This window comes from Actinoplanes sp. NPDC026619 (genome assembly GCF_040638295.1).
Classification (GTDB): Bacteria; Actinomycetota; Actinomycetes; order Mycobacteriales; family Micromonosporaceae; genus Actinoplanes.
Genome location: NZ_JBEZYA010000020.1, coordinates 1 through 57,671, shown reverse-complemented (window position 1 = coordinate 57,671; position 57,671 = coordinate 1). Strand labels below are relative to the sequence as shown.

Here is a 57,671-nt window from a genome sequence, read left to right as displayed (position 1 = left end):
GCGCGGCTTCGCCGAGACGGCCGGCACCGACGGCCGCCGGCTCGCCGCTCCCGATCTCGACGCCATCGTCGCCGGCGAGACCACCTGCGTGTTCGTGGAGGAGTTCGCCGACGGGGTCACGCTGGCCCAGCAGGCGGCCGAGCGCGGGCTGCGGGTGCCGGCCGACCTGTCCATCGTGGCGCTGGGCGACCCCACTCGGAGTGCACCGACCGACCTCGACTTCACCGGTTTCCGGATCCCGCGCCGGGAGATGGGCTGGCAGGCGGTCGAGGTGCTGGCCGCGGTTCTCGAAGGCCGGCCCGGCGAGCAGCGGATCCTCCCCTGCGAGCCGGTAGAGGGCACCACGCTGGCGGTGGCCCGTGCGTGAGCTGCGAGCCGACGTGGTGGTCATCGGCGGCGGGCTGGGCGGGGTGGCGGCGGCGCTGGCCGCGCTGCGCGCCGGGCGGTCGGTGTTGCTGACCGAGGAGTACGCGTGGCTGGGTGGCCAGCTGACCAGCCAGGCGGTGCCGCCGGACGAGCACAGCTGGGTCGAGCAGTTCGGAGTCACCGCCAGTTACCGGGCGCTGCGGGACGGGATCCGCGACTACTACCGGTCGTTTTACCCGCTCACGCAGCGTGCCCGGGACACCAGGTGGCTCAACCCCGGGGCGGGGCACGTGAGCCGGCTGTGCCACGAGCCAGGAGTCGCGGTCGCGGTGATCGAGGCGATGCTCGCGCCCTATCGGAGTTCGGGGCGGCTGACCGTGCTGCAGCCGGCCGTCCCGGTGGCCGCCTCGATGGACGGCGACCGCGTGACGTCGGTGACGGTCCAGCGTGAAGGCGACGAAATCGTGCTGACCGGGCCCTACATTCTTGATGCCACCGAGACCGGCGAGTTGCTGCCGCTGACCGGCACCGAGTATGTCACGGGCTTCGAATCGGCCGGGGAGACCGGCGAGCCGAGCGCCCCCGACCGTGCCGATCCGGCCAACATGCAGGCGTTCTCGGTGTGCTTCGCGGTCGACCACGTGGACGGCGACCACACCGTCGACCGGCCGGCGAGCTACGGCTTCTGGCGCGACTACCAGCCGGAATTCTGGGGCGCGAAGATGCTCTCCTGGCAGACCCCGAACCCGCGCACCCTCGAACTTTCCACCCGCAGTTTCACCCCGAACCCGGGCGACGATCCGTGGCTGGTGCAGGCCGACCAGCGCCGCAACCCGGGCGACGGCAACCTGTGGACGTTCCGCCGGATCGCGGCCCGGGGCAACTTCGCCGACGGCGCCTACGAGAGCGACATCTGCCTGGTCAACTGGCCGATGATCGACTATTTCGAGGCCCCGATCGTCGACGTGCCCGACGCCGCGGCTCACGTCGCCGAAGCACGGGAACTCTCCTTGTCCGTCCTCTACTGGCTGCAGACCGAAGCACCCCGCGCCGACGGTGGGACCGGTTTCCCGGGGCTGCGGCTGCGCGGCGACGTGACCGGAACCGGGGAGGGCGGGCTCGCGATGGCGCCGTACATCCGCGAGGGCCGCCGCATCCGGGCCGAGTACACGATCGTCGAGCAGGACCTCTCGCTCGCCGTCCGCGGCGACAAGGGCGCCGTGTCGCACCCCGACTCGATCGGCGTCGGCATGTACCGCATCGACCTGCACCCGTCCACCGGCGGCGACAACTACATCGACGTCGGCTCCTGTCCCTTCGAGATCCCGCTCGGCGCGCTCCTGCCGCAGCGGGTGGAAAACCTGCTCCCGGCCGGCAAGAACATCGGTACCACGCACATCACCAACGGATCCCACCGGCTGCACCCGGTCGAGTGGAACGTCGGCGAGGTGGCGGGCGCGCTCGCCGCCTTCTGCCTGGACCGCGGGTGCTCCCCGCGCGCGGTCCGCAGCAACCCGGCCCTGCTGGCCGATTTTCAGCAACGCCTGACCACCGACGGCGTCGAGCTGCGCTGGCCCGACATCAGCGGTTACTGAAAGGACTCCCCCATGAAGCTGAGGGCGGCCATCGCCTCGATAGTCCTACTCGTTTCGATCACGGCCTGCGGCAACTCCCAGGACGGCGGCAGCGGGCCGGTCACGCTCCGGATGACCACGTGGTCGGCGAACGAGGCGCACGTGAAGCTGTTCACCGAGATCGCCGCCGAGTACACCCAGGCGCACCCGGACGTCACGATCAAGTTCGACGCGCTGCCGGTCGACACCTACACCACCACGCTGACCACCCAGATCGCCGGCGGCAACGCGCCCGACCTGGCCTGGATCCTGGAGGGTGCGGCGCCCGACTTCGTCTCCTCCGGCGCGCTCGCCCCGGTCGACGACGCGATCGAGAACCCGGCCGAACTCGCGCCGAGCGCCACCGCACTGTGGAAGCAGGACGGCAAACTCATCGCGTACCCCTTCTCGACCTCGCCTTTCGGGGTTTTCGTCAACACCGATCTGTTGACGCAAGCCGGCCAGACGCTGCCGACCGGCGACGACTGGACCTGGGACAACGCGGTCGCGGTGGCCGCCGCGACCGCCGCCAGGACCGGCAAGCAGGGCTTGGTGCCGCGCGACTTCGACTACAAGGACTGGACCAACCTCGCGCCGATCTTCGACGGCTGGGGCGCCCAGGCGTGGTCGGCGGACGGCAAGACCTGCGGTTTCGACCAGCAGCCGATGATCGACGCGATGACCTTCATCCACCAGGCGATCTTCAGCAAGAAGGCGATCCCCGGGCCCGGCGTCGCGGCCGACTTCTTCGCCGGCGAATCGGCGATGACGATCACCCAGATCTCCCGGGCCTCGCTGCTCAAGGACGGCAAGTTCAAGTGGGCGCTGGTCCCGCTGCCGGCCGGGCCGAAGGGCAAGTACTCGGTCATCGGCCAGGGTGGGGTCGGCGTCATGAAGCAGGGCAAGCACGTCGACGCGGCCAAGGACTTCCTCAAGTTCTTCACCGGCGACGCCAACTCGGCCAAGCTCGCCCAGTTCTTCCCGCCGCCGCGCACCCCGCAGCTCACCGCGGACACCCTCGCCAAGTCCAACCCGCTGCTCAGCAAGGAACAGTTGCAGAGCGTCGTGATCGACGGCATCTCGAACGGCGTGGTCAAGCCCAGCCACGCCGACAACGCCCAGATCAGCCAGGCCGTACGGTCGGCGCTCGACCCGATGTGGAAGGACGGCGCGGACGTGCCGGCGGTGCTCAAGAGCGTCTGCACCGCGATCCAGCCGGTGCTCGCGAAGTGACCTCGGCAATCAAACGACAGGACCGGCTGACCGCGTACGCGTTCATCGCCCCGCAGTTGGCCGGGACCGTCGCTTTCGTCCTCATCCCCCTCGTGCTGGTCTTCTGGTACAGCCTGCACGAGTGGAACGTGCTCGCGAACACGTTCACCTTCACCGGGGCCGACAACTACCGGCAGCTCGCCGACGACCCCAACGTGCCCAAGGTGCTGCTGGCCACGCTGTTCTTCTCGGCCGGCCTGGTCGTCGTCAACCTCAGCCTCGCGCTGCTGCTGGCCGTGCTGCTCAACCAGAAACTGCGCGGCACCACCGTTTTCCGGGTCATGTTCTTCTCCCCCGTGGTGGTGTCGCTGGTCGCCTGGACGATCGTGTGGCGGTTCATGCTGCAGGACAACGGCGGCATCAACGCCTTCTTGAATGCGGTCGGGCTCGACGGGCCGAACTGGCTACGCTCCGGCGGCACCGCGATGGCCGCCGTGATCGTGGTCCAGGTCCTCAAGAACGTCGGGCTCAACATGGTGCTGTTCCTGGCCGCGCTGCAGGGTGTGCCGCCCGAGCTCTACGAGGCGGCACGCACCGACGGCGCGAACGCCTGGACCGTGTTCCGCCGCATCACGCTGCCGCTGATCAGCCCGACGATCCTGCTCACCTCGATCATCACGGTGGTCGGGTCGCTGCAGGTCTTCGCGCAGATCGCGGTGCTCACCGAGGGCGGGCCGGGCACCTCCACCACGGTGCTCGTCTACTACCTCTACCAGCAGGCGTTCCAGTTCCACGCGTTCGGCTACGGCGCGACGCTGTCGGTGCTGCTGTTCCTGATCGTGCTCGCGCTCACCGTTTTCCAGTGGCAGCTTCGCAAGAGGTGGGTCTTCCATGAGTCGTAGGGGCAAGACGTTTCTGTACGGCGTACTCCTGCTGCTGTGTGTGCCGTTCGTCTTTCCGACCTGGTGGATGGTGACCAGTTCGCTGAAGCCGAACGCCGACATCTTCGGCCGGAGCCTGTGGCCGAGTCATGTCTCGTTCGCGGCCTGGCACGACGTATTCACCATGCAGCCGTTCGCCCGGCAGTACTTCAACAGCGCCTACATCGCGGTGGTGGTCACGCTCGGCACGCTGGTGGTGGCGTCGATGGCCGGTTACGCCTTCGCCCGGATCCGGTTCCGCGGCCAGAACGCGCTGTTCCTTCTCGTGCTGACCGGCCTGCTGATCCCCAGCGAGGTGACCATCGTCCCGCTGTTCCGGATGTTCAACGCGCTCGGCCTGATCGACACCCACTGGCCGCTCATCCTGGTGCCGATCTTCGGCGCGCCCAGTGTGCTGGCCACCTTCATCATGCGGCAGTTCTTCATCACGCTCCCGGTGGAATTGGAGGAGGCCGCCCGCATGGACGGCCTCACCCGTGCTGCCATCTTCCGTCGCATCGCCCTGCCGCTGGCCCGTCCGGCCCTCGGCGCGGTCGCCATCTTCACGTTCCTGACCAGCTGGAATCTCTACCTGGAGCCGATCGTCTATCTCTCCAGCAAGTCGATGTTCACGCTCCCTCAGGCGCTGACCCAGTTCACCGACCCCTATCAGGGCCAGCTCTGGAACGTCCAGCTCTCGGCGGCGTCGATGACCGCGATCCCGGTGCTGATCGTCTTCGTCATCGCCCAGCGCCAGTTCATCGAGGGCCTCGCCCACACCGGCCTGAAGGGCTGAGTCAGTCGGTGTCGCCGGCCTTGTCCACGATGATCATCTTGCGGTAGATCACCTGCCGGAGCAGGTCGCCCTTCTTGTGGTGCGAGCTGTTCGGCGCGGTCTCGTCGTTGACCGCGACCAGACGGTCCCCGATCAGGCTGTAGGTGTCCTTGTCGAAGAGCAGTTCCCGCGACAGGTAACCCTCGATCACCTCACCGAGCGCGATCGCCGGGCGGCCGTCCAGGTTGACCGCGTCCGGGTTGACCTGCACCCCCGGCTGCTGGGCGAGGTAGCGGAAGATCGCCGCCTTCACGTCCGGCGGCAGGACGTACTGGCCGGCCAGCGCCCACGGCTCCGCCGTCACGCCGCCCTCGGGGTGTTCGAGGTAGGCGTCGATCACGGCCGAGCTGGTCAGCTTGACGACCTGCGACCACGGGACGAAGGCCTTCCAGCCGCCGTTCTGACCCTGGTGGTTCACCTCGAGCTTGCCGTTGCGCTTGGACGCCCAGACCTGGCCGTCGATCCGGTTCCACTCCTGGATCGTCCGGTACTCCGCTTTGCCGGGCAGCAGCGTGCCGTTCGGGTGCTTCTGCTCGTACCCCGGCTTGTTGCGCATCTCCAGCGTCTCGACGTACATGAACTGGGTCGGGGCCGGGTTGACCCAGGCCTCCTGCTCGGCCGTCCAGGCGGCGTTCTCCAGGACCTGGGCGGCGCTGACCGGCTTGAGATAGGGCAACGCCGCCACTGGCGCGGCCGACAGCGCGGGGCCGGCGGTAGTAGGGCCGGGCGCTCCCTTGCCGTTGACGTTGCCGGCCACGACGACCGCGACAACGGCGGCCGCGGTGGCGGCGACCGGGATGCTCAGCCACCAGGAGAGCCGGCGCCGGACCGGGGCCGGGGCGGTGATCCGGTTCTGCAAGGCGTGCCGGGCGCGCTGCTCCGCCTCGGGTGAGGGCGAGGTCGTGACGTCGTCGTCGAAGGTCTCGTGCAGGATGCTGATCTCGTCCATCATTCGTCCACCTCGATATCGGCGCCGAGCGCCTGCCGCATCTCTTGACGTGCCCGGTGCAACCGGGACCGGGCGGTGCCCGCGGGGATGCCGAGCGCCACCGCGGCTTCCTGCTGATTGAGGCCGGCCCAGGCGACCAGGAGCAGCACGGCGCGCACCGGCTCCGGCAGGCGGGCCAGGGCCTCGGCGAGCTTGCCGCGGACGGCCGCCGCGTCCACCCGGCCGGCGACGGCATCGTCGTCCGGGCCGAGGAGGCCGAGATCCTGTTGACCGGCGCGGGCCAGCGCCCGGTATCGCCGCGACTCGGCCCGGACATGCCGGGCGACGAGGTTCGAGGCGATCCCGAACAGCCACGGCCGGGCGTCGCCGCGAGCCGTGTCGAAGCTGTGCCGGCGGTCGAAGGCGGTCAGGAAGGTCTCCGACGCCACGTCCTCGGCCAGATCCGGGCCGAGCCGCCGGGCCACGTACGCGTAGATGTTCCGATAGTGCCGGTCAAAGATCGCCGTGAATGACTCGGGCGTCAGTTTCGCCCGCTCGATGAGGTGGGCGTCGGTATCCAGCTGCGTCACCACACTCACCACCGGACCCGTCTTCGTCGTCTCGCCAGGTGCATCACACCCGTACTTCGCCGATGACGGAAGGAGTGTTCAGATCCGGATCGGCAGCGGCGGCAACGCCGGGCGGTCGAGCCACGCGGTGAACAGGTCTTCCAGGGGCGCCGTCGCGAACCGGGCGGCCTGCTCGCGGAACTTGGCGGTCGTCACGGTGCCGTGCTGGTGCTCGCCGACCCACGAGCGCAGCAGCGCGAAGAACGCCGTCTCGCCGATCCGGGCGCGCAGGGCATGCAGGGTCAGCGCGCCACGCTTGTAGACCTGGGCGTCGAACATCCGGGCCACGCCCGGGTCGGCCACCGCGACGACCGCCGGCTGGGCCGCGAGCCAGGCGTGCCACCGGGCGGCGAGGGCGTCCACCGAAGGGCCGCCGGAAACATCGGACCAGAGCCATTCGGCGTACGTCGCAAAGCCCTCGTTGAGCCAGATGTGCCGCCAGTCGGCGACCGTCAGGCTGTTGCCGAACCACTGATGAGCGAGCTCGTGCGCGACCAGCCGCTCGTGGGTGCGGAAGCCGTCGACGTGGTTGCGCCCGAAGACGGCCATGCCCTGCGCCTCGATCGGGTCGTCCAGGTCGTCGTCGGCGACCACCACGACGTACTCCCGGAAGGGGTAGGGCCCGAAGAGGCTCTCGAAGGTCGTCATGATCTCGCCGTGCCGGGCGAAGTCGTGCCGGAACACGGTCCGCAGCCGGGGCGGGATGGCGGCCCGCTGGGCGACGCCCCCGACCGCCAGGTCGACCAGCTCGTAGCGGCCGACCTGGGCACTCATCAGGTACGGGGCGGTCGGCTCGGTCCGTTCGTAGACCCAGGTGGTGTCGCCGGCGCCACGGCGGCGGGAGACCAGGTCGCCGGTGACCACCACCGTGTAGGGCGACGCGGCGGTGAGTTTCACCAGGAAACTGGCCTTCTCCAGCCGGTCGTTGCAGGGGAACCAGGACGGCGCCCCGTTCGGCTGGCTCGCGACCAGCGCGCCGTCGGTCAGCTCGTCCCAGCCGATGTCGCCCCAGCGGCCGGAGATCGGGACCGGCTTCCCGGCGTACTTGATCTCGATCTTGAAGGTGGCGCCGTACCCGATCGACTGCTCCGGTTTGATCCGGAGCTTGTTCGCCCGGTGGGTGTACTGCACCCGGCGCCCGTCGACCCGGACGTCGGACACCCGGAACTCGCCGAGGTCGAGGCTGAACCGGGACAGCGGCTGGATCGCCTGCGCCGTGACGGTCGCCTTGCCGCCGAGCCGGTTGGTGACCACCCGGTAATCGAGGTCGAGGTCGTAATGGAGCACCCGGTAGCCGCCGTTGCCGTGCCCCGGAAGGTAGGAGTCGGTCGAGCGGTCGGCTCCCGCCGGGGTCATGATGCCCAGGTCGCGATCGGGTTGCCCAGCCACCGGCTGTCCTCGGGCACGGCGTCGCCGCGCGTGACCAGCGAACCGGGGCCGACCGTGGTGCGCGCGCCGATGCTCGCGCCGGGCAGCACGATCCCGTGCGGGCCGAGCGTGGCACCCGCGCCCAGAGTGACCTCGTCCATGCTCATGATCCGATCATGGAACAGGTGGGTCTGTACAACACAGCCCCGGTTGACGGTCGCGCCCGCGCCGAGCCGCACCAGGTCGTACTCGGGCAGCCAGAACGTCTCCAGCCAGACACCGCGGCCGATCTTCGCGCCGAGTGTCCGCAGCCACACGTTCAGCAGCGGCGTGCCGGCGGCGAAGCGGAACAGCCACGGCGCGGCCAGCACCTCGACGAACGTGTCGGCCAGCTCGTTGCGCCAGACGAACGACGTCCACAGCGCGTGCTCGGTGACCCGGAACCGGCCGACCAGCAGCCACTTCGCGGCCGTTGCGGTGAGCGCGCCGGCGATCGCCGCGGCGAACAGCAGCGGCCCGGCGGCGAGTGCGGCGACCCCGAGGCCGGCCGCCTGCGCGATCGACGCCAGCGCGGCTAGCACCAGCACGGCCAGGGCGCCCGCGCACATCACCGGGAGGATGCGGCAGATCTCGATCGCCGCGCGGGCCAGCTTCAGGCGCAGCGGCGGGGCGTAGGTGAGCGCGGCGTCGCCGGACTCGACGGTGCGGCGCAGCGGCATCGGCGGGGAGCCGAGCCAGGACGAGCCCTTCTTCGCCTTGCGCGGCGCCGACGAGAGCACCCCGACCAGGCCCCGCTTGGGAACCGAGCGGCCGGGCGCGGCCATCCCGGAGTTGCCGAGGAAGGCCTGCTTGCCGATCCGGGCCGGGGCGACCCGCAGCCAGCCGTGGCTGAGCTCGTAGGTGGCGACCATGGTGTCGTCGGCCAGGAACGCGCCGTCCTCGACGGTCGTCATCTTCGGCAGCGCGAGCACGGTGGACAGCTCGGCGTTGCGGCCGATCTTGGCGCCGAGCAGGCGCAGCCACACCGGCGTGAACAGGCTGGCGTAGATCGGGAAGAGCGCGATCCGGGCCATCCCCATCAGCCGCTCGGTCGTCCACACCTGCCAGGCCACCCGGCCCCGGACGGGGTGGAAGCCGGCCCGCAGACCGATGCCGAGCACCCGTACGCCGATCAGGACGAGCAGGGCGTAGGTCACGAAGTAGGCGACGGCGGCCGCCGGAACCGCGAGCAGCGCCGGGCCGAGGGCCGGGTGGGCGGCGACGGTCCAGCCGAGCAGGGCGAGCGCGGGCAGCATCGCCACCACCGGCAGCAGGCCGAGCAGCTGGGCGGTCAGGCTGTAACCGGCCACCCAGAGCCGGGACCGGCGCGGCGGGCGCTGCGTCGGCCAGGCGGCCCGGTTCTTGGAGCCACTCTTACCGGCCGGCACCGCGCCGGCCACGGTCGAGCCGGCCTCGACGTGCGCGCCCTTGCCGATGCGCGCGCCGGGCATCAGCGTGCTGCGAGACCCGATCCGGGCGCCGGCGCCGATCCGCATCTTGCCGACGCGGACGATGTCGCCGTCGATCCAGTAGCCGGACAGGTCGACCTCGGGCTCGATCGCCGCGCCCCGGCCGACCTTGAGCAGGCCGGTGACCGGCGGCGCCGAGTGCAGATCGACGTCCCGGCCGATCTGCGCGCCGAGCGCCTTCGCGTAGGTGATCATCCAGCCCGCGCCGGCGACCCCGGTCGCGCCGGTCACCTCGGCGAGCCGCTCGGCCGCCCACAATCGCAGGTGCACGCCGCCACCGCGCGGGTAGTTGCCCTTGCCGACGCCGCGCAGCAGCAGCCGCGCGCCGCCGGCCGCCATCGCGATCCGGCCGGCCGGGCTGAACAGCACCACCCAGCTGGCCGCGATCCACCACCAGGAGACCTGGGGTGCCCACGGCTCCGGCGCGAAGATTTTGCCGAGCGCGGCGAGGACGGTGAGCCATCGGAGCCCGACGAGCGCCAGCATTGGCAGCATCAGCAGGGCTTGGATCACTCCGGCCCGCCGGGGTGTGGGCCGGACCTCACGGCGGACCGTCTCGGTCACCACGAGCGCGTCGAGCAGCGCCGCCATCTGCGACAACCGCGGCTGCTGATAGATGTCGGCCACCGCGACCTGCGGATGCTCGCGGCGGATCCAGGCCACCAGTTGCGCCGCGTTGAGGCTGCTGCCGCCGTTGGAGAAGAAGTCGGCGTCCGCCGCGGTGGGCCGAATACCGAGAATCTCTTCCCAGCCGCCGGCGAGCCATTCCTCGGTCACGGTGAGCTCGCCGGTGGAAGTGCCGGCAACCGCGAGCGGCCACGGCAGCGCCGCCCGGTCCACCTTCCCGGACGTGCGGGTCGGCAGTTCGTCGATCACGGCCAGCAGCGGCACGAGCGCGGCCGGCAACTGCTCGCGGATGCGCAGCGCCGCGGCGGCGGCATCGAATCCGTCGCGGGCCACGACGTAACCCACCAGGAGCTGGTTGCCTGCGGCGGTCCGCTTGACCGCGGCGGCCGCGCCGGCGACGGCGGGCAGCGCCTGGAGCGCCGCGTCCACCTCGCCCAGCTCGATCCGCCGGCCGCCGAGCTTCACCTGCTCGTCGCCGCGGCCGAGGAACAGCAGCCCCTCGGGCTCGGCGCGGACGATGTCGCCGCTGCGGTAGGCCCGCGCCCAGCCGAGCGCGGGCAGCGGGGCGAACTTCTCGGCGTCCTTGGCCGCGTCGAGGTACCGCGCCAGGCCCACGCCACCGATGACCAGCTCGCCGGTCTCCCCCATCGCGACCGGGACGCCGGCCGCGTCGACCACGGCGAGCTCCCAGCCGGCCAGGGGCAGCCCGATGCGCACCGGGCCCTCGCCGGTCAGCGGGGCGGCGCAGGCGACCACGGTCGCCTCGGTCGGGCCGTAGGTGTTCCAGACCTCGCGCCCCTCGACCGCCAGCCGCTCGGCCAGCTCGGGCGGGCACGCCTCGCCGCCGAAGATCAGCAGCCGGACCTCGTCGAGCGCCTCGACCGGCCACAGCGCGGCCAGCGTCGGCACCGTCGACACCACCGTGATGCGCTGCTCGGCCAGCCACGGGCCGAGGTCGACGCCGCTGCGCACGAGCGAGCGCTCGGCCGGCACCAGGCACGCGCCGTTGCGCCAGGCGAGCCACATCTCCTCGCAGGACGCGTCGAACGCCACCGACAGCCCGGCCAGCACCCGGTCGTGCGGGCCGATCGCCTCGCCCGCCCCCATCGACTCGGTGTCCGCCGCCAGGAACAGCTGCGCCTCGGCGTCCACGAACGCGGCCCCGGCGGCGTGCGTGACCGCCACGCCCTTCGGGGTGCCGGTGGAGCCGGAGGTGAAGATGATCCAGGCGTCGTCGTCCGGTCCGGGACCGCCGGGGCGGCCCCCGGGGGCGCGCCGCATCGACACGCTCAGACCGTCGCCGACGACGGCGCAGACGCCTGCCTCGGCGAAGACCAGCTCGGCGCGCTCCTCGGGGTCGTCCGCGTCCACCGGCACGTACGCCGCGCCGGCCGCCAGCACACCGAGGATCGCCAGGTAGAGATCGGCCGTGCCGGACGAGACCCGGATGCCGACCCGGTCACCGGCGCCGACCCCCTGCTCGCTGAGCAGGGCCCCCATCGCCTCGACCTCACCGGCGAACTCACGGTAGGTCAGAGCGGCGCCGCCGGCATCGATCGCGGGGGCCGCGGGATGGGCCTGCACCGTCGCGTCGAAGATGTCCACCAGGGTGCGGCGCACCGGGGCGGAACGGGAGCGGAACAGCGCCGGCGTGCCGGCGATCTCGGGCAGGTCGATCAGGCGCAGGTCAGTGGTAACGGTCACCGGGAGGGCTCACTCCAGCTTCATCGGTCGACGTCGGCCAGGCGCGCGACGACGAGCCGCCCGGGGCAGCACTCAAAGCTACGGGCTGAAAACGGAAAATGACGGCTAGATGTCGGAGACGTGTCCACTGACACACTCGGGGCGGTCCTCCCCGCTCTGGCCGGTGCGTTCGTTGGCGCGGTCTAGCCGCCGCATGACCGGCGTGGCGGCCACCCCGTGCAGCACCACCGACACCAGCACCACGAAGGCGATCGTCGCCCAGACCAGATCGGCGCCGGGGAAGTCGGCCATGGTCAGCGCATAGGACACGTAGTAGAACGAGCCGATCCCGCGGATGCCGAACGCGGCGATCACCCAGTGCTCCGACCGGCGGCCGGGTGCGCCACGCAAGGACAGAAAACCGGACAGCGGCCGTACGACGAAGATCAGCACCAGCCCGAGCAGGGCGGCCGGCCAGGTCAGCGGGCCCAGCAGGCCGTCCACCAGGGCACCGCCGAACAAGAGCAGCAGCAGTACGGTCAGCAGCCGCTCGGTCTGCTCGGCGAAGTCGTGCAGCACCTGGTGGTACTCGTGCGAATGCTCCGCCGACCGGATCGCCCGCGCCGCCACGAACACGGCCAGGAAGCCGTAGCCGTGCGCCACCTCGGCCACCCCGTACGCCAGCATGGTCGCGGCCAGCGCGAGGAAGCCCTCCGAGTGCCGGGCCAGGCGCAACGACTCCTTACGGGCCCGGAAGAACAGCCGGCCCAGCAGTTTGCCGACCAGCAACCCGCCGACGACCGCGACCGTGATCTTGAGCAGCACGTCCCGCCAGGCCCACTCGCCGATCCAGCCGAGACCCGCGCTGCCGGCCATCGCGATCGCCGCGTACACGAAGGGGAAGGCCAGCCCGTCGTTGAGCCCGGCCTCGGAGGTGAGGGCGAACCGCACCTCGTCCTCCGAGTCCTGCTCGCCGGTCGGCTCGCCGACCTGCACGTCGGCGGCCAGCACCGGGTCGGTCGGGGCCAGGGCGGCGCCCAGCAGCAGCGCGGTCGCCGGCACGAACCCGGCCCACCACCAGCCGAGCAGCGCCATCGCGGCGATCGTCACCGGCATCGCGACCGCGAGCAGGCGCCAGGTGGACGACCAGGCCCGCCGCCCCAGCGGCCGATCGATCTTGAGGCCCGCGCCCATCAGCGCGACGAGCACGCCGAGCTCGGTCAGATGCTCGGTGAGCTCGGGGTGGGCCAGCGGGTCGGCGTCCGGCAACCCCAGCGGCAGCCCGAAGACCAGCATGCCGAGGCCGACGAAGACGATCGGCATGGACAGCGGCCGGCGCTCCAGCACCCGCGGCAGGATCCCGGCCAGCAGGGCACCGACACCGACCACCGCAAAGATGACATCAGACGTCTGCACGGGGTCTCTCGTGCCCCGCGCCGGGCCCCGGCAATCGGGTGGAAGTGGCCCGGTGCTGCGAGACTCGTCCCGGTGGACAACCTTGCCGCCCTGCGCGCCGCCTGCACCGACACCTTCGCCGGCAACGGGCTGAACCGGCCGGCCGAGCTGCTCGCCTCGATCAGCCCCGACGTCGAACCGGACATCTACGGCGCGGGTGGCGTCGTGGCCGACCTCGAACGCGAGGTGGCCGAGCTGCTCGGCAAGCCCGCCGCGGTCTTCCTGCCGAGCGGCACGATGGCCCAGGCCGCGACGCTGCGGGTGCACGCCGACGCCCGATCGGTCCGCACCGTTCTCTGGCATCCCATGTCTCACCTGCTCCAGCACGAGGACAACGCGCACGCCCGTCTGCACGGCCTGATCGGGCGGACGGTCGGCGATCCGGCCCGGGTGCTGACGCTGGCCGACCTGCGGCCGGTGGCCGAGCCGTTCGCGGCGCTGCTCCTCGAGCTGCCGCAGCGCGACCTCGGTGGGCGGCTGCCCGCTTTCGACGACCTCGCCGCCCAGGTCGACTGGGCCCGGGAGCAGGGCGCCGCGGCGCATCTCGACGGCGCCCGGCTCTGGGAGGCGAGCGCCGGCTACGGGAAGCCGCCGGCCGAGATCGCCGCGCTCTTCGACACCGTCTACGTCTCGTTCTACAAGGGCGTGGGCGCGCTGCCCGGCTGCTGCGTGGCCGGGCCGGCGAACGAGGTGGCGCAGGTCCGGGAGTGGCGCAAGCGGCTCGGCGGCACGCTCGCCCACCTGTGGCCGGGCGCGGCCTCGGCCCGGCAACTGCTGCCCGGCGCGCTGGCCGAGATGCCGGAGCGGATGCGGCACGCCCTGGACATCGCGGTCGCGCTCGAGGCGGTGCCGGGCATCCGGGTGGTGCCGGCCGTCCCGGAGACGCCGATGATGCACCTGCTGTTGCCGACGACCCCGGCGGCGTACGGCGAAAATGCTCGTCGCCTGGCCGAGACCGACCGGTTCTGGGTCTCGCCGCACGTCGCCGCCACCGAGCTCCCGGACGTCGCCCGGGTGGAACTCACGGTCGGCAGTGCGACGCTGCGCCATTCGGCGCTGTTCGTCGCCGCGACCTACCGCCGGCTACTCGGCTGAGAGCTGCCCGAACGACCAGCCGGAGACGTCTTCCAGGCGCCCGCGCCAGTAGTGCCCGGTGTCCGGGACGGGCTGCGGCAGGAAGGTCCGCGCGTTGCGCAGGTGGATGAAGGCCGGCGGCTGGGTCAGCTCCAGGCGTTCGGCGTCGGTGAGGTCGGCGTCGTCCTTGTCCATCAGGGCGATGTGCTCGTCCCGGGATTCCTTCATCAGCGAGGCGAAGAACGCGACGTGGGACTCCTCGCCGAACAGCGTGGTCTGCTCGTCGAACCACTGCCAGTGCGGGATGATCTCGCCGGAGATCATCGTCCCCTGCACGGTCAGCGCCACCCAGATGCCGGCGTCGACGGCTTCCTTGCGGGAGTTCAGCGCGTCGATCATCAAGCCGAGAACACGGTCCGGCGCTTCCCGGATCACCTGAGTCGTCTCCGCCACGTCGGCCCCCGTTTCGATTGACCCCTCTCCCACCACTCTAAGCACAGATAAAGCACGAGATATCCCATTTAGCCGCGGTAGCCCTGGGTGAAGCGGGACGCGCCGAGCTTGAGCAGCTCCTCGTCGGGCACGAGCGGCGCCAGGCCCGGGTCGTCGGGCAGCTCGATGCTCGTGCGCAGGCGGATGTCGCGCGACGACGCGCCCACCTCGATGACGAACTCGCCGCCCTCCCGCCGCCAGGCGCCGTACCGGCCGTCGCCCCGGTCGGCGGCGACGTCCCAGTAGGCGAAGTCGCGGCTGCCGAGGTCGAACGTGACCCGCGCGCTCTCCCCCGGCCCGAGCCTGATCTTGTCGAATCCGCGCAGCTCGCGCACCGGCCGGCGGACCGCGGCGTCGGGATCGCCGACGTAGACCTGGACGACCTCGCGACCGGCGCGGGCACCGATGTTGGTGACCGTGCACGAGACGCGCACGGTGCCGCCCACCTCGACCTTGAGGTCGGTGTAACCGAACGTGGTGTAGGACAGGCCGTGGCCGAACGGGTAGCGCACGTCCCGGCGCAGCGCGTCGTACCAGCGGTAGCCGATGAACACGCCTTCGCCGTAGAGCACGGTGCCCCGCTCCCCGGTCCAGGTCACGTAGCCGGGGGTGTCCTCGACCGCGAGCGGGAACGTCTCGGCGACCTTCCCGGACGGGTTCACCCGGCCGAGCAGCACGTCGACGACCGCGCCCGCGCCGGCCTGCCCGGGCAGCCACGCCTCGACGATCGCGTCGACCCGGTCGTGCCACGGGTCCATGGTCACGGCCGCCCCGTTGGACAGCACCACGACCAGCGCGGCGCCGGTCCGTTCGCGCAGGTCCGCCAGCCGCCCGATCAGCGCGACCTGGTCGGCGGGCAGCGCGAGGGTGGTCCGGTCGTCGGCCTCCTGCTCGAACGCGAGCGGCAGGCCGGCGAAGACGACGATCGTCTCGGCGTCCTCGGCGACCGCGACCGCGTCGTCGATGAGCTGGACCGCCCGGGCCGACAGCGGGCCGGCCGCGACGCGCTCGGCCGCCGCCGCCAGACGCAGCGCCCGGGCGAGGGTGGCCGACCGGCGGGCCGGGCCGGCGCCGTCGTCGACGAACGCGGCGTCGTGGGCGGCGAGATAGGCGTCGAGGTCGTCCTGATAGGCGTCCTTCGGCGTGTGGACGTAGCCGGGCGCGTAGGCGACCTCGCCCAGCAGGACTTCGCCCAGCAGGCCGAGCGCGTTGTCGACCCGGGTCGGGTCCACCCCGGAGGAGCCGCCGCCCTGGATGCGGGCGTGGGCGGCGAACGCGCCGACGACCGCGATCCGCCGGCCGGTGTCCAGCGGCAGCACCGCGCCCTCGTTGCGCAGCAGCGTCACGCAGCCCGCGGCGGCCTCCCGGGCGAGCTCGTGGTGCTCGTCGGCGCGCAGCAGCGCGAGCTGCTCGGCGGTCAACCGGCGGCCGGGCGGCACGCCGAGGTCGATGACCGGCCCGTTCACCAGATCGGGGCCGGGATAGGTGCGTTCGACGAGCCGGAGGACCCGGCGGGCGGCCGCGTCGACGACGCCTTCGTCGAGCTCCCCCGACCGCACGGCGGCGACGATCTCGGCGTCGGTCACCCCGCCGGCGCCGGGCATCTCGAGGTCGAGCCCGGCGGCGAGGGCGCGCACCCGATGGTGGACCGCGTTCCAGTCGGAGACGACCAGCCCGCCGTAACCCCACTCGTCCCGCAGCACCTCGGTGAGCAGCCACCGGTTCTCCGAGGCGTGCACGCCGTGCAGGCGGTTGTAGGAGCACATCACGGTCCACGGGTCGGCGGTCGTCACCACCCGCTCGAACGCGGCCAGGTAGATCTCGCGCAGCGTCCGCTCGTCGGCCTCGACCGAGATCCGGGTCCGCTCGATCTCCTGGTTGTTGGCGGCAAAATGCTTGAGCGAAGAGCCAACCCCGGCAGACTGCAGGCCGATGACGTACGCCGCCCCGAGCTCCCCGGAGAGCAGCGGGTCCTCGGCGAAGTACTCGAAGTTGCGCCCGCACAGCGGCGACCGCTTCATGTTGACGCCCGGCCCGAGCACGACCTGCACGCCCTCGGCCCGCGCCTCCTCGCCGATCGCCGCCGCCACCCGCCGGACCAGGTCGCGATCCCAGGAGGCGCCCATCGCGGACGCGGTCGGGAACCCGGTCGCCGGCACCCACACCATGTCGACGCCGGTCTCCTTGCGCAGCCCGTGCGGGCCGTCGCCGACCTCGATCGCCGGGATCTCCACACCGGGCCGGGAAATCGCCTCGGTGTACCAGTCGTCGTGGCCGGAGAGCAGGGACGCCTTCTCTTCGAGAGTCAGGTCGTCGACGTTCGTCATCAGGAGGTCCTTCACGTCATCAGGAAGTCATGGGGGTGCTCGTCGCGCACCCGCGCGAGCAGGTCGGCGCCGATGTCGATGCCGCCCTCCGCGAGCGCGTCGAGCACGACCCCGCTCAGCGGCGAGGCATCGGCGACCACCACTCGCGCGGCCGGCGCGACCCGGCCCAACTCGGCGGTGAGCGCGGCGCGCATCGCCGGGTGCTCCGAGGTGGCGACCGAGCCGTTGAGCAGCACCGGCAGCTCACCGGACGCGAGGTCGACACCGGCCCGGTGGGCGCACCATTGCGCATACTTCACGAACGCCTCGGCCTGCGCGCCGACGATGTCGCGAGCGACCGGGTCGCCCGCCTCGGCCGCGGCAAGCACGAGCCGGGATGCCTTCCACAGGTCGGTGGCCGGCCGTGCGCCGAACCTGCGGGTGAACTCGTGTCGCAGGTGCCAGCCGTCGGCGACTCCGTAGAAGGAGCACAGCGCCTCGGTGAGAGCGGTCTCCGGACCAACGCCCATCCAGGCCTGGCAGACCGCCTTGAGGGCGGCGTTGCCGAGTCCGCCGCCGCCGAGGTGGTCGAACACGAAGAAGCCGGAGTGCTCCTCGCGGCCGTCCCTGGCCCGGGCGGCGACGGCGGGACCGGTGCCGACGGTGATCGAGACCCCGACGCCGGAGCCGTCGAGCAACCGCAGCGACGCGTACGCGTCGTTCTTGACGCTCAGCCTGGTCAACCGGGACCGAAGGTGCCCCGCCCAGAACGTCGCGTCCTCGGCATAGTCGACACCTGCGATCCGGAACGCCGCCGAGGCGATGTTCCCGGCGATGACTCCGGCGCTGTTCAGGGCGGCGTCGACGGCGCCCAGGACGGATTCGAGCGCCGTCTCCACCGACGGCGCCCCGTAGATGTCGCCGTTTCCACCCCGGCCCCGACCCAGAACGGTGCCCCCGGCGTCGGTGACGAGGGCGACCGTCTTGGAGTTTCCGGCGTCGACCGCCAGGTAGGCACTCACTTCAGCAGGCGCTCGGGAAGGTAGGCGCGGTGCGCGTACGCCATCTCGTCGTAAAGCTCCTCGGCGACGGCGAGGGTGGGCACCATCGGGTTGGCCGCCAGGGCCCGGATCCCGTCGGCGCGATTGCCCTTCCAGGCGGCCTCGGCGGCGAGGTATTGGAACTCGGCGAGCTGCTGCACGAGCCCGCGGACCGCGTGCGGGAGCGGTTTCTGCGGCAGCGGGCGCACGCCCTGCCCGTCGACGGCGCACCACATCTCGACCACGACGTCCTCGTCGAAGCCCGGCAGCGCGCCTCCGGCGTTGGGCAGGTTGACCGGCAGGCGGGCGCTCTTGTCGTTGTAATAGGCGCTCATCACGTCGATCGCCAGCTCGAGCTCGTGGATGCCGCCGCGGGACCGCTTCGGGTCCAGATCGGGGACGTCGACCTGGGACTGCTCCTCGTAGTGCTGCCAGTAACCGGGCAGCGCGGCGAGCAGGTCCTCGGCCCGGGTGGTGCGGGCGCCCTGGAGCTCGCGCAGCACCTCCTCGCGGAAGTAGTAGTACTGGAAGTAGTCGGCCGGCACCGATCGCATCGTCACCGCGAGACGCAGCATCCGCTTGGCGTGCACGGACAGCGTCGGGTCGTCCTTGCGCGCCTCCCACGCGGCGTCGAGCAGCGGCATCAGGTCCTGGCCGTCGTAGGTGTGCTCGTAGGACCAGCAGTTGTGATTGACCCCGGCCATGATCACGTTCGCGCGCGCGGGGTCGAGGCCGGCCGCCCGCAGCACCGTCTTCGGGAAGACGATGGGGCCCTCGCACATCGACCAGATCGTCCGGTCGGTGAAGCGGGTGACCGCCTGCGACACGATGTTGACCGGGTTGGTGTAGTTGAAGATCACCGCGTTCGGCGCGACCGCGTCGAGGTCACGAATGATGTCCTCGTAGATGTGGATCGAGCGCAGCGACATGAAGAACCCGCCCGGCCCCTGCGTCTCCTGGCCGATCACCCCGTGCTTGAGCGGGATGCGCTCGTCAAGGGCGCGCGCGGCGAAGTCGCCGGGCCGGAAGCTGGCGAGCACGGCGTCGGCGTCGGTCAGCGCGGCGCGCCGGTCGGTGGTCGACGAGATGGTGATGTCGAGCCCCTCCGCCTTCGCGATCTTCCGGGCGATCGTCTCGACGGCGTGCAGCCGGTCCGGGTTGACGTCCTGGATGACGATCTCCGAGCCGTCGAACTCCTTCCCGTGGGCCAGGATGGACGCCATGGTCCCGGCGCCGCGGGAGGATCCGCCGCCGATGTAGACCAGCTTGATGGCTGCCATTGCTACTCAATCCCTTCAAGAGCAAAACGGTCCACGATCAGCGTGGGGTTCTTGCATTCGACGACGATGGTGGCCGGCCAGTCCGGCTCATAGACATCTGCGGCTTTTATTCGCATCAGCGCATCGTGCTTGTGCGAACCGGAAACGATCATGATTACCTCGCGTGATGACGCGGCGATCGTGTCGATGCCGACCGTCACCCCGCGGGTAGGGACCATCTCCAGGTCAGTAAATTCCGGGAATGTCCCCATATTGTCGCGCCGAGTCGCCTCGCCGAGCGGCGTCACGTGAGTTCGCGCGTCGCGGGGCGTGCCGGGCTGGTTGAACGCGATATGCCCGTCGCCGGCGCCGGTGGCCAGCAGGAACAGATCTATGCCGCCGGCCGCCTCGATGGCTTCGTCATAACGGGACGGCTCGGCCGGGTCGGGCGCCCAGATCTCCAGAGGCTGCCCGAGCGGCGCCACGATCTCTCGCTGCGCGAAACCCAGGCACGAATAGGACAGCCCGGGGTCGACCCGGCGCAGGCCGTCGGCCTCCACGTAGTCGTCCATCATCACGATGACCAGCCGCGACAGGTCCACCCCGCGGGCGGCGTGCCGGGCCAGGGCCCGATAGACCGGCATCGGGGTGCGGCCGCTGGGGCAGCCGAGGAGGAAGGGCCGGCCATCGGCGGCGGCCAGGCGATCGAGGATCGTCGCGGCGACCTCGGCACCGACGGCGTCGGCGTCGGGCAGCACGAAGGGTTGAAGTGACACTTGCTTACTCCTTGATCGCGCCGGCCAGCATTCCGGAGATGAACTTGCGCTGGAACACGACGTACAGGACGAGGACGGGCGCCGCGACGATGAGACCACCGGCCGCCATCAGGTTGATCTGGGTGACGTACTTGCCCTGGAAGACACCGAGGGCCACGGTCGCCGTCTGATTCGAGCCGTGCAGGAACACCAGGGACAGGAAGTAGTCGTTCCACGTCCACATGAAGCTGAGCAGGATCAGCGTGTAGATGGCGGGCCTGGCCATCGGCGCCGCCATCGACCGCAGCATGCGCAGCGGGCCGGCTCCGTCCATCTCGGCCGACTCGAACGCCGAGCGGGGCAGCGCCCGGAACGCGGCGCGCATCCAGAAGACGCCGAACGGCACGCCCATGCCGAGGTGGATCAGGATGATGCCGGGCAGGGTGTTGGTCAGCCCGAATGTCCGGAACTGGTAGTAGAGCGGGACGATGATCGCCTCGAGCGAGATCATCATGCCGAGCAGCACGATCGGGAACAAAACCTTGTCACCCACCACGCCGAGTACGCCGAACGCGAACCCGCCGAGCAGCGCGAGCATCACCTGCCCGGCCACGACCACCACCGCGATGATCATCGAGACGGTCATCGCCCGGGAGAACCCGGCGTCCTGCCACGCCGTGGTGAAGTTGCTCCACTGGAAGTCGGCGACGCCGACCAGCTTGCCCGAGCGGTCCGGGCTGAGCGCCGTGGCGACGAACGTCCCGACCGGGAAGAGCACGACCACCGCCAGGATCGTCAGGACGACGTAGTTCACGGTGCGTTCCGTTTTCGAGATCACGTCAGTCCCTTTCCGAGATGCGGGTGATGACGACCGCGATGACCAGGCACAGGGCCGCCATCACGACGCCGATCGCGGCCGCCAGCCCGACCTGCGGGTTCTGGAACGCGGCCTTGTAGAGCGCGACCGCCGGCGTGAGCGTCGACGTCCCCGGGCCACCGTGGGTGGTGATCCAGACCAGGTCGAACGTGCGCAGCGCCGCGGTGATCGTCAGCGTCAGCGCGATCGCCAGCTGCCCCCGCAACCCGGGGAGCGTCACCGCGAAGAACTCGCGGACCGGGCCGGCGCCGTCCATCCGGGCCGCCTCGTACAGCTCGGGTGAGATGGCCGAGGTGCCGGAGATGAACAGCACCATGCAGAAACCGAAGGTCACCCAGGTGCCGATCAGGCCGAGCGCGGGCAGCGCCCAGGTGAAGTCGCCGAGCCAGGTCTTGGCGAGCGAGTCCAGCCCGACCGCTTCGAGGGCCGAGTTGAGCGGCCCGTCCGGGGCGTAGATCCGCTTGAAGACCAGCGCGATGACCACGGTCGTCAGCACCTGCGGCAGGAAGAAGATCCAGCGGTAGACCGCCATGCCCGGCTGCTTCGTGCGGGTGAGCAGGGCCGCCGACAGCAACCCGAGGATGATCGGCAGAAGAGCGAAGAACCCGATCAGCACGAGTACGTGACCGAACGTCGAGCGCAGGACCGGGTCCGTCACGAACGAGACGTAGTTGTCGAACCCCACCCAGGTCGACGCGCTGACGCCGTCCCACTTGAAGAAGGAGTACTGCACCGACTGCGCCAGCGGGACGAGCACGACCAGCGCGTACAGGGCGAGCGGAAGACCGGCGAAGGCGAGGCCGACCCACCGGTTCCGGCGGCGCAGGGAGCGCCGCCGGAGACCTGAGGCGGGCGCGTCAGCTCTGCTGAGCGATGAAGGCATCGCGGTCCTTGTCGACGGCGGCGGTGAACTTGTCGGCCGTCAACTTGCCGGCGAGCGCGAGCTGGAGGTTCTGGCCCAGGGTGTCCAGCATGGTGGGGCTGGACCAGTCGAAGTAGGGCACGTAGCCGTCGTTCTTGTCGAGCGTCGCCGCGCCCGCCGACTCCCCGGTCAGGCTGAGCGAGGCGGCCGGCACCTTGACGTCCGGCGACATCGCCGGGACCAGACCGCGGTCGACCGCCGCCTGGCCGGCCTCCGGCGACATCATGTAGTTGAGGAACGCCGCGGCGACCTCCGGGTGCTTGCTCTTCGCCGAGACCACCATGGCGCCCGGGGCGGCGCCGACGCCGACCGTGCCGCTGCCGGACTGCTGCGGGAGCTGCACGTAACCGAAGTGCCCCTGCTGGGTCGCGTTCAGGCCGAGCGAGCCGGTGTACTCCCAGCGGAACACGCCCTTGCCGGCGACGTAGTTGGCGACCGCGGTCTGGTAGTCGAGGCCCTGGTACTTCGGCGGGTAGTAGCCCGCGTCGGCCCACTTCTTGACCGTCGAGATCGCCTCGGTGATGCCGATGTCGGCCGCCTTCACCGACGTGTCGCCGTAGATGTAGTTGTTGAGCTTGGTCTTGTCGGCCAGCAATGCTTGCAGCCCGAGCAGGATCGTCGTCGAGCTGTCCTGGCTGCCGTACTCGAACGGGATCTCACCGGCGGCCTTGGCCTTCGCCGCGTCGGCCTCGAGATCGGCGAGCGTCTGCGGCGGGTCGATGCCGAGCGCCTTGAGCTTGTCGGCGTTGTAATAGAGACCGATCAGCGACGTACGCGCCATCGGTGTCCCGAACCACGAGCCCGAGCCCATCGTCTTGAAGTCGGTGGTGAACTGGTTCTGCCGGGCGATCGTGGTCGGCACCGCGGAGTCCCAGCCGTAGGCCTTCGCGTACGGGTCGAGGTTGACCACCAGTCCGCCCTTGGCCAGCGTGCCGAGCGACTGCCAGCCGTTGTTGGCGGTGGCGATGTCGGGCCCGCCGTCGTCCTGGAGCTGCAGGTTGAGAGTCGAGTTGAGCTGGCCCCAGTCCTCGGTCGTGCGCTGGATGGTGACGTTCGGGTACTTCTTCTGGAAGTCCGCGATCACCTGCTTGATCCATTCGCCCTCGGCGGCGCCCCAGAAGTCGGTGAACTTCAGGGTCACCGGGCCGGCCGCGGCGACGTCGGTGGACACGGTGGTGGGGGCCGCGCTCTTGTCGGTCGAGCCGCTGCCCGGCGAGCACGCCGTCAGGCCCAGGCTGAGCAGGATGCCGGCCGAGATTCCCGCGATTGCTTTATGAATGCTCATCATCACTCCGTTGATCGCCCGTGACTCCGGACACTAAGCGTTCCTATACCAGTTAGTCCAGTGCTGAACCACTTTTCGCTTCTGGTCCAACCAACGAGATAACTGGTACTCTCTCGGCGTGACGACCGGTACCGCTTCGACGCACGCCTATGAGCAGCTGACCCGCGACCTCGCCGTCGGCCGCTATGCCCCCGGCTCCCGGCTGCCCGGCGAGCGCGACCTGGCGACCCAGCTCGGGGTCAGCCGGGCGACGCTGCGGCTCGCGCTCAGCCGGCTCGAGTCGGAGGGCACGCTGCAGCGCTCCGCTCAGCGTGGCTGGTTCGTCCCGACCCAGGTCATCGGCGAGCCGCCGAGCACGCTGCAGTCGTTCACCGAGATGGCCCGGGCCCGCGGCCTGCGCCCGACCGCCCGCGTCATCCGCCAGGAGGTCCGCCCGGCCGGCATGGACGAGGCGGCCAAGCTGCGCATCGCGCCGGCCGCGCCGGTCCTCCAGATCGACCGGCTGCGCGGCATGGACGGCACCCCGGTCTGCTACGACGTGGTCGTCCTCCCGGAGAACGGCGCGGCCGCCCTGGCCACCACCGACCTCACCGACGTGTCGCTCTACGACGAGTTACGCCGGCACTGCGGGATCGAGGTCCACCGCAGCGCCTACACCCTGATGGCGGAGAGCGCCGATGCCGAGCTGGCGCGGCTGCTCGGCATCACCGCGGGCGCGCCCATCCTGGTCGGCGACGAGGTCGCCTACACCGCCGACGGCGCCCCGGTCCTGATCGGACACAACAAGTACCGGGGCGACGCCTACCGTTTCGAGGCCGATCTGTTCCGGCGCGCCTGACCTCAGGCCCCGGCCGACGCCGCCGACTGCTCGGCCTGCCACCGGGCGATCTGGGCGCCGACCACGAAGATCTGCAGCGGCAGCGGCATCCCCGGCAGGTCGGCCTCGATCGCTCCGGTCCAGCCACTGGTGCGGCGCATCGAGCCCACTGTTACCCCGTCCAGCAGCATCTCCTGCTGGTTGCCCCACATCGAGGCCCGGCGGAACTCGTAGGTGCGCCCGTCGGCCCGCACCGACCAGTGCTTGCGGCCGGCCCGCTCGACGAGGGCCACCTCGTTGCCGGCCTCGTCGAGCATCCGGTATTTCGTGCCCCAGCCGTTGGCCCGCACTCCGAAGCGGTGGCCGTCCACCTCGAAGTCACCGCCGGTGCGCCACCACGACGGGTCCCACGTCGCGATCTCGCGCCCGTCGGCGACCATCCGGTACCGGCCCCGCCACATGCTCACCCGCTCGGCGACCAACATGCTTCGAGGCTAATGGACCCGTGCCACGCAGATCTCGGTACGCAGCGCGGGTGCACCGTCCACCGGCGCCGGGTCCTCCGGGGTCGGAGTCACCCCGCCGGCCGCGACCTTGTCCAGGGTGCGCAGGCCGGCCGGCTTCACCGAGCCGAAGATCGTGTAGTTCGGGCGGAGCGCCGAGTCCGCGTACACCAGGAAGAACTGGCTGCCGTTGGTGTCCGGGCCGGCGTTGGCCATGGCCAGCACGCCCCGGGCGTAGACCTTGCGGGCCCCGGTCGGGTCGGTCGGCGCGGGCGGCAGGTTGGTCGGCAGCTCGTCGCCGTAGCGGTAGCCGGGGCCGCCCTCGCCGGTGCCGGACGGGTCGCCGCACTGCAGCACCGACAGGGTCGGGTACTTGGTGAGGCGGTGGCAGATCGTCCGGTCGTAGAACCGGTGCCGGACGAGGTGGACGAAGCTCTGCACCGTGCACGGTGCCGCGGCACGGTCCAGCTCCAGCGGGATCGCGCCGAGGTTGGTGTTCAGCACGACCCGGACGGTGCCGTGCGACGGCGTGTGCCGGGGGTCGCGGGGCAGCGGGACCGGGCGGGCGGCCGGCTCGTCCGGCGTCGGGGTGTAGGCGCACGGGCCGGCGGTCGGTGTATCCGGGGTTGCGGCCGCCGATGCCGGTGTCGCGCCGGCGAGGCCGAGCCCCACCGCGAGGACGATGACCAGCAGACGTTCCTTGACCACTTCGTACCTCCACGGTTCGGGCGCTACTGACGGTCTAATAGACGAAGATAGATACGTCAAGGCGGACAACCCCGCGGGCCCCCGAACCCGACTAAGACGTGTGAATGTGTCGATGGTTCGCGCCCTGCCCGCCGCCGGGATCCTGATCGCCGCACTGGGAGTGCCCGGCGTCAGCTCCGCCGCCCCAGTTCCGTCCAACTCCCATTTCGTCACCGTGACCCTGCTGACCGGTGACGTGGTCTCCGTCCGCAGCACCTCCTCGGGCTGCCCGGTCGTCTCCGTGCGGCCGGCCGCCAAGAGCGGCATCATGCACCGATCCTGTACGCCGGACGGACACGTGCACGTCGTCCCGGGCCGGGTCGCCCCGATGATCGGCAAGCAGCTCGACCCCGCCCTGTTCGACGTGACCACGCTGATCCAGAACGGCTACGACGACGCGCACACCCGGGACCTGCCGCTGATCGTGCGGCCGGGCGGATCGGCGGCCCGGCTCACGACCGACCCGCTCACCGCCGGCCTGACCGAGGCCCGTGCGCTGCCGAGCATCGCGGCGGTGGCCGGCCGTCGGGCCAAATCGGCCGGCCCGGCGCTGCTGGCCTCGTTGACCGCACCCTCACTGACGGCCCGTTCGGCGCCGAAGATCTGGCTCGACCGTCGAGTGCGGGCGACCACCGCGCCCGAACCGCTCGACGCCAACCTGCGGCAGGTCTCCGCGCCGCAGGCGTGGGCGGCCGGCTACACCGGCCGGGGCACCACCGTGGCCGTGCTGGACACCGGCATCGACGCCACCCACCCGGACCTTCTCGGCCAGATCGCCGAGAAGATGGACTTCACCACCGACGGCGGCGACGCGACCGACCACTTCGGGCACGGCACCCACGTCGCGGCGACGATCGCCGGCACCGGCGCGGCCTCGCACGGCGCGCGTCGCGGGGTCGCCCCGGGCGCGCGGCTCGCGATCGGCAAGGTGCTCGACGACGACGGATACGGGACGGACGCGCAGGTCATCGCGGGCATGGAGTGGGCCGCGAGCCGCGCTGCGGTGGTGAACATGAGCCTCGGCGGCGACGAGCCCAGCGACGGCACCGACCCGCTGTCGCTCGCGGTCGACGCGCTGAGCGAGCAGACCGGCGCGCTCTTCGTGGTCGCGGCCGGAAACAGCGGGCCGACGGACGGGACGATTTCCTCGCCGGCCGCGGCCGGCGACGCGCTGACCGTCGGCGCGGTCGACAGCCACGACGCGGTGGCCGAGTTCTCCAGCCGCGGGCCGGTCACCGGCACCCACGCGGACAAGCCGGAGATCGCCGCGCCGGGCGTGGACATCGTCGCGGCGCGCGCCGCCGGCACCACGATGGGCCGGCCGATCGACGCCCGCTACGTCGCGGCCTCCGGCACCTCGATGGCCACCCCGCACGTCGCCGGCGCCGCCGCGGTCCTCGCCCAGCGGCACCCCGACTGGAAGGCAGCCCAAATCAAGGCGGCGCTGATCGGGGCCGCCGATCCGGCCGGCGATGCCTACGCCGTCGGTTCCGGCCGTCTCGACGCCGCCCGGCCGCTCGCCGGCGTGGTGGCCGCCCCCGGTCTGAGCTGGACCAACACCGGCCCGGCCGCGGTCACCACGAAGATCGGCGTGACGACGACCGACCACAACGGCGCCGCCGGACCGGCCGGCGCGGTCACCCTGTCGGCCGGCTCGCTGCGACTGGCTCCCGGCGCCACCGGCAGCGTGACGCTCGACATCGACCGGGCGGCGTTCGCCTCGCGGCCCGGCCTCTGGACCGCGCTGGTCACGGCCCGGGACAGCAGCGAGGTGACGCGGACGCCGGTGACCTTCTTCATCGAGCCGCCCAGCTACGACCTCACCGTCCAGACGACCGCCATTCCCGGGGCGCCGGAGGGCTCGATCGGCTGGGCGTCGGTGCAGGTGGTCAACATCGACGACCCCGCGCTGTTCGCCACCGGCGTCTACGGCGACCCCGGCAGCACGCTGAAACTGCGCGTCCCGGCCGGCCGCTACAGCATCATGGCCGCCTTCGACTCGTTCACCGACGACTTCTCCGACGAGCGGGCGGCGATGGCCGGTGAGCCGGACTTCGCGGTCAGCACCGACACCACCCTGCGGTTCGACCTGGCCAAGGCGCACCGGCTCGCGGCGAGCGTCGACGGCGTCGCGACTCGGACGACCTCGCTCGGGCTGAACTACCTGCAGACCGGGCGGCGCGGCCCGAGCTGGTCGGATTTCGCCTTCCTCTGGGGCGAGCCGGCCAAGGCGGGAAATGTCTTCGTGCTCCCGAGCAGCCAGGCCACCGTGGGCGACTTCCGTGTCTACTCCGCTTTCGGCCTGGATGCGCCCGGCCGCCACTACGACCTGATCAAGCCGTTCGGGAACAGCCTGCCGGCCGACCCGGCCTATTTCGTGACCGCGGCCGAACAGACCCGGCTGGCCCGGATCGACCAGCATTTCCACCGGCTGGACATGGCCGACGCGGTGACCGGCCACAAACGTTACGGCCTGAGCCCCGAGGGTGAATTCCTCGCCGAGAACAGCACCGAATCGGTCAGTGGGGATCGCACCGACTACGTCACGCCCGGCTTCGCCTGGATCGACGAGGCCTTCTGGAACGACACCGTGACCCAGGAGGGAATCGCCCATTACGCGCCCGGCAGCCGGCAGGAGAAAACGTGGGTGCGCCAGCCGCTGCGGTCCGACTGGTTCGACGATCCGGCCGGCTCACCGAGCGGCTGCGAGCCGGCAGCGCCGAGCCGGACCAGCGGGAACATCCACCTCGAACTGGTCACGCTGACCGATGAGCACCAGCGGTTCGACTGCCTGTCCGGCGGTTTCGGGCTCGACATCGACCGCAAGCTCACGCTCACCCGCAATGGCCGGCTCGTCGGCACGGCCACCGATTCGATCGCCGATTTCCCGGTTCCGCGCGACGCCGCGAATTACCGGCTGACCTACGACGTCGACGCCAGTGCCGCCATTCCGGTCTCGACCCGGATCTCGACGGCGTGGACGTTCCGGTCGGCCGGCCCGGCGGGCACCGGAACCATTCCCCTGCCGCTGCTGTCGGTGGACTATCGGCTGCCGCTGGACGCGGCAAATCAACCCCTGCCGTCCGGCTCGGCGACATTTGTGGTCCGGCAGGCTCACGGCGTACGCAATCAGCAGGTCAATGATTTTGCCGTTTCCACCTCGCTCGACGGCGGAACGACATGGCAATCCGCACCGGTGTCCAAGGTGGCCGCCGGCGAGTTCCGAGCCGACCTGCCGAAGCCGGCCGCGGATAGCGCCGTCTCCTTGCGGGTGACCGCGGCGGGCAGCGCCGGCAGCGGAATCGATCAGACGATCATCGACGCCTACTGAGCCTTCGATCGGTGCCCCCGGCCTGGACCGGGGGCACCTGATCCCCGCGCCCGGCCGTCTGGCCTGCCACGCCCCGTCGGCGGGTCATCAGGCGTCAAGCTGACAGCAACAGTGGCGCTACCAATGCATATGCCACGGTCAGCAGGGCGCCGTCGAGCCGGGTGAGCCGGAGGCCACGGCGCAGCAGGATCCAGGCCAGGCCGGTGCTCAGGACCATCGTGAGAACCAGAACACCCCCGGCGTAAGCCGTCTTGTCGTCGGCGAAGCCGATCACCGCGCCACCGACCAGGCTGTTGAACAGGCTGCTGCCGAACAGGTTGCCGACCACCAGGTCCGACTCACCCCGGCGCTGAGCCTGGATCGAGGTGACCAGCTCCGGCAGCGAGGTGCCGAGCGCCACCAGGGTGAACCCGATGACCAGCTGCGACACGCCCAGGTTCGCCGCGACCGCGGAGGCCCCATCGACGAGCAGCTGTGCCCCGGCCAGCACACCGAGCAGACCCAGCGTCACGCGCACCGCCTCGATCCAGGTGCGCCCGGCCTCCGCGGTGGGTTCGGCGGTGGGCTCGCCGGCCTCGGCCTCGCCATCCCGGGCCCACCGCACCAGCAGCCAGAGGGTGGCCACGCCCGCCACCGCCAGGATCGCGGCGGTGATCGGGCCCAGCCCGGCTACGACGGCGACAAGCCCGAAGAACCCGACGCCGGCGAAGGCGAGCGGCACCTCCCGCCGGATCACCCGCGCGGCCACCGGGATCGGCGCGATGATCGCCGCGACGCCGAGCAGCAGCGTCAGGTTCAGGATGTTGGAGCCGACGATGTTGCCGACCGCGAGGCCGGTGTCGCCCCGGGCCGCGGCCAGGCCGGAGACCAGGAACTCCGGCGCCGACGTGCCGATGCCGATCACCACGACCCCGACGACGACGGGCGTGACCCGCAGCCGTCGCGTCAGCCGGGAGGCGCCGAGCACGAGATGGTCGGCCGCGAGGGCCAGCAGGACCAGCCCTGCGGCCGCGCCGATGATGTCGAAGATCATGGAGTGCTCCCCTGCGGACGGCGTCGTGCTCACCGCCGACCAGGCTTCCCGGCACACCTGAGCCCACCGTACCGATCGAATGCCAACGATCGCTGTGGGGCTTGAACGGACAATCATACTTTTTTCACAAAAATCGCTCCTAGGCTGACGCGGACCAGGCGACAACCGAACGGAGTCAACACATGGCGCAGGACCGATCACCGGCGTACGAGGGGCGACCGCTCCCCCGGCCCGACGAGGAGCTCGTCGACCAGGGTCTCGGCTTCGACCTCGGCACCCTGATGAGCCGGCGAACCATGTTCCGCGGACTCGGCCTCGGCGCCACCGTTCTCGGCCTCGCCGCGTGCGGCGACTCCTCGTCCAGCACCGGGACGGCGTCGGCGTCCGCCGCGGCCTCGACCGCCTCGACCACCTCGACCGGGGAAATCCCGGACGAGACCGCCGGTCCCTACCCGGGCGACGGCTCCAACGGGGCGGACGTGCTCGAGGAGAGCGGCGTGGTCCGCAGCGACATCCGCTCCAGCTTCGGCAGCTCGACCACGACCGCCGAGGGCGTGCCGATGACCCTCGAGCTGACCATTCTCGACATGGCCAACGACAACACCGCATTCAAGAACGTCGCGGTGTACGTCTGGCACTGCAACCGGGACGGCGAGTACTCGATGTACTCCGACGGGATCACCAAGGAGAACTACCTGCGTGGCGTCCAGGTCGCCGACGACTCCGGCAAGGTGAAGTTCACCAGCATCTTCCCGGCCTGTTACAGCGGGCGCTGGCCGCACATCCACTTCGAGGTCTACCCGAGCCAGTCGGACATCACCGACTCCACCAAGGCGATCGCCACCTCGCAGGTGGCGATGCCGAAGGACATCTGCGACAAGGTGTACGCCACCACCGGCTACTCGGCGTCGGTCAACAACCTGAGCCAGGTGACGCTGGCCAACGACAACGTCTTCGGCGACGACTCGGGCGCCCTGCAACTGCCCACCGTCATCGGCGACGTCACCAGCGGGTACACCGTCTCGCTGACCGCGAAGGTGGACACCACGACCACCCCGACCGCCGGCGCCGCCCCGGCCGGCGGTGGCGGAATGCCGGGCGGCACGCCGCCCAGCGGCGCCCCCGGGCCGAGCTGAGAACCGGGCAGCCTCAGCTCAGGTCGAGGGACATGCGCAGACCGGCGCCCAGCTCGGTGTCGATCCGATCGACCTGGACGAAGCCGACGGCCAGGTAGAAGGCCAGCGCGTGCGGGTTGCCGACGACCCACAGCCGCCGATGACCGGCATCACGGGCGTCGCCCGCGACCTGCCGGACCAGCTGCCGGGCGATGCCGCGGCGGCGCCGGCCCGGATCGACGAAGAGGTCCTCGAGTTCGGGACCGTCATCCGGGCCGGCCGCGACGGTGGCGAACCCGGCGACCCGGCCGTCGCCGGCCGGGTCGCTGACCGCGACCAGAGTGCGGCCGGCGGCGATGCCGTCGCCGGCGAAGACCAGGAACTCCGGCCGGGCCAGCAACAGCGGGGCGTCGCCGGCGTTGGACAACGACGCCGCCCGGTAGATCTGCTGCAAGGCCGGCAGATCGGCGGCGACCGCGGTGCGAATCAGCGTCGCGGCATCGGCACGATCGTTCATCCACCGACTCCAGCAGCACCGGCCGCGACCGTCAACGACATATCCCGTCAGTTCGCCGGGGTCTCGCCGATCGCGATCAGGGTCGCGCGGCCGAGGATGTGGCCGGCCATGGTGAAGCCGAGGTTCGCCGGCGTTGCGTCGGCGGGCACGCCGATGTCGTCGGTGTCGAGGGCGTGCACGGTGACGAAGTAGCGGTGCGAGCCGTGGCCGGCCGGCGGGGCGGCGCCGATGAAGCGGGCCAGCCGCGCGTCGTTCGGCAGCTGGAACGCGCCCGCGGGCAGGCCGGAGCCGGCGCCGTCCGGCAACCGCCTCACCAACCGCGGGTTCGCCGTGCCGACCCCGTCCGACCAGCGCTGGCAGGAGATCGCCGAGGCACGGGCCACACTGGAGCCGGCCATGCTGCGGCTGGCGATCGCCCGCGGCGACCTGGACTGGGAGGCGCGCGTGCGGGCGGCGCACCACCGGCTGAGCCGGACGCCCGCCTATCAGCCGGCCGGCAGCGGCCAGGTCAGCCCCGAGTGGCCCCGGGCGCACCACGATTTCCACCGGTCCCTGCTGGAAGGCAGCGCGAACACGGTGCTACACCGCGAGACCACCGTAGAACGCCGACCAACCGGCCGCCGCCCACGCGGGCCACGCCCACCTTTGCTGGACCTCCACCCCGTCCCCCTCCACCTCGCCGCGATCCGGACCGGGTTCGGTCCCTATCGACGACCGTCAGTGTTGGTGCGAGCGGCTGTGCCACGTCTGAGGCGAGCTGAGAAGAAGCACAGGGGCGCCGGGTCAGCCGCCGTTTCCGGCCCGGACGGCCAGGGCGGCGGTGATTCCGATCTAGAGCAGAGCGTCGACCAGGACGGTGGCGTGGCGGTGTGCGGCCGCCAGGATCTCGTCGTCGGTGTAGTCGCCGTGGGCGGATGCGTCGACGGCGGCGTTGATGCTGAGCAGCGCCATGCGCAGCTGAAGCACGTCGGCGGGAGTGCGGCGGGGCAGCAGCTCGGCGAGGGTGTCGACGAGCGCGGCGAGGGCCGACCCGATTCGTTCGCCGCCCGAGTCGGGCGCGCGCACGAGGAGCGGATTGGCCGACATGAACCGGATGCCGTGCAGCTTCTCCACCGAGAACGACTCCACCCAGCGCATGACCGCCGCCCGGACCAGCTCGGCGTTACGCGGCTGCGTGGCGACCCAGGCGAGCAGGTCTTCCGCCTCGGTGCCGCGCTGCCCGACCAGCGACCGGAGGATCTCCTCCTTGCCGGCGAAGTGGTAGTAGAGCGACGCCTTCTTGATCTCCAGGGCATCCGCGATCTCCCGCATCGAGGTCGCCTCATATCCCTGCGTGGTGAAGAGCCGAAGCGCCACCTGCTGAATGGCCGCCCGGGTCTCCGCCCCTGATCGCCGCATCACACTCATGCTTCGACCCTAGCCTACCTACCGGTAGGTAGGCTAGCTTGTGCCGCATGAGCGAATACACGGTGGTCCGCGAGTATCCATATCCGATCGACGAGGTGTGGCACGTCCTGACCGATCCCGCCTACGTCGCGCAGTGGACGACCAGCGGCCAGGGCGGGCGACCCGAGGGTTTCGCCGCCGAGGTCGGCACGACGTTCCGGATCGTGGGCAAGCCGACGATCGGCTGGGCCGGGGTGGTCTATAGCGAGGTCACGCAGGTCGAGGCGCCCCGGTCCCTGCGCTACACGTGGCGGGGCGAGGAAGACAGCGACGACGTCAGCGACGTGACCTACACGCTGGAGCCGATCGCCGGCGGCACCCGCTTCACCTGGCAGCACACCGGCTTCACCGGCGTCGGCGGGTTCGCGATGTCCAAGCTGCTCGGCAAGGTCCGCCGCAAGATGCTCACCGACGGCGTGCCCCCGGTACTCGCTGCCTACCACGCGGCACACGCGTCCTGAGGCGGCGCCCCCGGCGAGGGGCCGGGGGCGCCGCTGTCACGGTCAGCTTCCGGTGATGACGAACTGGGAGCCGGGCTGGGTGACGATGTTGCCGTCGGCGGAGTTGGTGATGGTGACGCCGGAGAGGGTCGCGTTTCCTCGGGCGCCGCTCATCGCCAGGATGCCGGCGCCGTTGTTGGACTTGTCGATCTTGACGTTGGTGACCGCCACGTTCGGCATGTTGCCGCCGCCGGTCTTGAACTGGATGCCGTCGTAGGTCGAGTCGGAGATGTCGGTGTCGCGGATCGTGACGCCGACGATGTCCTTCGACGACGGGAAGAGCGTGATCGCCCCGAACTCCTGGTCCTCGTTCCAAAAGACGCCGCCGGCGCGGTAGAGGCCGTTGTTGGCGATCAGCGTCGTACCGGTGAAGGGCAGTGGGTCGTGGTCGGTGGCCAGCATGATGCCGGGGTAGTTCATCGTGTCGTAGACCAGGTTGTTCTCGATCGAGTTGCTGAACCCGCCGTAGATCGCGATGGCGTTCGCCCGCCACGGCAACTGCACCGTGTTGTTGACGAAGTGGTTGTTCGACGCGATGTCGACCGAGGTGTCCTTGACCCGCGGGTTGGCCCAGACGGCGAGGGAGTCGTCGCCGGTGGTGCGGAACGACGAGTTGAAGACGCGCGAGTTACGCGTGCCGTTGCTGAAGTTGATGCCGTCCGCGTAGGTGTCGCGGATGCGCATGCCGGAGAACTCGAGGCCGTCGCCCGGGTTCCAGTAGGCCGGGGTGTCCGAGTAGTCGCGGCCGACCCACGCGCCGACGTTGACGTGCTCGATCCACACGTTGCTGATCTTCGTGTTCTTGCCGAGCCGGCCGTTGATGCCGTGACCGCGGTTGGCCCGGTTGGTGGTCATGCCGAAGATCGCCAAATCGGAGACCTGGGTGTTGTCGTCGATGTCGAAGCCGACGTTGCCCTCGTGCGGGTGGTTGATGTTGCCGACCACGTTCTGCGGCTCGGTGTTCGTGTAAAGCTGCGAGCGCCACATGCCGGCCCCGCGGATGACGACGTTGCGGATGCCCTTCTGGTTGTACTGACCGCGGTTCGGGTCCGGCGACAGGATCTTCTGCTCCTGGCGCCACTGGCCCTCGGGGATCCAGACGCAGGGAATCACGCCGTTCTCGTCGTCGGTGACGGCCCGCTGGATGGCGGCGGTGTCGTCGATCCCGTCGTTCGGCACCGCGCCGTAGGTGGTGATCGAGACGCAGCCGGCCGGCTGGGCCAACGCGGGCGCGACCTGCTCCAGGTCGATCAGGTCGATGTAGTAGAACGCTGCCGAGTCACCTGCGTCGCGCTGCAATTTGAAGCGGGTACCGGCCGGGTACGACGTGGTCAGCAGCGCGTGCGACTCGTCGAACAGCCTCCGCGCGTCGGCCGACGGCGTGTTCGACAGCGATTCAGTGTCGTCCGAAGTGCCGTACAGCCAGCTGTTGCGCGACGACAGGGTCAGCTTCTGCACGAACTGGTCGTTGGCGTAGAGGCTGATCGTGGCGTCCTGGCCGCCGCCGCCCGGTGCGTCCGGGACGGAGTTGCGGACCACGATCGAGTTGGCCGCGTTGACCGAGGTGACCTCGACGAACTGACCGGTGCTGGTCAGGCGCACCGACTTGCGGCCGGACGACTCGGTGCCGAAGTTGGTGTGCCCGAACGTCCGCAACGCGTCCGCCTCGATCAGGGTGCCGGAGTAGCGGGCGGCCTCCGCCTCGTAAGAGACATAAGGCACGGCTGCGCCGCGACCAACCACGATCGATTGTGTACGTGAGTTGTTGTTCTCGTTCGTCTCGGCCACCAGGGCAGTCGCGTCGGCGGTAGCGGTGATCGTGGCGCCGCCGCTGGTGGCGGTCCACGTGCCGAGGCTGACCGTGACGGTCGCACCGGCCGCGATCGCGGCGGTGTTCGCGTTCAGGGTGGTGCTGCCCGCGACCACCCGGGTCACGGTGGCCGCCGCCGCACTGGTGCCGCGGTTGTTGACCGCGACCGCGAAGGTGACCGCGGCGCCGGCCGCCGGGTTGGCGGGCGTGGAGGTCACGCTGAGCACCTGCAGGTCCGGGCCCGGCGCCTGCGCCACGACCAGCGCGGACGACGCGGTCAGGGTGTTGTTGGCGTTGTTGGTCTCGGCGACCGTGTCGGCCGGGTCCACCACGGCCGAGACCTGGTAGCTGCCCTGCGCGAGCCGACCGGCGTTCACCGTCACGGTGCTGGAGGCGCCGGCCGCGAGCGCGCCGACGGTGGCACTTCCGGCGACGGTGCTTCCCACCCGTACATCAAGCGTTGTTGCGGACGACGCGGCCGTGCCGGCATTGCGCACCGTGGCCGAGACGGTGATCGCGGTGGCTTCGTCCGGTGTGGTCGGTGACCAGGTCAGGCCGGTGACCGCCAGGTCGGGGTTGGGCGCCCAGGCGCCGAGAACCTGGAGCTCGGCGACCTGACCGCCCGGCGCGCCGGTGTTGCTGAAGACCTGCAGCTGCAGGTCGGCGACCCGGCCGGTGACGGCGATCGTGACCGTGTTCTGGTTGGCCGACGGGTTGAAGGCGTAGTCGGCGCGCGCCGTCAGCGAGGTGAAGGCCGACGCGCCCTGGGCGCGGCCGAGCACCTGGATGTTCTGGGTGCGGGCGCCCCACGCCTGGTCCGGGTTGAGCTTGACCACGACGCCGGTGACGTCGGCGTTCGCGCCCAGATGGGCGGTCAGCGTGGCCGGGAAGCCGCTCGACTCCCAGTAGGTGCCGGTGTTGCCGTCGTTGGCGTTGGGCGCGACGAAGCCGAAGACCGAGGACGAGGCCTCCATCGTCTTGCCGGCCGCGAGGTTGGCGCCGGTGGGCGGATCCGGATCGGGATCCGGATCGGGGTCCTGGCCGGCCACGCCATAGACCTCGACTTCGGACAGTTGCCCCGCCGGCCAGCCGGTGTTGCCGGTGACCGTGACCCGGACGTACCGGATGGCGACCGCGGTGAAGTCGATCGTGACGGTGTTGCCGGTGGCCGGGTCGAACAGGCGGCCCTGCGAGCCGGACAGGGTGATCCAGGTCGAGCCGTTGACGCTGCCCTGCAGGGTGAGGGTCTGCGTGCGGGCGGCCCAGGCGGTGGCCGGTGGCAGCTTCAGTTTCGCCTGGTCGACGGCGACGCCGCTGCCGAGGTCGACCTGCACCCACTGCGGGAAGGCGTTGCTGGGGCTCTCCCAGTACGTGTTGGCGTTGCCGTCGGTGACGTTGCCGGCGCCGTAGACATCGGTGGTGCCGGAGGCGGAGGCCGGTTTGCCCTGGGCGAGATTGGTGCCGCCGGCGGCGTGAGCGGCGCCGGGAGCGAGGCCGGCGGCGACCAGCACCGCCGCGAGGAGGGTGGGGAGCAGTCTTCGATTTCTCATGAAGCCCTCTGTTCTGCGCTGGCCGCCGCGGTCGGGGATCCACGGTGGCCGGAGGGGATGGGGATTGCTGCCACGAAGTTTCGGCGTTCTGCCGAGTTCTTGCACAGACAGGTGTCAAAGGTTTCAGATATATGTCCAAGAAGTCAACGGGGTAGCGCACCCTCTTGCCCGCCTGATAGTTAGACGATCACCAATCAACGGGGGGTTCGTTTTGCGGAAGATCCATTTAGGCGCGGCCTTCGTCGCGACGGCAGTCGTCGTGACCATGGCGCCGGCGCCCGCGTTCGCGGACGTGTCCGGCGAGCTCGACGGCGGCAAAATCGCGCCTGCGGCGAACGCCCAGAAGTCGGCCGAGACGGCGGCCAGCGGCGGTTACGCCATCGAGATGTGGGACACCAGCAGCGTCGAACTGAAGGTCACGAACCTGACCGCCACCGTGGCGTACAAGATCCGGGCCCGGCAGGAGATCTGCGGCGCGGCGGCGGCGCAGATGACGGTCAAGATCGACGGGGCGGCTGCCGGGACGTACACCGTCGCCAACACCACCTACCAGGACTTCTCGGTCGCCGGCAACTGGGCCGCCGGGGAGCATCTCGTGCACGTCGACTTCGTCAACCCGTACTTCCAGGCCGACTGCATCGCCCGGGAGCTCTGGCTGGACAAGGTCACCGCGGTCTCACCCGGCCGGACGTACTACGTGGACCGGACCGCGGCCGCCGGCGGCACCGGCCTGTCCTCGACGAGCGCCTGGAACTCGCTGGACACCGTCAAGGACGCGGCGCTCACTCCCGGCGACACGGTGCTGTTCAAGGCCGGGCAGACCTGGACCAACGCCAACCTGATCATCAGCCGGCCCGGCACCGCCGCCGCCACCATCACATTCGGCTCGTACGGCACCGGCGCCGCACCGATCTTCGACGGGGGCGGCAATCACCACCCGATCGACATCAGCGCCGACGCCCGGTTCGTCACGGTGCAGGACGTGCAGGTCCGCAACGCCGGCGACAGCGACCAGGTCGGCCTGGCGGTCAGCGGCAAGGACGTCCTGGTGCAGCGGGTGACCGCGACCGGCAACGCGATCGGCGTGCAGGCGTACGACGATGCCGACCGGCTGCGGGTCACCGCCAGCGTGCTGAGCAACAACCGGACCGTCATCAACCCGGACGGCCTGGGCGCGGACGAGGAATCCAGCGACGACTACGGCGCGAACGGCGCGGTGGTCCTGGCCGCGGCCGGCGTCCGGATCGACCACAACACGATCAACGGCAACTACGGCCCGTCGGCCGACTTCGACTACGACGGTTCCGCGGTCGAGGTGTACGGCGCGGTCGACCTGACGGTGGATCACAACACGGCCACCGACAACCAGACGTTCTCCGAGCTCGGTGATTCCCGCACCAGCAACGCCTGGTTCTTCGACAACGTGATCACCACGTCGGCGTCGTTCTCGGCCGGGCAGGTGATCGGGATCAACCTGCAGGGCGGCGGGGAGTTCGGCGTCGTGCACGGCACCAAGGTCACCAACAACACGTTCGTGCTGCGTAACCCGGAGGCCGGCGCGCTGGTCGTCGGGGCCGGGGCCGACGCGCGGTTCCAGAACAACATCGTGCAGGCCGATTCGGCCGGCTACACCAACGGGCAGCGGATCGACGAGGGGCACAACGTCTACTACAACTGGACGTACATCGACGGGATGCTGTCGTCGGACAACACCAGTGCCGACGGTGGCATCGCGCCGTCCTCGACCACGGCGAACCCGCTGTTCGTCTCGGGGACCGACTTCCACCTGCAGACCGGGTCGCCGGCGAAGAACCGCGGCGCCGACGCCTACACCGTGACCACCGACCGCGACGACCTACCGCGCGTCTTTGGCGCAAGCGTCGACGCCGGCGCGTACGAGCGCCAGACCGCCTGACCTCGTGCCGCCCGGGCCCGGCCGACTGCCGGCCGCCCGGGCGGTTACGGGGTAACGGCGATCGTCTCGAAGGCGGACCAGCCGCCCTCCTTGACGATCGGGCCGTCCTCGCTGCGGACGGCGGTGTGCGCGCCGGTCAGCTCGAACAGGCCGGAATCGCCGGCCGGGGTCAGCCGCCACGACTGGTTGGCCTCGCCCGGCCGGCACGGTTCCATCCGCAGGACGGTTTCCCGCACGTCGGTGAGGCACGACGCCGGCCCGTCCGCCGCGACCTTGGGCGACGCGACGATCATGACGTGGTTCTTGTTCGACTCGGAGCGCTTGCGCACCTTGGCCGGTTTGATGGTCATCCGGGTCGACTCGGTGACGGCGGTGCCGGTGAAGTCCGCGGAACCGTCCGGGTGTGACTGGAGCTGGTGCTTGCCGCCCGAGTCGAGCGTCAGCGCGATGACGACCGGGACGCCGAGGTCGATCGTGTAGTTCTTCAGGCCGGACAGGTCCGCGTCGACGAGCTTCGGGCCGCCGGCCGACACGGACGGCGACGCCGACGGCGACGTGGCCGGGGACACGGAGGCGGATCCGAGCGGCGACAACGGCGTCTCCGTCCCGGTGGTGGTGTCGGCGCAAGCCGTCAGGACGGCCAGGCCGGCAGCCGCCATCGTCAGGCGGGACGTTCGGTGCATCTCGGTCTCCTCAGAGCTCGCCGCGGTCGACGAGGGTGTACTTGTCGGCGAACTGGGGCTCCCCCACCTCGTTGACCTCCGACCGCTTGTGGTCGGCGTCCCACAACACCCATCCGTACTCGTTGTGGATGCTGTAGGTGGGCCGGCCCCTGGCGTCCTTCTTGCCGGTGGCGACCAGCGAGAACAGGGTGCCCTTGGTCGGGTTGCAGGTCGCGCCGACCACCGGCGCTTCCTCCTCGTCCGGGTCGATCTTGACGCCCAGGCAGATCTCCGGGCCGGCGTACCCCTCGTTGCTCAGCGACCGGATCACGTAGTCGACGCCCACCGGCTTCAGCACGAACTGCGACCGTGAGCCGGTGCCGTCCGAGACGTCCAGCTCGTCGTTGCGGTCGTCCAGCATGAAGAACCCGTCGGTGTTGCCGAGCTGGATCGAGAACCGGCGTTCGCCGGCCAGGATCGCGGCGCGCGCGTCGACCGGCGTCGCCTGGGCGGCCGGGCTGCTCGGCGAGGACTCGGACGGGCCGCCGCCGAGCACGTGCGACTGGTGCAGGCCGACCAGACCGGCCGTCAGCAGCGCCACGACGGAAGCAGCGGCCACCGTCACGCGGCGCAGCCGGCTGCCGCGGGCCTTCCGATGCGATGGCGGGACGTCGAGGTCGACGACGTCGGGCGGCGGTGGCGATGGCGATGGTGGTGGCGCCACCACCCGGGGCGCCGGGCGGGTCTGGCTGTCCAGCAGCAGGTCGAGCAGTTCGCGGGCGGTCGGGCGGTCCTCCGGGTATTTGGCGAGCGCCCGCTCCACGATGCCGCGCAGTGGCTCCGGCACGCCCGAGGTGTCCGGCGGCTGGGTGAGGATGCGCATGGCCGTCACGGTGGGTGACTCGCCGGCGAACGGGGTGTGGGTGGTCGCCGCGTAGGTGATCACCGCGCCCCAGGCGAAGACGTCGGCGGCCGCGGTCACTTCCTCGCCGAACGCCGGATCGAGCCGCTCCGGCGCCATGTAGGCGACCGTGCCGACCATCTGATCGGTGCGGGTGTGCCGGCTGGTCGCCTCGAACGCCCGCGCGATGCCGAAGTCGATCACCTTGATGCCGCCCAGGGCGAACAGCACGTTGCCGGGCTTGAGGTCCCGGTGGATCACCCCGGCGCTGTGGATCGCGGTCAGCGCGGTGGCGATGCCGACGGCCACACCCTGCAGGGATGCCCCGGTGAGCGGCCCCTGCTTCTCCACCAGAGCGGTCAGGGAGGGCCCGTCGACGTACTCGACCACCAGGTACGGCGGGGTGTGCTCGGGGTCGGCGTCCAGCACCGCGGCGGTCGAGAACGGCGGCACCTGCTCGGCCCGGGTCACCTCGCTGCGGAACCGGTCGCGGAACTCCGGGTCGTCGGCGAACTCGGGCCGGACCATCTTGATGGCGACCATCGCGCGGTCCGCGGCGCGGGCGAGGAACACGGTGCCCATGCCACCCTGGCCCAGCCGGCCGATCAGGTCGTAGGCGCCGAGCCGGACGGGGTCGCCGGGACGCAGCGGCATGCTCATGATGTGGTCAGAGCCTGTTCTGTTGATCGTCGCCGGGAACAGTACCCACGCATCACAGGAGGGTCAAACACGTCGATGCCGTCGGCGTGCTGACGCGCTGTGATTGACTAGCCCGCATGGTCTTGCGTCCGCCCGGGCCGGCGACCCGTCCGCGCAACCGCAAGCAGCTCATCGTCGAAGCGGCCGGCCAGGTGTTCAGCGAGCGCGGTTACCACGCGGCGTCGATGGAGGAGATCGCGGCCGGGGTGGGCATCAGCGCCGCCGCGCTCTACCGGCACTTCCCGAACAAGTACGCGCTGTTCGCCGAGTGCGCCGACGTGATGGCCGACCGGCTGGTCGCCGCGATGGACGAGGCCACCCTGCCGGACGTGCTGGCCGCGTTGATCCGGGTCACGGTCGCCCACCGCGCATCCGGTGGCCTCTATCGGTGGGAGGCCCGCTATCTCGAGCGCGCCGACCGCCAGGCGCTGCGGGCGAAGTTCCGGCAGGTCGTCGAGCGGGTGGCCGAGTTGGTGCGGCGCGAATATCCGTTTCCCGGCGAGCACCTGCGGGCGGTGGCGGCGCTCGGCGCGATCGGCTCCATCACCATGCACCACACCTCGATCGCCCAGCGGCGGATCGAGGAGCTGCTGCTGGCCTCGGCCCGGGGCGTGGTCGGCGCCGATCCGGCCACGGCGGCCGGCAGCGCGGGCCTGGTCGAGCTGCCCGCGCAGCCGGTGCCGCGTACCCGGCGCGCCGAGATCCTGGCCGCGGCCATCCCGCTGTTCGCCCGGGACGGGTTCGCCAACGTCACGAACGGGCAGATCGCGCAGTCGGTCGGGCTGGCCCCGTCGGCGATCTACCGCCACTACCCGGGCAAGGTCGACATCCTGGTGGCCGCGTGCCTGCAGGCGGCCGGGCTGCTGGCCCAGGCGGTGGAGCGGAGCCTCCAGCAGGCGGCCGATCCCCTGCTGGCGCTGACCGCGGCGTACGTGGCCTACAGCTTCGAGCACAACGCGCTCAACAGTGTCGCCGAGGCCGAGGTCCGTGGCCTGCCGGTCGATCTGCGGCAGCCCCTGCTGCTCGCCCAGCGCGAGCACATCACCGCCTGGGAGCAGCAGTTGCGGACGGCCCGCCCGGAGCTGGACTCACGCCAGGCCCGGCTGCTGGTGCACGCCGGGTTCGGGGTGGTGGTCGAGGCCGGGCGGGCGCTGCGCTGGCAGGACACCCCCGACCACCGGGACGTGGTCACCGCCCTGGTGGTCGGGGCCCTGCGGTGATCACTCGCCGGGGCGGTTGCCGGTCGGAATGGTGATCGGGGTGTAGCTCGGCGAGGTGCCGTTGTTGAGGAACAGCATGGCCAGGCCGCGGATGAACTGGTCGAAGATGGAGAACGTGGTCGGGATGATCGGCGACAGTCCTTCGCGGAACGCGACATAGGCCGGCCAGCCGACCTCGATCAGGGTGCGGGAGGCGAGGTCTCGCGGCAGCCGCAGCCAGTCGCCGACCTGGTCGCCGAGCAGGTAGCGGGCGAACTCGCGCTGGAAGCCCCTGGTCACGCCCAGGTCGACCGACGAGGTCAGGCCGAGCAGCACATCGGCCAGGTCGATGCCTTCGGGCGTGGCCGCCATGATCGGCGTCAGGACGTACGCGGACTGCTGTTTCGCCGCCGCCCAGCTGGCCGGGATGAAGTCGTCGCGCACCCCGAGCAGGTGCAGCGCGACCTGCCACATGTGCAGGAAGGCATCCTCCTCGACGGCCGAGATCCGGATGCCCCAGGACTTCAGCTTGCCGTACACGAAGGTGCCGAGGCTGTGGAAGGTGACCAGGATGTCGCCGTTGCTGATCGGGATGAAGTCCTGGTCGTTGGTGACCGCCCGCCAGGCCGGCGACTGCGGCAGCAGGTGCCGCACCGCGGCGTGGGTCAGGCGCGTCTTGTTCGAGGTGACCACGAAGTGGCCGGTGGGCAGGAACGCGTCGGCGGCGCTCAGGTCGTAGCCGTAGGTGAAGGTCTTGGCCGCGCGGGACTGCATGTCGGCGCCGCCCGCGGAGTGGTAGACGTTGCGGGCCTCCCGCGGGATCACGGTGCTCATGATTCCGCTGCCCAGGCCGTAGAGCAGGAAGAGGTACAGGCTCATCCGCTTGTTGAACGCCGCGGCTCGGCTCAGCTTGGTGCGATCGGCCCACGACGGCAGGGTGTTGACCTGCTGGAGGTAGGCGACGAGGTTGGCGGGCAGCCCGGCGGGCAGCGCGTCGCCGTTGTTCACCCACGAGTCGAACGCGGTGTTGACGGCCGGGATCTGCCCACTGTCCAGAAGGGACGCGACGAGCGGATCGGTGGCGTCGTCCCAGACCGACCACGGGTCGGTGACGGTGCCGGTCGCAGCGATCGAGCCGGCGGACGACCAGGCCCATGCCTTGGCCGGGTCGGCCACGCTCGCCAGACCCAGCGCGGCCCCGAGCGTCAGGACGCGCCTTCTGCTGAGATTTTGCATTCGCTTACCTCATTCCTGGTCGGCCGGAAGCCGCCATGCACACCCGACGTGTGCAGGCGATACGCGCAGGTTTCGATGTGGTTAAGGAATGTGATTTCTCATTAACATAGCGACGTCCGTCACCATCGGCAAGAGTGTCCGTCCACCAGGCGCAGCCAAGGGCAGGCGTAAGCTGGCGGCTGTCGCTCCGGACTCCGGCGGCCCCGGCCCCCGTGAGAAGCAGACAATCCCCGCTCGATCCGTTCTTCCGCACGGCCGGCCCACCCAGGCGCCCGGTCACTCGACCGCCACACACGCTGGCCGGTCGGCGCCATCACCGCGTGAGGTCAGCCGTGGGCGTCGTCCGTGGCGAGGCCGACGACCGGAAGGCACGGTTACATGACCATCAGATACGGATTTCTCAGCACCCACCCGCCGACCCGCTGCGGCCTTGCGACCTTCAACTCCGCGCTGGCCGCTCAGCTCGGTGAGGACGGCGTCGCGGACAACGTCGTGCGGGTCACGGCGATCGGTGACGACCTCCGGCCCGCCCCCGGTGTGGCGCACACCTGGGTGGCCACCACGCCGGGCGGCTGGCGCGCGAGCGCCGAGGTGCTGAACACCTTCGACATCGCCGTCGTCCAGCACGAGTACGGCATCTATCCGGGCGTCGACGGCGGTGAGGTCCTGTCCGTGCTGCGCCGGCTCACCGTGCCGAGCCTCGTGGTCCTGCACACCGTGCTGACCCAGCCCACCGCGCGGCAGAAATCACTGCTCGAGCAGATCGTGGCGGTCGCCGGGGCGGTCGTGACCATCACCAAGGCCGCCCGCGACCGCCTGCTTCTCGGCTATGCCGTGGACGCCGCGAAGGTCACGGTGATTCCGCACGGCGCCTCCGACTACGCCGGGGCGCCGATCAGCCGGCACTCCGAGCCGCACCTGCTCACCTGGGGCCTGCTGGGACCGGGCAAGGGCATCGAGTGGGCGCTGCGCGCCGTGGCCCGGCTGCAGAAGCTCAAGTCCCCACCCGTCTACACCGTGGCCGGCCGGACCCACCCCAAGGTCGTCGAGCTGCACGGCGAGGCCTACCGGGCGAGCCTGCACCGGCTCGGCGCGACCCTGGGCATCGCGCACCGGGTGCGTTACGAGTCGGCCTACCTCGACGACGCGGCGCTCGGGGCGCTGATCCGCTCCGCCGATGTCATCGTGCTGCCGTACGACTCGACCGAGCAGGTCACCTCGGGCGTCCTCGTCGAGGCCGTCGCGGCCCGGATCCCGGTCGTCGCGACCGCCTTCCCGCACGCGGTGGAACTACTCACCGACGGACCCGGCCTGCTGGTGCCGCACAAGAACCCGGCCGCCCTCGCGACCGCCGTCCGGAGCATCCTCACCAAGCCCGCCCTGGCCGCTGCCCTGCGCGAACGCAGCGGTCACGCCGAGCCGGCGCTGCGCTGGCCGGTGGTCGCCCGGCGCTACCACGAGCTCGCCACGACGCTCGTCACCGCCGACAGCCGCGCGACGCTCGTCACCGCCGACAGCCGCCCGGCATTCGTCACCGCCGACAGCCGCCCGGCACTGGTCACCGCCGACAGCCGCCCGGTCGGCGTGGCGGGCCGGTGACCGCCAGGCCAACCATCACGGCGCCGCGACCCGGCCGCGCCGTTCCCGCACCTCCGTACGCGCACCTGGTCCGGCTCACCGACGACACCGGAATGTTCGAGCACGCCCGGAACGCCATCGTCCGCCGCGAGCACGGTTACTGCACCGACGACGTGGCCCGCGGCCTCGTCGTCACCAGCCGCGAGACCGACCCCTCCGCCGAGGTGCACCGGCTCGCGGAGTGCTATCTGGCCTTCCTCACCCACGCGCAGGATGCCGATGGCGCCTTCCGCAACCGGCTCGGGTTCAACCGGACCTGGATCGACCAGCCCGGCCTCGGCGACTGGTGGGGACGTGCTCTCTGGGGCCTCGGGACTGCCGCTGCCCGCAGCCCGGTTCCGTGGATCCGCCAGGACGCCCTCGTCGCTTTCACCCGGGGCGCCTCCTGCCGGGCCCCCGCCCCGCGGACCATGGCATTCGCCGCGCTCGGCGCCGCCGAACTGCTCCGCAGCGATCCCGGCAACGAACCGGCCGCCGCCCTGCTGTCCGATGCGGTCCTCGTCATCGGCCGCCCGGATTCCGATCCGCGCTGGCCGTGGCCGCACGACCGGCTCACCTACGCCAACGCCGCCCTCGCCGAGGCCGTCATCGCCGCCGGCCATCTCCTCGACCGGCCGCCGGTCCTGGCCGCCGGACTGCGGATGCTGACGTGGCTGCTGGACATCCAGATCGGCGACGGCCACCTGTCGGTCCTCCCGTCGGCGGGCTGGCAGCGCGGCGGGCCCCGGCTGCGGCACGACCAGCAACCGATCGAGGTGGCGGCGCTGGCCGATGCCTGCGCGACCGCGGCCACCATCACCGGCGACCAGGTCTGGGCCGACGGGGTGCGCCGGTGCATCGCCTGGTTCCTCGGTGACAACGACGTCGACCAGGTCATGTGGGACCCCGCGACCGGGGGCGCCTACGACGGCCTGACACTGCACGGACCCAACCTGAACCAGGGCGCCGAATCCACTCTCGCCCTGATCTCGACGCTCCAGCACGGACGCGGCCGGACGTCCGCGCACTGAGACGAGGGACAGGCCGGAAGCGTTCGGCCGTCCGGTGGCTGACGGCAGCAGCCACCGGACGAGCACATCGGCCGCGATCATCACGGTGGGCGCGATCCAGCCGAGGCAAGCCGGGCGGTCAGCGCGGCTGGTCGAGGATCCAGTCGACGGCGGCGTCCGGGTCGAGTTCGTAGCTGCAGGTCAGACCGGCGCGGATGCCGGCGGACAGATGTTTGCCGAGCGCCGGGCACGTCGCCATCCGCCCGGCCGAAACGGGGGCGGCGCCGTCAGGAGGACGGCGCCCGGACGCCGGCGACCAGGGCCGCGGCGACGTCACGCAGTTTGCGGTTGGTGTCCTGGGACACCTTGATCAGGAAGTCGAAGGCTTCGTCGGGTGTACACCGTCGTTCGGCTATGACGATGCCTTTGGCCTGCTCGATGACGGCGCGGCTGTCCATCGCCGCCTGCAGGTGGCGGGCCAGCTCGGCGGCAGTGTGATAGAGGTGGGTGTTCGCGAGCGCGATCGCGGCGTACCCGGCGAAGGTCTCGGCCAGGACGCCCGCGTCGTCGGCGAACGCGCCCGGCTTACGTCCGTAGATGTTCAGCGCCCCACTGACGTCGTCCAGGATCGGCAGGCCGACGGACAGCACGCTGCCCGCCCCGGCCTCCGCCGCTCGCCGGGCCCAGCCGGCCCATCGGCCGTCGGTGGCCGTGTCGGGCACCGAGATCGTCGACTTCTCCGCGGCCGCCTGCAAGCAGGGTCCACGGTGGTGCTCGTACTGCCGTTCGTCCAGGATCAGGGCCAGTTCGCCGGTGAACGCGGCGGTGTACGGGCCCTGGTCACGCACCAGAGTGATGGAGACCTCGGCGGCGCCGGGCAGGGCCCGCTGGGCCAGCGTGGCGACCCGGTCCAGGGCGGCGTCCAAGCTGGTCTCGCTCAGCTTGAATCGCCCGAGTTCGGCGAAGGCGAAGAGCGGGTCGATCGGATGCGTCATGGACGTGCGTAATCCTTGCAGCGGGCGCACGGCGTGACGGCCGTACGGGTTGGCGGATGAATAACCGGAACCGTCGAGGTTCTGGGCCCGCGCCGCTGCTTGACGCTGGCTGACTGACCCGGGAGGGACAGCCGCAAGGAGAGCATATTACCCACTGCGCCGATGCATCCGTCAGGCACCGCCGTCCGCAGTCAGGCATGCTCCTGCTCGATGAAATGGACCGCGGTGTCGGTCAGCGTGGCGCCGGACTCGGCCGCTTGCATGCGCAGCATGAAGTAGGCGCAATCGGCATTACGCCCGGTGGTGGCCATGATGACGCCGATGGCCTGCTGGATCATGTCTCGTAAGGCCATCGCGCCGATGAGACCCGCGGCCAGCTCCCGGCCACCGTCGTCGAGATCGTCGTCGTGGTTGCCGGCGACGGACGTACTCGGCTCGTAGGCGCCCCAGACCGCCGCGGTGAGCGCCTTCATCGGACCGGCATGACGGCCGTAGAGATTGAGCGCCCCGATGATCTGGCCGGATCCGGCGAACAACGGGATGGACAGCGATGCCTTCAGCCCGAGCCGGAGCGCTTTCTCGCGGAACCCCGGCCAGGTCATCGTGGCGGCGATGTCGGGAACGGCAGTCGGATGCTTCCCGTCCAGCGCTTCCAGGCAGGGGCCGGTCTCGTCGCGGTACTGCGCCTCGTCGACGGCGACAGCCAGATCGCTGCTGGCCGCCACGGTGGCGTAGGCGCCCTCGTATCGGCTGGTCACCGATGCGTAGTCGACCGCGGCGATCCGGTCCGCGACCAGCCGGGCGATGAGGACGAGGTCGTCGCCGATCAGCGAGCTGTCGTCGGGTGTGCCCGCGAGCACGATCAGCCGTTCCTGCAGAAGGCCAGTCTGCTCCCGGCGCCAGGATGGCGACGCTGCCACGAGTTTCTCCTTGATACGGCGGATGAATGTCGATCGCGGGTTCGGTGCCCTACCGCGGGATCCGGTGGTCCGGGTCGAGGGCGTTCAGGACGCGGGCGGTTATTCCCGAGACGCCGCGCAGGAAGAAGATCCGCCCGGTCTCGACGGCCCGCGAATGCACGGCCAGCAGAACCCGGGCCGCCGCGGCTCCGCAGAAGGTGACGCCGCTCAGGTCGCAGCACACCGCCGCCCGGCCGGCCAGCGCCTGATCGAGCGCGACGTGGATCAGGGCGACGGTGTCGTGATCGATCTCGCCGGTGACTGCGACGACGGACAGCCGGTCGTCGGGGCTCTCGTCGGCCGATTCGCGCTCGATTCGCCGGGAGACGGTGATCACCATCGTTCCGTCGTCGCCGGCGATTCCGACGGTCGGCCCGTCCACGAAAATCTGCCAGGGAATCTCGGCTTTCCCCTGCGGGAGCCGGTGCGAGTGCTCAGCGGTCATGCCTACACTCCTCCCGTCAACAAGAACTGACGGGCACGCGGCTTGACCCGCCAATGACGTTAGTCCCCCTTGCCGGATACCGCCAGCAGGACGTCCACGTGCCGCGGCGCGCCGCGGCACGCTCCGGCCGGGGCGCCCGAAACAACGGTTGCCACGGCGCCGTGACAGTGCGCGGACCACTAGGCTGATGGTCTGTAGTCGGCGCCTGGGTGCGGCGACGAGCCCAGCGTCAAACAGCGGCGCAGGTCCCGGGTAGTGCCTTCAGAGGCATCCTGCAGTGACCTGCGCATCGCCGGGCAATCACCAATCCGGTCATGTGCCCTTTAGGGGATGAATCCGACATGACCGACGTGCCGTTTATAGACCCGACTGACGCGTTCGCCGCGCTCGGCCGCATCAAGCTCAGCGAAACCGACCTCGGCGGCGTCCTGCAGAAGGTCGCCGATCTTGCCAAACGCGCCATCGCCGGCGTCGAGGAGGCCTCGGTGACCCTGGTCCGGGGCAAGGACGCGCACACCGCGGCGTTCAGCGGAGATCTCGCGCTGATCCTCGACGAGTGGCAGTACCGGGAGGGCGGCGGCCCGTGCCTGGATGCGGCGGCGGCCTCCGAGACACTGCTCGTACGGGACCTGACCGGCGAGCAACGCTGGCCGGTCTACATCGCCCAGGCGCTCGAATCCGGGGTGCGGAGCTCACTTTCGGTCGGCCTTCCCGTGCACGAGAGTGTCACCGGGGCGCTCAACCTGTATGCCCGGAAACCGGACAACTTCGATCAGGACGCGGTCGTGCTGGCCCAGACCTTCTCCGGCTACGCCGCGATCGCCCTGGCCAACGCCCATCTGTACGACGCGACCGCGTCGCTGGCGCAACACCTGCAGGCGGCGATGGAGCATCGCGCGGTGATCGAACAGGCCAAGGGCATCATCATGGCCGAGCGCCACTGCACCCCGGAGGAAGCCTTCACAATCTTGAGCAGGCTTTCGCAGACCACCAATCGCAAACTGCGCGACATCGCCACGGACCTGGTCACCGGCGCTCATCGCCGCTGAGTCCGGACCGCACTGGCGCCACATCCCGGCCTTTTGGGGCAGGTGCTGCGTTTCCGAATATATCGAGTGCCACTAACCGGTGACATCAGGTGCGAAGGCGAAATGGGCGGGCATACGGACGCTCCCGCTCGCAGAGGGCGAGTGTCAAGCGACAGAGATGCGGACCCGATGTTGACAGTTGACGAGGCGCTGTTGCGCGACCCGCTGCGGCTCGCCGCGGTCGAGCGGATGCGCCCGGTGATGAACGCCGTGCCCGTTCTGGTGGACGCCGTCGCCGCCACGGCTGCCCGATTACTCACCGCTCCGATGGCGCTGGTGTCCCTGGTCGCGGAGGGGAAGGAATACATTTCCGGGGCCTACGACCCCGCCGATTCGTTCTCCGGGCAGTTGGAGCGTGCGGTGGGCCGGTACGTCGTCGGAGTGGACCGTTGCGCGACCTCGGCCGACGTGCTGAACGAGCCGGATCAGCAACTGCGGCAGCACCTGCTGGCCGAGCGGTACGGAGTGCGGGCGTTCCTCGGCGTGCCGCTGCTGGACAGCGACAAGCACCAGGTGGGCTGCCTGACCGTCCTCGACGTCAAGACCCGGCAATGGTCGGACGAGGAGACGTCGCTGCTGGCCGAGCTGGTGACGCTGCTGCACCCGGCCGTCCTCGCCGCGGTCACCCCGCCCGCCGATGCCCTGGATCAGGGCGCACTGCTGGACAGCGTTCAGGAGGCCTTCCTCGCGGTGGACCCGGACGGCGTGGTGGTGAGCTGGAACCGCGCCGCGCAGGAGTTGCTCGGCTTCGCCGCGGACGAGGTGTGCGGCCGGCACCTCGACGACAGCCTGTTGCCTGACTACGACGGCGTGCCGATCGGCGCGGCTCTGGCTCGCCTGTTCTCCGCCGCCCCGCGCCGCCGCGTGTCCCGGCCGGTGACCGTCCGGCATCGCGACGGTCACCGGCTGACCGCCCACGCGTCGTTGTCGGTCCTGCCCGCGGCGTCCGGCCCGTTGGCCTGCGTGTTCCTCACCGACCTGTCCAGACAGGTCGCGGCGGAGGACGCGGCGGAGCGGAACGACCGGTTCCTGATGGCCGTTCTCGACAGCCTGTCCCCCGGAGTGATCGCCTGCGACGACCGCGGGAAGATCGTGCTGCTCAACCAGGCGCTGCGCAACACCCAGGGGCTGCCCGCGACGGCGCCCGTGCCGGACGACTACGCCGAAACCGCGGCGGTGACGCTCCGCCACCCGGACATGGCCCCGATGAGCTGGGCGCAGACGCCGCTGATGCGCGCCCTGCACGGCGAGCACGTACGCGACAGCGACCTGCTGATCCAGGCGCCGGGCGAGCGGCTGCGGACGTTCGCGACCACCGCCCAGCCGATCGTGGGCCGAGACGGCCGCCGGCTCGGGGCGGTGGCGGTCGCCCACGAGGTCACCGCGATGCGCCGCGCCGAGCAGTTCCGCGAATGCCACCTCGCCGTGGCGCGCTCCCTGGCCGCCGCGGACACGCCGCAGCAGGCGGCCCCCGGGGTCCTGCACGCGGTGGCCACCACGCTGCGCTGGCCCCTCGCGGAGCTGTGGATCGTCGACGAGGCCGGTGAGGCTTTGCGCTCGGTCGGCCATTGGAGCGCCCCCGGCCTGGACCCGGGCGACCTCGTCGGCCGCACCGTGGTGAAGGGCTCCGGCGTCACCGGCCGGGTGTGGGCCACCGGCCGGCCGATCTGGATCTCCGACGTCGCCGACCTCGCCGAGGTCGCCGACCTCACCCCGGCGTTGCCTCGCGCCGTCATCGACGGATACCGGGACCTGGGCATCCGTACGGTGCTGGCCGTGCCGGTGAAGGACGGCGACACGACCTTGGGCGTGCTCACCTGTTACGCCGACGCGGTCGAGCAGCACGAGGATCTGCTCATCGTGCTGCTCGACGGCGTGGCCGCACAGGTCGGGATGTTCGTGGCCCTGTGCATCACCGCGGAACTCAACCACCAGCTCGATCGGGCCAAGGACGACTTCATCGCCCTGGTGGGCCACGAGATGCGTACGCCACTCACGTCCATCGCGGCCAACGCGTCCATGCTCGGCGAGGACTCGGACACTTTCGCCCCCGACCACCAGCAGATGCTGCACGCCATCCAGCGCAACGCCACCGCTGTGCAGGGCATCGTCAACGCTCTGCTCGACCTGGCCGGCCTCGACGCCGGCTATCTCGGCCTGGCCGCCGACCGGATCGACCTCGTCGAGATCCTCGCCGCGGCGGTGGCGGCGGCGGCGCCTCAGGCAACCGCGAGCGGGGTGCGATTCAGCCATGAGCTGCCCGCCCACCTGATGCTGGACGGCGACGCGAAACGGCTCCGGCAGGTTGTCGACGACCTGCTGTCGAACGCGGTCAAGTACAGCCCGAACGGCGGTGACGTCCATATCCGGGTGCGCATCGCCGGCGCCATGGCCGATCTGGAGATCTCCGACAGCGGCATCGGCATCCCCGAGAACGAGCGGCACCTGATGTTCAAGCGCTTCTACCGGGGCAGCAACGTCCGTCACCACGGCACCCCCGGCAGCGGCCTCGGGCTCAGCCTCGCCCGCGCCATCGTCGAGCTGCACGGCGGCGCCATCACCCTGACCGCACGCCGGCCGTCCGGCACCACGGTGCGCGTCCAGCTCCCGCTCACCGCCCCGTAACCGACCCCGCCCGTGACAACCCAACGGAGATCACCGATGGCCGACATCCTCATCGCCGAGAACGTGCCCGACATCAACGACGTCCTGCTGCGGCTTCTGCGTCGCGCGGGCCATGACGTACGGGCGACGGACAACGGCCAGGACGCCCTCGACGCGGCGCTCGCCCAGCCACCGGACCTGCTGATCATGAACCCGGACCTGCCGAGGCTCGACGGCCTCGAAGCGTGCCGCAGACTGCGCGCCGAACCCCGGACGAAGAATGTGCCGATCCTCATCCTTTCGGTGCAGCAATACCCCGCCGAGAAGGAGGCGGCACGCGCGGCCGGCGCCGACGACTACCTCGGCAAACCCTTCGAGGCCGCGGAGCTCACCGCCCGGGTGGACGCACTGCTCGACCGCAACCACCGACCGGCTGACGGGTGAAGTTTTGTCACACTAGTACTTTCCGCTCGGCAAGCATCCGGTAATCAGCTAGATTGAGGTTCCGGTCAAAAAATGTGCCGAAATCCCGACGCGCGGTGACGCTGTTGCGGACGACGGCCCTGGCCGGGTCTCCTGTGCCAGGATCGGGTGCCGCTCGACTGTCCCGCGACGTCCTCCGACGTTGTGGATCCGAGAGGGACACGATGCGCACACCGAAGCCCGTCTCGCCGGCCACCGAGGCCGACACCTACGCCGCGGATCTCGTCCTGGGCCTGGGCGACCTGCCCGCGGACCACCCCGACCGGCCCGCGCTCCGCGCCCGGGCGATCGAGGCCTGGCACCCGATGGCAAAACGCCTCGCCCTGCGTTACGCCGGCCGCGGGGAGCCGTTCGACGACCTGCTCCAGAGCGCGACCGTCGGACTCATCAAGGCGATCGACAGATTCGATCCGGGCCTCGGCACCGACTTCGCCCCCTACGCGATCCCGACCGTTCTCGGGGAGATCAAGCGGTACTTCCGCGACCGGACCTGGGCGATCCGGATTCCGCGGCGGCTGCAGGAGATGCGGCTGGCGATCAACCGCGCCCAGGCCGAGCTGAACCAGACCCTCAACCGGTCGCCGACCATCGCCGACATTGCCGCCCACCTCGAGGTGTCCGAGGAGGCGGTGCTCGAGGGGCTGGAGGGCGGGCGCGCCTACCGGGCCGTCTCGTTGTCCACGCCGGTCGGCGACACCCCCGGCTTCGAGCTGTGTGACCTGCTCGGCTCCGACGACCACGGCTACGAGCTGACCGAACTGCGCCTCGCCATGCCGGCCGCGATGGCTTGTCTCACCGAGCGCGAACAACGAATCATCGCGCTGCGCTTCTACGGCAACCAGACCCAGGAACACATCGCCACGCAGTTCGGGGTCTCGCAGATGCACGTCTCCCGGATCCTGGCGGGCGCGCTGCGCAAACTGCGCAAGCACCTCGACCCCGACTGGACGCCGGCCGGCCGGGAATAGCCCCGGACCGGGCGTCGGCCGGATCCGAGGAATGCGGGTCCCTGAAGCTCAGGGACCCGCATCCGTACGGCATCAACCGCCGCCGTTGCTCACCAGGCCTTGGCCAGCGACTCGGCGGCCCGGGGCGCCACGTCGCCGAGCTCCTTGGTGGCGGCCGCCTCGTCCACGGCCGCGACCTGGATGCGCACCAGGATGTCGTCGCGGGCCAGCAGAGCGGTGCAGAACGCGTTCTTGGCCGGGACGGTCTCGCAGAAAGCGAGGCGCGCGGACGGCACGGTGACCTGGTGTACGCCGGTGTACTCCCCGCCGTCGCGGTCCGGTGCCGGGTAGGAGCCGCAACCCAGCTTGCCGGCGACCTGATCGACGGCCTGCGCGGCGGTGACCGCGCCGAACGCGCCGGCGAACTGGTGGACCTTCGTGTTCGTGCCGCGCCACTCGCGGCGCATGCCGGACTCGCTGCTGAACGCCTGGGCGCCCTGCTTGTTGCCGCAGACCGGCGAGGCGACGTCGTCGCCGTACTCCGGGTCCAGCGGCACCCGGGTCAGGCCGGGCAGGGTGGTCAGGAGCGACTTCTCGACGCGGTCCGGGGCGTCCGAAGCGACCGCGCTCGCCGGCTGCAAGCCGCTGGGAACCTCGAGCGGGGTCCAGCCGCCGTCGGCGGCCCCGCCCGAGCTGTCGCACGCGGCGCAGCCCAGGGCGAGGATCAGGGCCACCGCCGCGGCGAGACGTCCCGATCGCATGGTGCGCGAGCCTATCACCGGGTCGGACTGTTCCGGACGTATGCACCGTTCGGCGAACCGATCGTCCAGTACACGTCGCGTTGCACATAACCGGACGAGTTGAAGCCCTTCGCCCAGCCGATCACCGCGAACCGGCCGTTCGCGTCGTCCGGCTTCCCGGTCTGGATGTCGCCGGCGCCGCGGTTGAAGTTGTACCGGTCGTAGGCGTTCACCCGGATGCGCATGTAGATCTGATTGCCCTTCACGTGGACGTCCGCACTGGACCAGATGTTGTACGAGCCAATGACTTTCTGCCACTCGTACGTGTTCGGGTAGAGACTGTTCTGCCTGCTCTTCCCGGTGATGCCGAAGTTCGATCCCTGGTCCTTGGCGAGCGCCTCGGCCGCCCGCTGCGCCTGCGAGATCTCGCGGTTCACGTCCTGCCGGATCGAGTCGTCCTGTTTGTACCCGGCGTCGTAGTCGAACTCCATCGGATCGCCGTCACCGTCGCGGTAATGGGCGTAGAAATCCGGCGCCTGGTGCATGTCGCCGCACTTGCTGACGTTGAGGATGGCCGAGCCGTCGCAGAGCAGCATCATCCCGCCCCACTTGGCCCAGTTCCAGTGGTCGCGCCAGGTGGCCTTCTCCTTCGGGTCGTACTTGAAGTCGTCGTCGGCGCCGCTGGGCTGGGTCGGCTCCTTCGGCGAGCCGACGCAGTAACGCCCGGAGCACTTCTTCCCGCCACCGCCGCCGCCGCCGGTGTCCCCACCGCTGCCGCTGTCGCCGCCGCGGCCGGACGGAATGGCCGAGCCGGTGTCGCCCCGCTCCTCCATCGGGAACATCTTCCCGGACGGGTCGCTCCGGCTGATCGGGTTGCTGCCGGCGTACGCGTACCCGCCCAACTGGTTCGGGTCGGTCATCTCGAGCACCGGGTCGACGCTGAGGAACCGGCCCAGCGCCGGGTCGTACTTGCGGGCGCCCATGTCGGTGTAGCCGGTGGTCAGGTCCTCGGCCAGGCCGAGGTAGCCGTGCGTGAGGTCGGGCCAGGCGGCGGCGTTCGTGCTCGACCGGGTCTCGCCGTACGGCTTGTACTGCTTGCGGGACACCTCCTGGGTGGTGGTGTCCATCGACAGCGTGGCGGTGGCGTTCGGGTCGTTGAACAGGTAACTGGTGCCGCCGCCGGGCAGGGTGGAACGGACCGCGATCGCCGGCCCGTCCCCGCCGTGCGCGTAGGTGCGCACCGCGCCCCGCACGGAAGCCGATGCGGTGTCGACGACGATCTGGGTGTCGCCGGCGAACAGCGTGGTGCGGCCGGGATCGCGGCGGATCAACTGGTTGCCGTCCGCGTCGTACAGGTATTTCGTGGTGCCGGCGGTCGTCGTGACCGCGGCGAGGCTGCCCTCGTCGTCCCAGCTCAGCGTCTGGTTCTTGCCGCTGGTGGCGGTGCGGGTCAGCAGGTTGCCGGCGACGTCGTAGACGAAGCCGGTCGGGTCGGCTCCGCCGGTGGTCGCGGTCAGGGTGTGCGGCTGGGCCCCGGTGCGGTTGCAGCTCGCGCTGCAGCCGTTGGTGAACGACGTGGTCACGTCCGAGCCGCTGCCGGTGGCGTGGTCGATCAGCTTGGTGCGGTCGCCGATCGAGTCGTACTCGAAGGACTGCCAGTAGGCGCCCGCCCCGGTGGAGACCGCACCGGCGGAACAGTCGCCGCTGACGGTCCGGGCGTCGGCCAGCCGGGTCAGGGCGTCGTACCGGTAGCACTGCCGGTCGGTCAGGTTGTTGCCCGACTCGGACTGCACGTCGGTCACCGACAGCGGGTTGCCGGCGTCGTCGTACGCGTAGGTCGTCGTGTCGACGACCGGCCCGATGCCCTGCGACCGCGAGACGGTGCGCCCGCTGAGGCGCAGCGTCTCGTCCTCGTACGAATACATCACCTCGGCCTGGTTGCTGGACGCCCCGACGGTGATGCGCGACGGCCGGCCGAAGTCGGTGTAGGCGCTGCCGGAGACGTACTGGTCGATGCCGGCCGTCCGGGTGGGCACGCCCAGTAGGTCCCGGCTGTAGGTGATCGTCTCCCCCGGCAGCCCGCCGACGGCCGGGTCGGTCTGCCCGGCGAGCAGCTCGGTCTCCGAGCTGTAGCGGAACGACGTGGAGTAGCTGATCGGCAGCGGCTTCTCGACGGTGGGCAGGGTGATGGTCTGCCCGAGCGACTTGCCGAGCGCCGTGTACCCGTCGATCGCCACGGTGTAGCCGCCGGTCACGTCCGGCACGTACCGGGTGGACGAGGTGAGCTTGCCGATCCGCAGCGTGTCGTACGTCCAGGAGGCGTACTTGAAGTTGCTCTTCGACCGGTCCGTCGCGGTCAGCTTGCGGCCGAGCAGGTCGTAGGTGAAGTCGAGCAGCACACCCCGGGCGTCCCGGCTGGTGATCACGTTGCCGGCGTCGTCGAACGCGGTCAGCTGCACGCCGGCGTCCGGGTCGGTGCGCGACGTCTCCCGGCCGAGCAGGTCGTACTTGAACGACCAGACCGCGCCGTCCGGGCCGGTGACGGACGATTGCTGGCCGGCCGCGGTGAATCCGTACGCAATCGACTGCGAAGTGCCGCCGGAGGCGGTGAATCCGCCGGTGACCGTGCCGCTGAGGGTGGGTGCGGCGGTGTATTGCTGCAGTTGAGTGAGCTGGCCGCGGGCGTCGGCGACCTTGGTGACGGCGACCGAGCCGGTGGGCGGCAGCTCGGTGGTGCGGTCGCCGGTGTAGGCGGTGCGGGTACGCCGGGTGGCCGCCCCGTTGTGCTCGGAGGTGACCTGGGTGACCCGGGCCATCCCGTCGTGGTCGGTCACCGTGGTGGCCGGCACCGACACCTGGGAGAGCCGGTCGGAGACGAGCGCGTCGGAGGGGGTGGTCGCGGTGGCGTAGGCGTCGTTGGTGAGCACCTTCCAGCCGTGCGAGTCGTACTGCGTGTCGGTGACCGAGATGGTTCCGTTCTCGGCCGTGCGCTGCGACTCGATCTCGCGCAGCATGGCGTCGTGCAGCACCTTGCTGGTGAGGTAGTGGGCCGTGGTCTCGCCGTCGCCGTTGTCGCGCAGCGTGTTCGTGGTGACCACGTTCGGCCCGGTGGTCGACAGCGAGTAACCGTAGGTCATGTTCGCCGCCGCGCCCGCCGACCTGCTCTTGTTGGGCAGCCACACCGCGGTGAGCCGGCCGAGCGCGTCGTAGGTGAGCGAGGACAGCCCGCCGGCCTCGTCGGTCTTGGTGATCGGCAGCTGCCGGGCCGCGTCCAGCGTCTGGGTGACGACCTGGCAGTCGGCGCTCGACGTGGTGACGGCCGAGCAGTCGGCGCCCGCGGTCACCTGGGTGACCGCGGTGACCGCGGTGGGCAGGGCGCCGGTCGCCGGGGTCCGCCGGGTGTAGACGGTCTGCGCCGTCGTCTTCGGCGTGCGGGTCTCGGTCGCGGCGCGGCCGTAGGTGTCGTAGGTGGTGGCGGTCGCGTCCATGAAGAGACCGGCCGCGGTGGCCTTCTGCACCAGCGTCGGGCTGCCGTAGGCGGGCAGCGCCGGGCTCGCCTGACAGAGATGATGTTCATGAGCACCTCCCGCCGAGGTCTGACTCATCGCCTGACTGACTTCGGGTCCTTAACGGGATTTGTCGGCCTCG

At 70.7% G+C, this 57,671-nt stretch carries 46 protein-coding genes and 1 pseudogene (1 of these 47 running past the window's edge); 19 read left to right on the top strand and 28 right to left on the bottom strand.

What is annotated here, in order from left to right; translation table 11 throughout:
• The 5 genes in view from AB0E90_RS35115 to AB0E90_RS35095 are tightly spaced (at most 12 nt apart) and all read left to right on the top strand, a layout consistent with a single transcriptional unit that may run on beyond the window.
• Positions 1-367: the 3' end of a LacI family DNA-binding transcriptional regulator gene (locus tag AB0E90_RS35115; protein ID WP_360415582.1), read on the top strand. 629 nt of this gene lie to the left of the window's left edge; only the last 367 of its 996 coding nucleotides appear in the window; its start codon lies beyond the left edge, outside the window; it ends in the stop codon at positions 365-367.
• On the top strand, positions 360-1,961 hold the full coding sequence (locus AB0E90_RS35110) for an FAD-dependent oxidoreductase (protein ID WP_360415580.1): 1,602 nt from the start codon (positions 360-362) through the stop codon (positions 1,959-1,961). Before AB0E90_RS35115 ends, AB0E90_RS35110 begins: the two co-directional genes overlap by 8 nt.
• Positions 1,962-1,973: 12 nt before the next feature.
• The gene (locus AB0E90_RS35105; protein ID WP_360415578.1) at positions 1,974-3,212 is read left to right on the top strand and encodes a sugar ABC transporter substrate-binding protein; all 1,239 of its coding nucleotides are present in this window, start codon (positions 1,974-1,976) and stop codon (positions 3,210-3,212) included.
• Positions 3,209-4,093, top strand: a complete 885-nt coding sequence (locus tag AB0E90_RS35100; RefSeq protein ID WP_360415576.1) for a sugar ABC transporter permease — start codon at positions 3,209-3,211, stop codon at positions 4,091-4,093. The genes AB0E90_RS35105 and AB0E90_RS35100 overlap by 4 nt, the downstream gene beginning before the upstream one ends.
• On the top strand, positions 4,083-4,907 hold the full coding sequence (locus AB0E90_RS35095) for a carbohydrate ABC transporter permease (RefSeq protein ID WP_360415574.1): 825 nt from the start codon (positions 4,083-4,085) through the stop codon (positions 4,905-4,907). The genes AB0E90_RS35100 and AB0E90_RS35095 overlap by 11 nt, the downstream gene beginning before the upstream one ends.
• A 1-nt stretch (position 4,908) precedes the next feature.
• Here AB0E90_RS35095 and AB0E90_RS35090 read toward each other — a convergent pair whose 3' ends face one another.
• From AB0E90_RS35090 to AB0E90_RS35070, 5 genes are all read right to left on the bottom strand, one after another.
• Positions 4,909-5,898 (bottom strand): CU044_5270 family protein, encoded by a 990-nt coding sequence (locus AB0E90_RS35090; RefSeq protein ID WP_360415572.1) that lies wholly within the window; start codon positions 5,896-5,898, stop codon positions 4,909-4,911.
• Positions 5,895-6,464 carry an RNA polymerase sigma factor gene (locus AB0E90_RS35085; RefSeq protein ID WP_360415570.1) on the bottom strand — a complete coding sequence of 190 codons (570 nt, stop codon included), beginning with the start codon at positions 6,462-6,464 and terminating at the stop codon, positions 5,895-5,897. Before AB0E90_RS35085 ends, AB0E90_RS35090 begins: the two co-directional genes overlap by 4 nt.
• A gap of 78 nt (positions 6,465-6,542) precedes the next feature.
• A complete protein-coding gene (locus AB0E90_RS35080; protein ID WP_360415879.1) occupies positions 6,543-7,859 on the bottom strand; it encodes a M1 family metallopeptidase in 1,317 nt (438 codons plus the stop codon).
• Positions 7,856-11,710 carry a Pls/PosA family non-ribosomal peptide synthetase gene (locus tag AB0E90_RS35075; RefSeq protein WP_360415568.1) on the bottom strand — a complete coding sequence of 1,285 codons (3,855 nt, stop codon included), beginning with the start codon at positions 11,708-11,710 and terminating at the stop codon, positions 7,856-7,858. The genes AB0E90_RS35080 and AB0E90_RS35075 overlap by 4 nt, the downstream gene beginning before the upstream one ends.
• Before the next feature lie 105 nt (positions 11,711-11,815).
• Positions 11,816-13,105, bottom strand: coding sequence for a cation:proton antiporter (locus AB0E90_RS35070; RefSeq protein ID WP_360415566.1), 1,290 nt, complete (start codon positions 13,103-13,105; stop codon positions 11,816-11,818).
• Positions 13,106-13,177: 72 nt separating this feature from the next.
• Here AB0E90_RS35070 and AB0E90_RS35065 point away from each other — a divergent pair, with 72 nt between their 5' ends.
• A complete protein-coding gene (locus tag AB0E90_RS35065) occupies positions 13,178-14,239 on the top strand; it encodes a beta-eliminating lyase-related protein (protein ID WP_360415564.1) in 1,062 nt (353 codons plus the stop codon).
• On the opposite strand, the gene AB0E90_RS35060 is transcribed toward AB0E90_RS35065, so the two are convergent.
• The 8 genes from AB0E90_RS35060 to AB0E90_RS35025 form a co-directional block, all read right to left on the bottom strand.
• Complete coding sequence (locus AB0E90_RS35060) at positions 14,228-14,671, bottom strand: hypothetical protein (RefSeq protein WP_360415562.1); 444 nt, start codon at positions 14,669-14,671, stop codon at positions 14,228-14,230. The two genes, AB0E90_RS35065 and AB0E90_RS35060, sit on opposite strands and share 12 nt — an antisense overlap.
• A 68-nt stretch (positions 14,672-14,739) precedes the next feature.
• Positions 14,740-17,037, bottom strand: a complete 2,298-nt coding sequence (locus AB0E90_RS35055; protein WP_360415560.1) for a glycoside hydrolase family 3 C-terminal domain-containing protein — start codon at positions 17,035-17,037, stop codon at positions 14,740-14,742.
• Positions 17,038-17,048: 11 nt separating this feature from the next.
• The gene (locus AB0E90_RS35050; RefSeq protein ID WP_360415558.1) at positions 17,049-18,038 is read right to left on the bottom strand and encodes a BadF/BadG/BcrA/BcrD ATPase family protein; all 990 of its coding nucleotides are present in this window, start codon (positions 18,036-18,038) and stop codon (positions 17,049-17,051) included.
• Positions 18,035-19,336 carry a glycoside hydrolase gene (locus AB0E90_RS35045; protein WP_360415556.1) on the bottom strand — a complete coding sequence of 434 codons (1,302 nt, stop codon included), beginning with the start codon at positions 19,334-19,336 and terminating at the stop codon, positions 18,035-18,037. The genes AB0E90_RS35050 and AB0E90_RS35045 overlap by 4 nt, the downstream gene beginning before the upstream one ends.
• A gap of 2 nt (positions 19,337-19,338) precedes the next feature.
• A complete protein-coding gene (locus AB0E90_RS35040) occupies positions 19,339-20,073 on the bottom strand; it encodes a 6-phosphogluconolactonase (RefSeq protein ID WP_360415554.1) in 735 nt (244 codons plus the stop codon).
• Between the two features lie 22 nt (positions 20,074-20,095).
• Positions 20,096-20,908, bottom strand: coding sequence for a carbohydrate ABC transporter permease (locus tag AB0E90_RS35035; RefSeq protein ID WP_360415552.1), 813 nt, complete (start codon positions 20,906-20,908; stop codon positions 20,096-20,098).
• A 1-nt stretch (position 20,909) separates the two neighbouring features.
• A complete protein-coding gene (locus AB0E90_RS35030; RefSeq protein ID WP_360415550.1) occupies positions 20,910-21,830 on the bottom strand; it encodes a sugar ABC transporter permease in 921 nt (306 codons plus the stop codon).
• Positions 21,805-23,157: an extracellular solute-binding protein gene (locus tag AB0E90_RS35025; RefSeq protein WP_360415548.1), complete on the bottom strand. Its 1,353-nt coding sequence runs from the start codon at positions 23,155-23,157 to the stop codon at positions 21,805-21,807. The genes AB0E90_RS35030 and AB0E90_RS35025 overlap by 26 nt, the downstream gene beginning before the upstream one ends.
• Positions 23,158-23,272: 115 nt before the next feature.
• Between AB0E90_RS35025 and AB0E90_RS35020 the strand changes: the two genes are divergently transcribed.
• Entirely contained in the window at positions 23,273-23,992 is a 720-nt protein-coding gene (locus AB0E90_RS35020) for a GntR family transcriptional regulator (protein ID WP_360415546.1), read from the top strand.
• A gap of 2 nt (positions 23,993-23,994) precedes the next feature.
• On the opposite strand, the gene AB0E90_RS35015 is transcribed toward AB0E90_RS35020, so the two are convergent.
• Together AB0E90_RS35015 and AB0E90_RS35010 are read right to left on the bottom strand one after the other, a co-directional pair.
• Positions 23,995-24,456, bottom strand: a complete 462-nt coding sequence (locus AB0E90_RS35015) for a hypothetical protein (RefSeq protein WP_360415544.1) — start codon at positions 24,454-24,456, stop codon at positions 23,995-23,997.
• A 9-nt stretch (positions 24,457-24,465) separates the two neighbouring features.
• A complete protein-coding gene (locus AB0E90_RS35010) occupies positions 24,466-25,167 on the bottom strand; it encodes a peptidylprolyl isomerase (protein ID WP_360415877.1) in 702 nt (233 codons plus the stop codon).
• 127 nt (positions 25,168-25,294) lie between these two features.
• Between AB0E90_RS35010 and AB0E90_RS35005 the strand changes: the two genes are divergently transcribed.
• Positions 25,295-28,552 (top strand): S8 family serine peptidase, encoded by a 3,258-nt coding sequence (locus AB0E90_RS35005; RefSeq protein ID WP_360415875.1) that lies wholly within the window; start codon positions 25,295-25,297, stop codon positions 28,550-28,552.
• A gap of 94 nt (positions 28,553-28,646) precedes the next feature.
• Here AB0E90_RS35005 and AB0E90_RS35000 read toward each other — a convergent pair whose 3' ends face one another.
• The gene (locus AB0E90_RS35000) at positions 28,647-29,585 is read right to left on the bottom strand and encodes a calcium/sodium antiporter (protein WP_360415542.1); all 939 of its coding nucleotides are present in this window, start codon (positions 29,583-29,585) and stop codon (positions 28,647-28,649) included.
• Between the two features lie 182 nt (positions 29,586-29,767).
• Here AB0E90_RS35000 and AB0E90_RS34995 point away from each other — a divergent pair, with 182 nt between their 5' ends.
• Positions 29,768-30,721 (top strand): intradiol ring-cleavage dioxygenase, encoded by a 954-nt coding sequence (locus AB0E90_RS34995; protein WP_360415540.1) that lies wholly within the window; start codon positions 29,768-29,770, stop codon positions 30,719-30,721.
• A 13-nt stretch (positions 30,722-30,734) separates the two neighbouring features.
• Here AB0E90_RS34995 and AB0E90_RS34990 read toward each other — a convergent pair whose 3' ends face one another.
• Positions 30,735-31,217 carry a GNAT family N-acetyltransferase gene (locus AB0E90_RS34990; protein WP_360415538.1) on the bottom strand — a complete coding sequence of 161 codons (483 nt, stop codon included), beginning with the start codon at positions 31,215-31,217 and terminating at the stop codon, positions 30,735-30,737.
• A gap of 47 nt (positions 31,218-31,264) precedes the next feature.
• Positions 31,265-31,615, bottom strand: coding sequence for a hypothetical protein (locus AB0E90_RS34985; protein ID WP_360415536.1), 351 nt, complete (start codon positions 31,613-31,615; stop codon positions 31,265-31,267).
• Here AB0E90_RS34985 and AB0E90_RS34980 point away from each other — a divergent pair.
• Positions 31,614-31,745 (top strand): annotated as a pseudogene (locus tag AB0E90_RS34980) (hypothetical protein); the annotation flags it as partial. The gene AB0E90_RS34985 and the pseudogene AB0E90_RS34980 sit on opposite strands and share 2 nt — an antisense overlap.
• Before the next feature lie 303 nt (positions 31,746-32,048).
• Here AB0E90_RS34980 and AB0E90_RS34975 read toward each other — a convergent pair.
• Entirely contained in the window at positions 32,049-32,624 is a 576-nt protein-coding gene (locus AB0E90_RS34975; RefSeq protein WP_360415534.1) for a helix-turn-helix domain-containing protein, read from the bottom strand.
• 47 nt (positions 32,625-32,671) lie between these two features.
• Here AB0E90_RS34975 and AB0E90_RS34970 point away from each other — a divergent pair, with 47 nt between their 5' ends.
• The gene (locus tag AB0E90_RS34970; RefSeq protein ID WP_360415532.1) at positions 32,672-33,124 is read left to right on the top strand and encodes an SRPBCC domain-containing protein; all 453 of its coding nucleotides are present in this window, start codon (positions 32,672-32,674) and stop codon (positions 33,122-33,124) included.
• A 42-nt stretch (positions 33,125-33,166) separates the two neighbouring features.
• Here the strand turns inward: AB0E90_RS34970 and AB0E90_RS34965 are convergent, their stop codons facing one another.
• On the bottom strand, positions 33,167-36,523 hold the full coding sequence (locus AB0E90_RS34965; protein ID WP_360415530.1) for a CARDB domain-containing protein: 3,357 nt from the start codon (positions 36,521-36,523) through the stop codon (positions 33,167-33,169).
• Positions 36,524-36,788: 265 nt separating this feature from the next.
• Here AB0E90_RS34965 and AB0E90_RS34960 point away from each other — a divergent pair, with 265 nt between their 5' ends.
• Positions 36,789-38,438, top strand: coding sequence for a carbohydrate-binding domain-containing protein (locus tag AB0E90_RS34960; protein WP_360415873.1), 1,650 nt, complete (start codon positions 36,789-36,791; stop codon positions 38,436-38,438).
• Positions 38,439-38,482: 44 nt separating this feature from the next.
• Here the strand turns inward: AB0E90_RS34960 and AB0E90_RS34955 are convergent, their stop codons facing one another.
• Both AB0E90_RS34955 and AB0E90_RS34950 read right to left on the bottom strand, forming a co-directional pair.
• On the bottom strand, positions 38,483-39,121 hold the full coding sequence (locus tag AB0E90_RS34955) for a hypothetical protein (RefSeq protein ID WP_360415528.1): 639 nt from the start codon (positions 39,119-39,121) through the stop codon (positions 38,483-38,485).
• Positions 39,122-39,131: 10 nt separating this feature from the next.
• Complete coding sequence (locus tag AB0E90_RS34950) at positions 39,132-40,655, bottom strand: serine/threonine-protein kinase (RefSeq protein ID WP_360415526.1); 1,524 nt, start codon at positions 40,653-40,655, stop codon at positions 39,132-39,134.
• A 122-nt stretch (positions 40,656-40,777) separates the two neighbouring features.
• Here AB0E90_RS34950 and AB0E90_RS34945 point away from each other — a divergent pair, with 122 nt between their 5' ends.
• On the top strand, positions 40,778-41,920 hold the full coding sequence (locus AB0E90_RS34945; RefSeq protein ID WP_360415525.1) for a TetR/AcrR family transcriptional regulator: 1,143 nt from the start codon (positions 40,778-40,780) through the stop codon (positions 41,918-41,920).
• On the opposite strand, the gene AB0E90_RS34940 is transcribed toward AB0E90_RS34945, so the two are convergent.
• The gene (locus tag AB0E90_RS34940) at positions 41,921-43,135 is read right to left on the bottom strand and encodes an oxygenase MpaB family protein (RefSeq protein WP_360415523.1); all 1,215 of its coding nucleotides are present in this window, start codon (positions 43,133-43,135) and stop codon (positions 41,921-41,923) included.
• Between the two features lie 378 nt (positions 43,136-43,513).
• Between AB0E90_RS34940 and AB0E90_RS34935 the strand changes: the two genes are divergently transcribed.
• Positions 43,514-44,734, top strand: a complete 1,221-nt coding sequence (locus AB0E90_RS34935; protein ID WP_360415521.1) for a glycosyltransferase — start codon at positions 43,514-43,516, stop codon at positions 44,732-44,734.
• On the top strand, positions 44,731-45,783 hold the full coding sequence (locus tag AB0E90_RS34930) for a glycosyltransferase (protein ID WP_360415519.1): 1,053 nt from the start codon (positions 44,731-44,733) through the stop codon (positions 45,781-45,783). The genes AB0E90_RS34935 and AB0E90_RS34930 overlap by 4 nt, the downstream gene beginning before the upstream one ends.
• Before the next feature lie 266 nt (positions 45,784-46,049).
• Here the strand turns inward: AB0E90_RS34930 and AB0E90_RS34925 are convergent, their stop codons facing one another.
• From AB0E90_RS34925 to AB0E90_RS34915, 3 genes are all read right to left on the bottom strand, one after another.
• Positions 46,050-46,757, bottom strand: coding sequence for a GAF and ANTAR domain-containing protein (locus tag AB0E90_RS34925; protein ID WP_360415517.1), 708 nt, complete (start codon positions 46,755-46,757; stop codon positions 46,050-46,052).
• Between the two features lie 191 nt (positions 46,758-46,948).
• Positions 46,949-47,677: a GAF and ANTAR domain-containing protein gene (locus tag AB0E90_RS34920; RefSeq protein WP_360415515.1), complete on the bottom strand. Its 729-nt coding sequence runs from the start codon at positions 47,675-47,677 to the stop codon at positions 46,949-46,951.
• Between the two features lie 49 nt (positions 47,678-47,726).
• Positions 47,727-48,161, bottom strand: a complete 435-nt coding sequence (locus AB0E90_RS34915; protein ID WP_360415513.1) for an STAS domain-containing protein — start codon at positions 48,159-48,161, stop codon at positions 47,727-47,729.
• Positions 48,162-48,502: 341 nt separating this feature from the next.
• Here AB0E90_RS34915 and AB0E90_RS34910 point away from each other — a divergent pair, with 341 nt between their 5' ends.
• The 4 genes from AB0E90_RS34910 (at position 48,503) to AB0E90_RS34895 (ending at position 53,304) form a co-directional block, all read left to right on the top strand.
• A complete protein-coding gene (locus AB0E90_RS34910) occupies positions 48,503-49,210 on the top strand; it encodes a GAF and ANTAR domain-containing protein (protein WP_360415511.1) in 708 nt (235 codons plus the stop codon).
• 168 nt (positions 49,211-49,378) lie between these two features.
• Positions 49,379-51,874, top strand: a complete 2,496-nt coding sequence (locus AB0E90_RS34905; protein WP_360415509.1) for an ATP-binding protein — start codon at positions 49,379-49,381, stop codon at positions 51,872-51,874.
• A gap of 36 nt (positions 51,875-51,910) precedes the next feature.
• Positions 51,911-52,297, top strand: coding sequence for a response regulator transcription factor (locus AB0E90_RS34900; protein WP_360415507.1), 387 nt, complete (start codon positions 51,911-51,913; stop codon positions 52,295-52,297).
• Between the two features lie 203 nt (positions 52,298-52,500).
• Entirely contained in the window at positions 52,501-53,304 is an 804-nt protein-coding gene (locus AB0E90_RS34895; RefSeq protein WP_360415505.1) for a SigB/SigF/SigG family RNA polymerase sigma factor, read from the top strand.
• Positions 53,305-53,393: 89 nt separating this feature from the next.
• On the opposite strand, the gene AB0E90_RS34890 is transcribed toward AB0E90_RS34895, so the two are convergent.
• On the bottom strand, positions 53,394-54,044 hold the full coding sequence (locus AB0E90_RS34890) for a hypothetical protein (RefSeq protein ID WP_360415503.1): 651 nt from the start codon (positions 54,042-54,044) through the stop codon (positions 53,394-53,396).
• A gap of 14 nt (positions 54,045-54,058) precedes the next feature.
• Positions 54,059-57,628, bottom strand: coding sequence for an RHS repeat-associated core domain-containing protein (locus AB0E90_RS34885; protein WP_360415501.1), 3,570 nt, complete (start codon positions 57,626-57,628; stop codon positions 54,059-54,061).
• Between the last annotated feature and the right edge of the window lie 43 nt (positions 57,629-57,671).

What these genes read in the sequence shown, in the direction of transcription:
- AB0E90_RS35105 (WP_360415578.1), top strand. Translation starts at nt 1,974, where the DNA reads ATGAAGCTGAGGGCGGCCATCGCCTCGATAGTCCTACTCGTTTCGATC.
- AB0E90_RS35095 (WP_360415574.1), top strand. Translation starts at nt 4,083, where the DNA reads ATGAGTCGTAGGGGCAAGACGTTTCTGTACGGCGTACTCCTGCTGCTG.
- AB0E90_RS35090 (WP_360415572.1), bottom strand. Translation starts at nt 5,898, where the DNA reads ATGATGGACGAGATCAGCATCCTGCACGAGACCTTCGACGACGACGTC.
- AB0E90_RS35080 (WP_360415879.1), bottom strand. Translation starts at nt 7,859, where the DNA reads ATGACCCCGGCGGGAGCCGACCGCTCGACCGACTCCTACCTTCCGGGG.
- AB0E90_RS35055 (WP_360415560.1), bottom strand. Translation starts at nt 17,037, where the DNA reads ATGACGAACGTCGACGACCTGACTCTCGAAGAGAAGGCGTCCCTGCTC.
- AB0E90_RS35045 (WP_360415556.1), bottom strand. Translation starts at nt 19,336, where the DNA reads ATGGCAGCCATCAAGCTGGTCTACATCGGCGGCGGATCCTCCCGCGGC.
- AB0E90_RS35030 (WP_360415550.1), bottom strand. Translation starts at nt 21,830, where the DNA reads ATGCCTTCATCGCTCAGCAGAGCTGACGCGCCCGCCTCAGGTCTCCGG.
- AB0E90_RS35025 (WP_360415548.1), bottom strand. Translation starts at nt 23,157, where the DNA reads ATGATGAGCATTCATAAAGCAATCGCGGGAATCTCGGCCGGCATCCTG.
- AB0E90_RS35015 (WP_360415544.1), bottom strand. Translation starts at nt 24,456, where the DNA reads ATGTTGGTCGCCGAGCGGGTGAGCATGTGGCGGGGCCGGTACCGGATG.
- AB0E90_RS35005 (WP_360415875.1), top strand. Translation starts at nt 25,295, where the DNA reads ATGGTTCGCGCCCTGCCCGCCGCCGGGATCCTGATCGCCGCACTGGGA.
- AB0E90_RS35000 (WP_360415542.1), bottom strand. Translation starts at nt 29,585, where the DNA reads ATGATCTTCGACATCATCGGCGCGGCCGCAGGGCTGGTCCTGCTGGCC.
- AB0E90_RS34995 (WP_360415540.1), top strand. Translation starts at nt 29,768, where the DNA reads ATGGCGCAGGACCGATCACCGGCGTACGAGGGGCGACCGCTCCCCCGG.
- AB0E90_RS34990 (WP_360415538.1), bottom strand. Translation starts at nt 31,217, where the DNA reads ATGAACGATCGTGCCGATGCCGCGACGCTGATTCGCACCGCGGTCGCC.
- AB0E90_RS34985 (WP_360415536.1), bottom strand. Translation starts at nt 31,615, where the DNA reads ATGGCCGGCTCCAGTGTGGCCCGTGCCTCGGCGATCTCCTGCCAGCGC.
- AB0E90_RS34975 (WP_360415534.1), bottom strand. Translation starts at nt 32,624, where the DNA reads ATGAGTGTGATGCGGCGATCAGGGGCGGAGACCCGGGCGGCCATTCAG.
- AB0E90_RS34970 (WP_360415532.1), top strand. Translation starts at nt 32,672, where the DNA reads ATGAGCGAATACACGGTGGTCCGCGAGTATCCATATCCGATCGACGAG.
- AB0E90_RS34965 (WP_360415530.1), bottom strand. Translation starts at nt 36,523, where the DNA reads ATGAGAAATCGAAGACTGCTCCCCACCCTCCTCGCGGCGGTGCTGGTC.
- AB0E90_RS34960 (WP_360415873.1), top strand. Translation starts at nt 36,789, where the DNA reads ATGGCGCCGGCGCCCGCGTTCGCGGACGTGTCCGGCGAGCTCGACGGC.
- AB0E90_RS34955 (WP_360415528.1), bottom strand. Translation starts at nt 39,121, where the DNA reads ATGCACCGAACGTCCCGCCTGACGATGGCGGCTGCCGGCCTGGCCGTC.
- AB0E90_RS34950 (WP_360415526.1), bottom strand. Translation starts at nt 40,655, where the DNA reads ATGCCGCTGCGTCCCGGCGACCCCGTCCGGCTCGGCGCCTACGACCTG.
- AB0E90_RS34945 (WP_360415525.1), top strand. Translation starts at nt 40,778, where the DNA reads ATGGTCTTGCGTCCGCCCGGGCCGGCGACCCGTCCGCGCAACCGCAAG.
- AB0E90_RS34940 (WP_360415523.1), bottom strand. Translation starts at nt 43,135, where the DNA reads ATGCAAAATCTCAGCAGAAGGCGCGTCCTGACGCTCGGGGCCGCGCTG.
- AB0E90_RS34935 (WP_360415521.1), top strand. Translation starts at nt 43,514, where the DNA reads ATGACCATCAGATACGGATTTCTCAGCACCCACCCGCCGACCCGCTGC.
- AB0E90_RS34925 (WP_360415517.1), bottom strand. Translation starts at nt 46,757, where the DNA reads ATGACGCATCCGATCGACCCGCTCTTCGCCTTCGCCGAACTCGGGCGA.
- AB0E90_RS34915 (WP_360415513.1), bottom strand. Translation starts at nt 48,161, where the DNA reads ATGACCGCTGAGCACTCGCACCGGCTCCCGCAGGGGAAAGCCGAGATT.
- AB0E90_RS34910 (WP_360415511.1), top strand. Translation starts at nt 48,503, where the DNA reads ATGACCGACGTGCCGTTTATAGACCCGACTGACGCGTTCGCCGCGCTC.
- AB0E90_RS34905 (WP_360415509.1), top strand. Translation starts at nt 49,379, where the DNA reads ATGTTGACAGTTGACGAGGCGCTGTTGCGCGACCCGCTGCGGCTCGCC.
- AB0E90_RS34900 (WP_360415507.1), top strand. Translation starts at nt 51,911, where the DNA reads ATGGCCGACATCCTCATCGCCGAGAACGTGCCCGACATCAACGACGTC.
- AB0E90_RS34895 (WP_360415505.1), top strand. Translation starts at nt 52,501, where the DNA reads ATGCGCACACCGAAGCCCGTCTCGCCGGCCACCGAGGCCGACACCTAC.
- AB0E90_RS34890 (WP_360415503.1), bottom strand. Translation starts at nt 54,044, where the DNA reads ATGCGATCGGGACGTCTCGCCGCGGCGGTGGCCCTGATCCTCGCCCTG.
- AB0E90_RS34885 (WP_360415501.1), bottom strand. Translation starts at nt 57,628, where the DNA reads ATGAGTCAGACCTCGGCGGGAGGTGCTCATGAACATCATCTCTGTCAG.